A 57,510-nucleotide genomic window follows, 5' to 3' on the forward strand; every position below is an offset into this window, starting at 1 on the left:
CTCTTCAACTGCGCATCGCCGGCCTACAACAGGTTGCCGACAGAGACTCCGGCGTTGGCAGCCGCACTGCTGGCCGCGGCCGAACGCAGCGGCGCGCGCTACGTCAAYCTCAGCAACATCTACGGGTACGGCCCCGTCGTCGGGGCGATGACCGAGGACCTTCCCCTGTCGCCGACCACCATCAAGGGCCGGGTTCGGGCACAGATGTGGCAGGACGCCATCACCGCCCACGAGCAGGGGCGGATCCGTTTCGCCGAGGTACGACCCGGCGACTTCATCGGCCCCGGATCGGTGTCGATGTTCAACCTGATGGTCGCGCCGTCTGTTCTGGCCGGAGATCCCGTTCACATCCCAGCAGACCTGGACGCGGCGCACAGCTGGGCCTATCCCGGCGATGTGGCCCGCATGCTCGTCGCCGTCAGCAGAGACGACCAGRCCTGGGGGCRRGCCTGGCACGTRCCCCCCATCTCCGACGGCTCGGTACGCGAGATAGCGGTGCGGTTCGCCGATCTGACCGGYTCACCCGTCCCYCACCTGGTCAACATGTCACCRCTCGACCTGCACAACCTGGCCAGCTCCGATCCGATCATGGCGGAGGTTCCRGAGATGCAGTACCTCTACCAGCGGCCCTCCGTCCTGGACGCCACGCTGGCCACACGGACATTCGAYCTCAAGCCGACCCCCCTCGACGACGTCCTGATCGAAACCGCCAATGCCATGACAAGATCCGCGTAGCGAGTCGCGGCCGCGCCCGGTGACCGCCGCCACGGTCAGTCCAGCACGGAGAACACGAGTTCAGCTCGATCTCGGGCGGTGGCCATCCGCCACGCCCGGTCGGCGATCTCGTGCGGGTCGAGCGACACGGCGGCGAGTCGATGCTCATCCAGACCGGAGCCGGCCAGACCTTCCACTCGATGGCCAGCCATGGCCTCGAAGATGTCGCCGCCCCTGATGCCACCACCGATCACCAACGATCCGGCATAGACGCCGGTACCGGCCAGGGCCGCGTGCAGGGTGACGGCGTACGTCCGCAGCGCCGCAGCGGCCAGCGCCAGGTTGCCCAGTGGTGGCATCGGCCGCACGGCGCTGAGCCCGGTCGGAAGAAGGATCACCCCGCTGTCTCGCGCGATCATCCCGGGCAACACGGAGGCCACGGCATCGACGGCCCGCGGGACGACGGCGAGGGCACGCAGCGCGGACTCCCCGGTGATCTGGTCAATCGGGACCGGGAAGTCGCTGGGAGCCATGCCCGCGGGACCGAAGTACAGCACCTCGATCGGCCCGAGCCGTTCCACGACCCGGGCCAGCACCGCTGCCTGCTGCTCGGCGGCGAGGACGTCGGCCACCAGAGCGATCGCCGTCGTACCGTCGGCGGCCAGGTGCGCCAGGTACCTCTCATGACGAGTGTCCGACCGGGACACGATCGCGACCGGGTGGCCTGCCCGGCCGAATCTGCGCGCCATCGCGAGCCCGAGCCCCGGCCCGACGCCGAGCACCACCGCGGCTCCGCGTTCCGCTCGGGGATCCTTCACCCGTTCCGCCACCGACCGCTCCTTCCGCCGAGCATCCGCCGCCAACTTGAGGGTTCCCTCAAGTTGGCATGCAGAGTAGCAGAAGTTGAGGGAACCCTCAATTTAGGCGGGTATCGTGGCCGCATGGCTGAGGCTCGGGAGAGCAGGCGCCGGGACGCCACCCTGAATCGGGAGCGGCTGCTGGCAGCGGCCGGCGCCACCTTCGCCGAGTCCGGCGTCAACGCTCCACTGGACGCGATCGCGCGCCGGGCCGGGGTGAGCATCGGGACGCTCTACAACCACTTCCCGACCCGGGCAGCACTGCTGGACGCGATCTACCCCGAGCGGGTGGCCGCGCTGACGGAGGCGGCGCGGGCGTCCTCGGCCGAGGCGGACTCCTGGCGGGCGTTCCGTGGATTTCTGATCCAGATCTTCGAGCTGCAGTCCACCGATCGCGGGCTGAACGACGCGATGACGCAGCGGTATCCCAACACGCCGGCACTGAGTGCCGCCTGCGAACGCGGATTCGCCGACGTCGCCGGGCTGCTCGACCGCGCCCGGGCCGAGGGGACACTCCGCGACGATTTCGGCATGGCGGATCTCGCGCTCCTGATCTGGGCGACCTCTCGAATGATCATGGCGACCGTCGACGTCGCGCCCGACGCCTGGCGGCGCTACCTCGACCTCCAACTGGACGGGCTGCGCTCCGCGGCAGCGCACCCGCTGCCCGTTCCACCGATGACCGCCGAACAGGTCGCGGCCGCGATGCGGGGCGGTCAGTGAGAGGCACCACCGGCACGCACGCCGGCGGGCCTCGGACCGCGGCCGGTGTCGCGATCAGTCGAGCTCGTCATCCCTCCTCTCCACGTTTCGAGAAAACAAACTCCAGATCGTGGGGAGAAAGCGCGATGGTCGCCTTCACGCGCGGCGACGAGTGATCATACAGGTCGAAGTCCCATTGGCCGAGCATCATGGCGACGCAGTACGTCGCCTCGATGGTGGCCACATTCTCGCCAAGACATCTGTATCCACCGTACCCGAAGGGCATGAATGCCGCGGACGTCACCTCGGACCTGTTCGGCTCCAGCCACCGGTCGGGATCGAACTCATCGGCATGACTGAACAGACGCTCATCGCGCTGCTGGCCGTAGTGCGAGTACAGGACGGTCGCCCCGGCCGGGATGCCGTAGCCTCCCAGTGTCGTGTCGACGGAGGCCTGCCTGGAAAGAAGATATGACGACGGATACATCCGCAGCGCCTCGAACAGGACCCGCTTTATGCCACCCAGGTCCGAGCGCCCGATCTCGATCTTGTCCCAGCCACGGCGACCGCTCAGTGCATCGACCTCGGCCCGACACGCGGAAAATACGCGAGGATGCCGCGCCAGTTCATAGCACATCCAACTGATTGTGTTCGCGGTGGTCTCCGTCGAGGCGAGCAGGATCGCCATCGTCTGGTCACGGACCTCGGTCCGCGTGAAACTCCTCCCAGTCTCCGGATCGATGGTACCGATCAGCACGTCGAGCAGATCCTCGTCCTTCACCTCGGAGCGAAGCTTGCGGTCGATCACGGAGTACACATACCGGTCGAGGTCGGCCAGCAGGCGCCGGAAACTCCGATTGGAACTGGTCGGCAGATGCCGGTAGAGGCCAGTCACGTCGACAGCCTGTATCCCGGCGTTCTCGCCGAAGACCGGAACGGCCTCCCTGACAAGGTCCAGGATCTCCCGTGGGCATTCCTCGCCGAACAGCGTCGAAGCCACGATGTCGCAGCCGACACTCATCGACGGACCCATCAGGTCGAATGGCGTGTTCTCCGGAATGTCAGCGACGAACCTGGAGATGATCTTGCGCATCACCGGCAGGTGGAGGGCGAGCCGCCGCTGGGTGAACGACGGGAGCATCATGCGACGCTGCCGCCGGTGCAGATCACCGGAGGTGGTGATGACACCGTTCCCGAACATGTTCCGCATCTTCTTGAAGTGCACGCCCCGAACAAACGTGTCGGCGTCACTGAGGAGAATCTGGACGAGCAGCTCGTGGTCGTTCACGAAGTACGCGGTCTCCGGGCCGATCTTGACTCTGCAGACGGCACCAGCGGTTCGCGCCGCACTGATGAAATCGAGTCGCGACCGAAGGAGGAGGGGCAGGTGCCCGAGGACCGGCACGGCGCCGGGCGCCAGGCGCGGAATCTTCTCAGCGGTCGTAGTAGCCATCGGTTTCTCGATTCCTCTCGGGTGGAGGTCGGATCAGCCGACAGACCGCCGCTGACCGGTTCTGGTCTCCGCGGTGCGGAAGATGTCGGCGGAGAGAGTGACGGTGGAGTCCATGCCCAGGTCCTCGAGATAGCCAGTGCCGGCCAGGGGCGCGGTGTGCGCTTCGTGGTCGGCGTAGCGGAGGGATTCCTTGTGGACATAGAGAATTCCGTGGATCATCAGCTCCATGCAGTGCACGTGGCGGTCAAGCTGAGCGACGTCATGGGAGGTGAGGCCGAGTTCCCCGCACAGCGAAGGCAACTGCTCTTTGGCCTGCAGGAAACGTGCGACCTCCTCCTTGCTGATCGCCTCGATCCTGGCCAGTGCCTGCTGTTCGGTGAGACCCTCCTGCTCCAGGGCCAGGATGGTGTTGACCTCAAGCTGGCGGCGGTCCTTGGGCAGGGAGAAGAAATCGTTCTGGTAGATGGCGAGGTCTCCGACGATGCGCCGCATCTCCTGCAGTTGCGGCGTCGCGATCAGCGAGCCTGGAACCTCGGAGTTCTCGGCCACCTCGATCAGGTCGACAAGTGGTTCCATCGCGACCGCGCCCCGACGTAGCTCAAGGGCCTGACGGTAGCCGAGAGGAGAGCCGTCCATACGGAAGGCGGTCTCACGCAGAAGGCTGACAAGAAACTGCTGGTTATGGTTACGAAATCGCGCCATCCACATCCTGGAGCGGCGTAACGCCAGTTGCTGCAGGATATCGGTCAAGGCGCGCTCGGCAGAGTGACTGTGGGTGTCCTTCTCGCCGTACAGGGTCGCAATCATGCCTTCGGTGACCCTGGCCGCAAGGTCCAGGCGGGCGCCGAGCGGGCCGTTGAACTGGTCGTCGTAAAGGAATCCCCACGCGTTCCATTTGGTGATCACGTCGAGGTCCTCGCCGCGTGCCGTGGGCACACAGTTACCGAGCATGCGACCGATGTTCCACTGGCAGAGCCGCTCCATGGCGAACTCGGAGGTGACCAGTCCCATCTCACGGGCCCAGCGCGCACACTCGGCGGTGGCGGATGCGTGATCGGGGCTGAGTCCGTGCGGAAAGGGAAAATCGAAATTGATGATGGTCTTGACCGCGGCGGCCACGTCAATCAATCTCCTCTGGCTGACATTTCACGGCGGCGTTTCTGCCTGCGGGCCCTCAGGGACACCACACGGCGGGGAAATGTGACCGGTGAGCTGGCGAGGCCGGCGACCTGGCCGCTCCCACGCGGGGTTCGGACGTGTCGCACCTCCAGGTCACTCCTCTGTTCAGGTCACTCCTCTGTTCGGCCGGGAACTCGAGAGGTGACGCGCATACGAAGCCGGTGTGGCCGCGGGGCGACGGCCCGGGCGGGGCGGACAGCACGACCGGGTTCGGAACGCAGGCGCCATCGGGTGGCTATGGTGGCCAGAGCCAAGGTCGCTTCGGTAATGCCGAAGGTGTCGCCGATGCATTTACGGGCGCCTCCACCGAACGGCAGGTAGGAGTGCGGGGGCGGGGTGGGCGCGAGCGGACTCCACCGGTCGGGGTCGAAGGTTTCAGGGTCCGGATAGAGGTCGGCGCGGTGGTGGATCACGTGGGGGCTGTAGACGACCGGGGTCCCGGCGGGCAGGACGTGCCCGCCGAGCCGGGTGTCGGTCGTGACCCGGCGGGTGATCATCTGGATCGGTGAGAACAGGCGAAGCGTCTCGGTGATGATCTGCTGGGTGTATTCCAGTTTCGGCACGTCGGGGTAGCAGGCAGGACGGCCGCTGAGGATCGTGTCCACCTCGTCGTGTAAGCGTTCTTCGGTCTGCGGGTGCTGAGCGACCAGATGTAGGGCCCAGGACAGCGTGGTGGCGGTGGTCTCGATCCCGCCGATGCTGATGGTGACGAGCATGTTGGTGACTTCGGCGTCGGTCAGGCCACGGCTGCCGTCCTCGAGGTCACGGGCGGCGAGCAGCGCGGACAGCAGGTCCCCGTGATCTGTACCGTCGGCGCGGCGTTCGGCGATCAGGGTGTCGATGGTGCGCCGCAGCCGGGTCCGGGCGCGCCAGAAACTGATGTTGCCCGAGGTGGGCAGCCGGTCCAGCGGCGGCGGCATGATCATCCGCCACAGGATTTTGTCGATGATGGTCCTGATGTCGTCGAGCATCTCGCCGTGTACCTGGGCGGAGAGCGTGCTGGAGAACAGCGTGGACATCGTCACCGTGGCGGTGATGTCCATCATCGCGGCCGGTACGTCCACGATCTGACCGTCGCGCCAGCGATCGGTGGCTTCGATGATCTGAGCGGTCATGACATCCGCGTAACCGGGAAGACGAGAGCGGTGGAAGGCTGGCTGCGCCAGTCGCCGCTGTCGGCGATGTTCGTGGTGCAGGCAGGTGACCAGGCCGTTTCCCGCGACCTCGCGGGCCCGGTCGAACAACGGTCCGCCTTTGTCGAAGGTCCGGTCATCGATCAGGACCGTGCGGGTCAGTTCGGGGTCGCACACCACCGCGGCCGTGACCGGGCCGAGCCGGACCCGCAGCACGTCGCCGTGTTCGTGAAGCGAGGACAGGAACGCCAGCGGATCGCAGGCCACCGTGATCAGGTGACCAAGCACAGGCCGCGCGCCCGGCGCCAACGGGATGGAATCGAGATCTTTCACCAACGCACCTCCGCGTTCATCTCCGTGGTCCCGTCAGTGGTCCCGGCGGGTCATCAAGGCGGCCAGCGTTCGCAGGTCGTCTTCGGCATCCGAATCCGGTTCGGCCCGCGTCAGCGCGCTCAGGGCCGCCTCGGTCCGGCGCCGCGCCTCGGCGGCCGTCCAGTCCCGGCCGCCGGCCTGCTCGATCAGCCGGGTGGCGTGGGCGACGGCCTGCTGGTCCAGCGCCTCGTCCCGCCGGTACAACCAGGCCAGGTGCTCGCCCGCGACCGTGCCGGAGGCGAGGGCGGCCACGACCGGTAAGGACTTCTTGCGGGCGCGCAGGTCAGAGCCGACCGGTTTGCCGGTCACCTTCGGGTCGCCCCAGATCCCCAGGACGTCATCGATCAGCTGGAACGCCAGGCCCAGCTGCCGCCCGAACTCGCGGTAGCAGGCAGCGACACCGTCCTCAGCCCCGGCTGCCATGGCCCCGAGTTGACAGGCCGCCCCGAGCAGAGCGCCGGTCTTGCCCTCGGCCATCGCCAGGCACTCGGCCAGCGACACCTCGCCGCGTTTCTCGAACGCCAGATCGGCCGACTGGCCGGCGGCCAGGTCCTGCACGGCAGCGGTCAGCACCTCCACACTGCGGGAGCCTGCCGATCCTTCGGCCGCCATCACCTGCAGGGCGGCGGCGAGCAGCACGTCACCGACCAGGATCGCCCGCGGGGTGCCGAACACCGCCCAGGCGGCCGTCCGGTGCCGCCGGCTGAGGTCCTCGTCCATCACATCGTCGTGCAGCAACGAGAAGTCGTGCACAAGCTCCACCGCGACCGCCGCCGCCACCGCCGCACGGGCCGCCTCCGCCGGGTCCGCGAGCCGTCCGGCGGCGCGGGCGCTGGCAAGCGTCAGCGTAGGACGCACCGCCTTGCCCATGCAGTCGGCCGGTCGGCCGTGGGCGTCCCACCAGCCGATGTGGTAGCCCGCCACATGTCTGATCTCGGCCGGCAGCACCTCGATCACGGCCCGATGCGCCGGCTCCACGCGCGCCCGTGCCTCGGCGAGCAACTGTGCCGCGCTCCGGCGCGTTCGCGGGCCGCGAAGGAGCGCGGTGTGGATCGGTGCCTCGTTGGTCATAGCAGCTCCACTCCCGTGCAGCGGGCGGGGCAAGGTGGCCGTCCGCGCGTAAGGGCAGGGTCCGGCCGAACGATCTACCTACTTTTTCCAGGCACCGCTTCCTGCTCGTCGAGCAGGGTCAGATGGACGACCTGTCCGATGGTCGCGCAGGGCTCCGGCGTGAACGGGCAGGCCGCGCTTCGACGCGCGTCCACTCTCGCTCGGCGGCGAGTGTGTCCGGCGGCAACGCGCCGGTGCTCCGCCCAGGGACATCTCGCGGATGGATGACGGACGTGTTTCACCTGCAATGCGCTCCTCCCACTCCTCGAAACCGAGAAAGGAAAAGAGGCCGGCCTCGATCGACCGTCTTTCCCGGCAGGCCGCCGGGATACTTAGGGTGGTAGTCGGGATAGCCCTCGACGAACTGGAAGCGGAGATCCGTCTGCCGCCCGGCCCCTCGATGTCGCCGGTGGCGATCGACCCGCGTCTAGCCGCCGACAGCCACGCCCGGCCGGGTGCGACTGATTGAAGACCACGATCATCTCCGTGCGCTATATGAAACACGGCGTTCAATAACTGCTCAAGTTAGTTAGGCGCTCGCGGGGTGTCAAGCCCGGACGAACATGCAATCCAGCAGCACGCGCTGGACTTCTCGGGATCAGCTCCCGCGATATCCCGCCTGACCTGCGGTTTCGTTAGTTCGACGATCGCTTGCGTAACGCGCAAAATTTTTTGAGTGCGCGATCTGCGCTGATTCCACGGGTGACGTCGTCCCAGATCGGCTCACGGGTGGCCCGGCCAGCCGAGCTGATCGCCGGCTGCGCGACACCCGCCGCACCCGCCACGACGCGTGGGCCGACCGCGGCGTCGAGCTCAGGAAGATCGCGTAACACTCGCGCTCGGTGATCGACATCGCTCCGATCATGCTGCTCCTGATCATGGCGAGGGCCGCTCGCCGCTGCCCTCGGCCGCCGCACATCGTCTGGGAGGTGGGGCTGGGGGCTGAGGGGCTCGGATCAGTCGACGGCCGCCCCGATCAGGTGATCACGCTCTACAGCTAGCTGCCAGACGCCAGACGCCGACACGAGCTCCGGCGAACGGACGCCTTCCGCGACATGCGCCGGGTGACCCAATCCGGGCCGGAGCGTCGCTGGTTACTACTCGGAGTGTCTCGATCTCGCTCCTGTGTGCATACCGTGACCAGGATGCGCCGTCCGACCAAGAAAATTAGTACTTGCGATTACCCTTAGTAGTTCGTTACGGTGTCCTGGCTCGCAGCAAGCGACGGGCCGTACGCCGAGTTCTGCCCTAGGCCCGTCGTCCCCTCCTAGCGATCAGCAGGGCAGAAGCGGGGGAACCACGTTCCTCCGGACGGCCACCCGCGCACGGGCGGCCGTCCTCGGGGTGAAGTCGACCGCGCCGCAGATGCGGCAAAGGCCGACCGGGCTTCCCGGCCCGAACCCGACAGCTAACCTCGCAGGCGTACGGGAAGGATCGTCGTGTACGCACGCATGTCTGGATCACCCAGGCGGGCCTTTCACCCGTCCCTCGGGCAGCCGCCGCGGCCGCACAGTGCCCGCATCCCGGGGTTGACGCAGGAAATCTAGACCCACCAGGTCCGGAATACTTTTACGCCGACAGAACGCCGGCGCACTGAGCCATGCTTCCCTCGCCGGGCGAATCGTTGCCGTAACTTTTTGATCCGTGTACGGATCAATTCCCCATCCGGACATTCAGAAGCTCTGTTCTTCATAGCAGAAACGAGATTCTTAGATGTCGCATGGAAAGCACCGCAGGTCCAGCCGTCCGAACACCTCCGGACGGGGACCCGGGCGAGGCCGCGCCGCCGTGGTCACCGCGGCGAGCGTCATCGGCGCGTCGGCGGGACTGATGTTCACCGCGGGCCCGGCGAGCGCGGCCACCGTCTCCGACGTCACCATCGCGCAGGCGGCGCAGAACGCGGGCCTGCCGTCCTGCCGCGGGATTCCGCTGAGCACCTGGGTCGCGGTGGCGCTGGCCGAGTCGGGCGGCAACACAACGGCCCACGCGACGGTCGGTGAGGACTCCCGCGGCCTCTGGCAGATCAACATGCGCGCGCACTCGAGCTGGGTCGGTAGCCGCAACCTCTACGACCCGAACGTCAACGCCTGGGCCGCACGGCAGGTATGCGCCAGCCAGGGCATCGGTGCCTGGAGCGCCTACAAGAACGGCATGCACGTGAAGTACCTGGCCCGTGGCGCCGCGGCGGCGGCCGCGGTGGGCAGCGGCACCGGCGCCCGGACGATCTCGGCCGTCACGCCGGCCGCACCGGCCGCGACGGCACCGGCGCCCGCCAGCTCGGGCTACATGCGGCTCGGGGTCGAGGGCGTCCGCTGGGACGTGGCGCTGGTGCAGAAGCGGCTCGCCGCCATCGGCTACCCGATCACCATCGACGGCCGGTTCGGTCCGCAGACCAACCACATGGTCGTCGACTTCCAGAAGAAGAACGGCCTCGTCCCGGACGGCGTCGTGGGCCCGCTCACCCACGACAGGCTGTTCGCCTGATCCAGGGGCGGCGCGCGGCCGTCGAGCCGTCCACGTCGCGGCCCGGGCACGCCGGTGCCGGGCCGCGACGGGGCGGCGACCGGGCGGCGTGGCCAAGCCCGTGGCCGGGCGGGGGTGGCGCGCCCGACACGGCCGACCTGCCGCTTCAGTGGACCGCCGGGCCGGATCCGGGCAGGCTCGGAGTTCTGGCCCGCCAGGCAGGACGCGACCAGGGCCGCCCGTCCACGAGGCAGGAGCGATTTTTGTGCTGACCAGGATCGACCATGTCGGAATCGCCGTGGCCTCGCTGGAGGAGGCCATCCCTCGTTACGAGGCGGCGTTCGGCCTGAAGGTCGCGCATCAGGAGACGAACGAGGCGCAGGGCGTGCGCGAGGCGATGCTGCTGGTGCACCACGGCGACACGGGCGGCTCCTACGTCCAGCTACTCGAGCCGGTGCGCCCGGACACCCCGGTCGGGAAGTTCCTGGCGAAGAAGGGCCCCGGCATCCACCACATCGCCTACGGCGTGGCGGACATCGACGCGGCGCTGGCGGCGCTCACCGTCACCGGGTTCGACCTGGTCAACAAGACGCCGGTGCACGGGACATCCGGAAGCCGGATCGCGTTCATGCACCCGAAGGGCCTCGGCGGGGTGCTCACCGAGCTGGTCGAGGCGGCCGAGGGCCACTGACCTCCGGCGTGACCAGCGCGGCCGGGCCCGGGGGCTGACCCGGGCCCGGCCGCGGCGGCGGTCCCACCCGCCGGCGGTCCCACCGGCACTGCGTCGCTGGTCAGCGGCGGCTCTCAGCGGCGGTCCACTTGCTGGTCGGGATCGGGTCGAGCGGCACGACCGACGTGCCGTCCCAGCGGAACCGCACGCTCGCCGCGCCCGCGCTCGGGCAGCACATCGGGTCCGCCGGGCGGTACAGGTCGTACTGCAGCGCCACCACCTCGCTGGTCGACCACACCCACCGCACGCCCGCGCTCGCGACGGCGTCCGTCCCGACGAACCGGCCGCGGTGGAAGAAGAAGGCCTGCTGCGGATGGCCGTCCACCGAGGTGGACAGCCGCCCGACGATCACGCTGAGATCGTGGGTGGGCTCGTAGCCGTCCGTGGTGATCGGTGTGTAACCACGGCCGCGGACAAGGCCCGACGCCTCCGCCAGGCTCAACGAACCGGCCACGGCGGCCGAGCTGCCAGGGCCTGACGGGCTGGCCACGGCACCTGAGCTGGCCACAGCACCCGGGCTGCGCGCGGCGCCCGGTGTGGCGGCCGGGGGTGACTGCACCGCGGTCGGCGCGGCGGACACCGCAGACGCCGCCCCGCTCAAGATGACCGCGGCGGCCAGTACGGAGATGAACACGACTCGACGCATGGCGACCGCCCCCTTGGGCCTCGTATCTGCCGACCGGCCGACCGTAGGCGCACTTCGGGCTCGCCGCCCGCTCAGGGAGTGGAATGCGCGGTTTCGGAGCAGGTCACCCGGGGGGTACGGGAGCGGGCGATCAGGTACGGGCGAGGAGCATCAGGATCATTCCACCCGACATGATCAGTCGGGATCCGCGCGGGACGACCGGTTCCGGAAAGATCCGGATCAGCCGGGCGGCCAGCTCACGGACGCGCGGGCGCGGCGGCGGCGGCGCGGCGAACCGGCGCGCCGACGGGCCGGCCAGCGCCGCCAGGCACGCCCCGCCGAAGATGACGACACACCAGGCGCCGATCGCCCCGTCGGTGCGCAGCGGCCAGCCGGCGACGCAGGCCGCCCCGGACATGCACGCCATCGCCGCCGCCTCCACGACGAGCAGCGCACAGCAGGACCACATGCCCGGCGCACTGCACCGGGGATGGGTGACGAGCCCGACGAGCAGCGCCGCCGTCAACGCCAGGTACAGCGCGAGGAACGGCCAGGAGCCGACGAGCCGGGCGGGGCCGGTGAACATGACCGCCATCCCGGCCGCGACCAGCACGTGCCCGCCCTCGATCCAGCCGTCCGCGGCGGACGCGTGCGTACGCGGCCCGTCCGCCGCCACCGGGCGGCGGAACAGGGCGCGCATCCGCCACAAGTGGATCATTGCGACGATGATTGAGGCCACGCCGGCGGCTACGGCCAGCGGACCGGCCAGCGGAACCAGGTCCGCGGCCACCGGGTGGCGGTGGGTCACCCCCCAGCGGCGAGCTCGGCGGCCACCAGCGAGCTGATGCGACCCGCCCGGGCCTCGTCGACGATGACTTCCAGCTGTTCGATGCTCATCTGGATCCGCTGGCCGAAGTCGTCGGTGAGGACGACCCGGCGGTCGGCCGCGGCGTGGTGGTCGATGTAGAGCTCCGGGCAGCCACAGCTGCACTTCCCACAGAACGTGATGACGCGATTCAGGGCGTCCGACCCGCTCATGGCACCTCGCACGACGACGATAAGATCATCTGAGTGTAAGCGGTCGGGCCCGCAGAGCCGACCGAATCCGCCCACCGTGGCGCCGGCCTCAGCCGTGGCGGGTGGGTTCAGCCGTGGCGCGCGGCGTCCGCCCAGGCCAGGACGGCGAGCACCCGGCGGTTCTCGGTGGGCTCCGGCCGCAGCCCCAGCTTGGTGAAGATACTCGCGATGTGGGATTCGACCGTCTTCGGGCTCAGGTGCACCCGCTGGGCGATCCCGCTGTTCGACAGGCCCTGGGCCATCAGCTCGAGGATGCGGCGCTCGCGCTCCGACAGCCCGCTCAGGCGCTGCGACTGCGGGTAGCCGGCGAGCAGCCGCGCGGCGATGTGCGAGTCGATGACCGGCTGCCCCTCGCGGAGCCGCTCGAGGGCGTCCTTCAACGCCTGCCGGTTGGTGATGTTGTCCTTGCGCATATACCCGATGCCGGCGGCGCCACCGGCGAACAGGTCCGCGGCGAACGGGTCGTCGTCGTGCGCGGTGACCACCAGGACGCCCATCCCCGGGTGCGCCTGCCGCAGCGCGCGGGCCGTCAGCAGCCCCTCGTTGGTCCTGGTCGGGGGCATCCGCATGTCCACGATCGCGACGTCGGGCGGGGCGTCCCGCACGACGGCGAGCAGCTCCGTCCCGGTCGGCACGGAGGCGGTGACCTCCACCCCGATGGTCGCGAGCAGAACGCTGAGCGCCTCCCGGATGAGCCCACTGTCCTCGGCGATCGCAACACGCACACCGGATCTTCTCACGTCCCCCAGACGGCCCGGTCACGCACCGGGATAACCCGGGGCCGTTCCGGGGGACATCCGGTAGGAACCCCGCGTTCGCTCGGGTACACCTGACGGATGCCGGTCGGCTCCGGGCGTTCCGCGACGGCGCGGCTCGCCGCCTCGACGACGGCCACGACGCTGCTCGTGGCCGCGGCGACCGTTGCCGCCGGGTGGCCGTACTGGGAGCGCCACCGGCTGGCCGCCGTCCCGAACGTGGCGGTGGCGGTGGCGCTGGTCGTCGCCGGCATGCTGCTGCGCGGCGACCCGTCGTCACGCCGGTGTGGGGAGCTGCTGGCCCTCGGCGGCCTGTGCTGCCCGCTGACCTGGCTGATGAGCTGGGACGTCGGCCCGCTGCCGCTGATCGCCGTCCTCGGCCAGTCCGTCTACTGGGTGGCCTACGCCTGGGGGCTGCTGCTCTACCCGGGGAACACCCTGCGCGGCCGGGCCGACCGGTGGTGGGTCACATCCGCGGCGGTGATCCTGCTGGGCGGGCAGGTGCTGACGGTCGTCATCTCCCGGCCGTCCTGGAACGGCTTCACCGACGGTGTGCTGTGGCCCGCGCCGCTGCTCGTCGGCCGGGCCCGTTTCGAGGCGGCGCTGGACGTCCTGCTCGTCCTCTACGTCCTGGTGCCCGTGACGTTCGTGCTGCTGGCGGTCGCCAGGATCCGGGCGGCGCGGGGCCTGGAGCGGGTCGTCGCAGGTCCGGTGCTGCTCTCGGCGGGCTTCGTGGCGCTCGTCACCGCGGTGACCTACCCGGGCCTGATGGCCGAACCCGAGCTGGGCCGCATCGAGGACGCGGTCGCGCTGCAGGGGGCCGCGTCGATCGTCACCCCCGTCGCGCTGCTCGCCGTCGGCGCCCACCGCCGGCTGCTGCTGGCGACGACCGCCGACCGGCTCGGCCGGGAGATCGGGTCGCCGACACCGGCGTCGGTGCGGGCAGCGCTGCGGGCCCTGCTGCGCGACGCCACCCTCGAGGTCTACTACCACCAGCCGGACACCTGCCACCAGCCGGACACGGAGGTGCTGGTGGATCTGCACGGCCAGGTGGTGGACCTCCCCCCGGAGGACCACCGGGGGGAACGGTCGGACCGGCCGGGCCCGGAACAGCGCTGGTACGTCCCAGTGCGGTCCGCGGCCGGCGCGCCGGTCGCGGTGCTGAGCATCGATCCCGTCCTGCGCTGCCACCGGCGGCAGGTGGCGGCGGCGCTGGCCGCGGCGGCCGCGGCGCTGGAGCAGGCGCGGGCGCAGAGCGGCCTGCGCGCGCAGCTCGTCCGCCTGGGTGAGGAACGCCGGCGGGCCGCGCGCACGCAGGCCCACGAGTGGGCGCTGGTCGGGCGGGAGCTGGACGACGGCGTCCGCCGGCGCCTGGCCGAGCTCGCCGCGGCGGCGGGGGACGTCGCCCGGACGGTGTCGGAACCGGCCACCGCGCGGGCCCTGGCGGAAATCGGCGAGGGGCTGCGCGCGGCGCACGGCGAGCTCGCCGACATCGCCCGGGAGGCCCATCCCGCCGTCCTGGAGCGGGACGGCCTGCTCCCGGCGTTGGAGAGTCTCGCCGCGGGGCTGGGGCTGGGCGGCCCGAGCCTGCTGCAGGTGCCCACCGGCCGCTTCGACACGACGGCCGAGCGGGCGATGTACGCGGCGCTCGCCGCCGCGCTGCGCGCCATCGCGGCCGCCGACGCGGTTCCACCGCCGGACACGGCCGCGGGGATGCCGGAGCCGGCCGCGGCGGGACCGGTGGTGTCAGAGCTGGCGGTGGGGCCGGGCGTGTCAGGGCTGGCGGCGGGACCGGGCGTGTCAGGGCTGGCGGCGGGACCAGCCGCGGCGGGGCCGACGGCGGGCAGGAGAGAGTGGGGGGCCGCCCGGGTCGAGGTGCGCGCCGAGGGCGCGATGCTCGTCGGCGAGGTCACCTGCGCGGTGCCGGTGGCCGGCGGGGTGCGCGCCGCCGCCGACCACGCCCGGGCGCTGGGCGGTTGGGTCGCCGTACGCGGTGCCGCCGGCGGCGCCACCACGACCCGGGTGACGGTCCCGTGCGGGTAGCGATCGCCGACGACAGCCCGCACTTCCGCGAGGGCCTGCGGGCGCTGCTGACCAGCCTCGGCGTGGACGTCGTCGCCGTGGTGGAACGCGGCGCCGACCTGGTCTCGGTGGTGATGGCCACACCCGCCACCGCCCCGGTGGACGTCGCCCTGGTCGACATGCGGATGCCGCCCACCGGCACCGACGAGGGGCTGCGCACCGCGCGGCGGATCAAGGCGTTCCGCCCGGACGTGGCGGTGCTGGTGTTCTCCGCCGACGACGAGGCCCCCTACGCCGCCGAGCTGCTCGGCGGGGCGCTGCCGGGAACCGGCTACGCACTCAAGTCCAACATCACCCAGCGCGACGTCCTGCGCTCGACGCTGAGCCGGCTGGTGCGGGGCGAGATCGTCGTCGACGGCGACGTCGCCCGCCGGCTGGTGACCCGGCCGGAACGCGCGCCGGACCTGCTCCGGCTGGACGAGCGGGAGCGCGCGGCACTGGTACTCGCGCTGCGCGGGCAGCCGGTCGAGGTGGGTGTGCTGGCGGGTCTGCGGGCGAAGCTGGGGCTGCCGGCCGTCCCCGGCGTCAGCTGCCAGCTGCTCGCCTGGCTGCTCGCGCCGGCCGACGGCCCTGGCCCTGGCCCGACGGATCGCGCCGGCCCGCGTCTGGACGCCCCGCCCCGTGACCCCCCACAGCGTGACGGAGCCGGATGAGCCACCGCAGCACCGCGGACGTCCCCGGGGCAGGGTTGAACCTGGTCGCGTTGACCCAGGGCAGGCCCACCCGGCGGGTGGCCACCGAGCGCGGCCGGGCGAACTCCCGCAGGCCGGCGGCGCCGTGGACCCGGCCGAACCCGCTGTCGCCGCTCCCGCCGAACGGCAGCGCCGGGATCGCCGCGAACGACAGCACCGCGTTGACCGAGACCATCCCGGCGTCGAGACGCGCGGCGATCTCCTCGCCGTGGGCCCGGGAGAACACGGTCGCGCCGAGGCCGTAGGCGGTGCCGTTCGCCAGGGCGACGGCCTCGTCGACGTCGGCGACGGTGCGCACGGTCATCATCGGCCCGAAGGTCTCCTCGCGCACGGCCGCGCTGTCCTCGGGGACGTCCACGAGCACGATCGGGTCGATGTACGGCACGCGCACCGACTCCGGGCCGCCGAGCAGCGCCGTCCCGCCGCGGGCGAGCGCGTCGTCGAGGTGGCGGCGGACGACCTCGCTCTGGCGGGGCAGTGTCATCGGGCCGTAGTCGGCGCCGGCGTCCGACCCGGGCCGGATGTCGGCGAGGACGCGGCGCAGCTGGGCGAGGAATGCGTCCCGGACACCGGCGACGACGTAGACGCGCTCCACCCCGGCGCAGGTCTGGCCGGCGTTCGACGTCGCCCCCCAGGCCACCGCGCGTGCCGCGGCGGCCAGGTCGGCGTCCTCCGCGACGATCGCCGCGTCCTTGCCGCCGCACTCGACGACGACGGGGGTCAGCGTCTCGGCGCAGGTGGCCATGACCCGCCGCGCCGTCGACGCCGAGCCGGTGAAGGCGATCTTGTCGACGCCGGCCGCGCACAGCGCCGCCCCGGTCTCGGCGAGCCCGGTCACCGCGGTGAACACGCCGGGGGGCAGGTCCGGGTTCGCGGCGGCGAACGCCTCGGCCAGGTACACGCCGACGGTGGGCGTGAGCTCGCTGGGCTTGAACACGACGGTGTTGCCCGCGGCCAGCGCGTAGGCGATGGACCCCATCGGCGTCAGGACCGGGTAGTTCCACGGGCCGATCACGCCGACCACGCCGTAGGGCAGGTGGTCGATGCGGGCCTTGTGGTTGGCCAGCACGAGCCCGGTGCGGACCCGGCGGGCGCGCAGGACCCGGTGCGCGTTGCGCGCCGCCCAGCGCAGCTGCTCGCAGGCCAGGAGGAGCTCGAGCCGGCCGTCGATCTCCGGTTTCCCGTTCTCCAGGTGTATGAGCTCGATCAGGTCGCGGTCGTGGGCGGCGAGCCAGGCGTCCCAGCGCAGCAGGGCGGCGCGGCGGCCCGCGAAGCCCGCGGCCCGCCACTGTCCCGCGGCGGCCCGGGCCGACCGCACGCTCGCCGCCACGTCGTCGGCGGACATCGCCAGGTAGGTCCCGATGACCTCGTCCGTCGCCGGATTGCGTGTCTCGAACTTCGCCATCGCGACCACCGTCCCGTCCCGTCTCCTCGCCCGCCTGACGCCCGCCTGACGCGGCCGGCTGTCAGCTACTTGCCCTGGAAGACCGGTGCGCGCTTCTCGGTCCGGGCGCGGCGGCCCTCCTGCGCGTCCTCGCTGGTCCAGCATGCCTGGTAGGCGGCCATCACCTCACCGGGACGCACCGCCTCGGGGTCGGCGGCCGCGTTGAACGCGCGCTTGGAGTAGGCGAGGGTCAGCGGGGCGAGGCCGGCGATCTCCCGGGCCCAGGCGAGGGCGGTGTCGAGCCCGCCGACGCGCTGGACCAGTCCCAGCTCGAAGGCCCGGCGCGCCGGGACGCTCTCGCAGCCCAGCACGATGGCGCGGGCCGCGCCGCCGCCGGCCAGCTCGGCCAGCCGGCGCAGCGTCCACGGGTCCACCGACAGGCCGAGCCGCGCCGTCGGCACCGCGAACGAGGCCTCCTCGACGGCGACACGCAGGTCCGCGGCGAGCGCGAGCTGCAGCCCTGCGCCGATGGCCGGGCCGTTGATGGCGGCGATCACCGGGACGGGCGCGCCGGTGAGCGCGTGCAGCGCCCCGTAGAGCGCGTCGGTGAAGGCCTCGCCGTAGACCTGGTCGAGATCCGCGCCGGCGCAGAAGCTCGTCCCGGAGCCGGTGAGGACCACGGCACGGACACCGGCGTCCAGCGCCCGGCCGATGCCGGCGCGCAGGCCGAGGCAGTGCTCGGTGTCCAGCGCGTTGCGGCGCTCGGGCCGGTCGATCCGCACCACGGCGATCTGGGGGTCGCCGGGGCGCTCGCCAGTGCGCGCGGTGCTCTGATCGGCGTTCGGCTGGTCGGGCTGGGGGCTCTCACCGGCCGCGGGCCGGGGGTCGGACACGCCGCGAAGCTCAACGTCTATCACGGCGTCAACCCTCCCAGATCTCACCCCGCTGCTCCCGAAGTAGCGCGGAGCCACCCACCAGCACATGATCCACCAGGGTCCGCGGGGCCGGGTCGGGCAGGGCCAGGCACTCCCGGCGCAGCGTGGCCGCGGCTTCCTCCGCCTCCGCCCGCACACCCTCGAACCAGGCCGGGTCGTGCGTGTGGCCGAGCAGCAGCGCGACCCGGTCGATCGGGTCGCGCGCCCGCCACGCCGCGACCTCGGCGGCCTCCTGGTACCTGCTGGCGTCGTCGGACGTCGTGTGCGGCGCCATCCGGTAGGTGTTCGCCTCGATCAGGACGGGGCCCTGACCCGAGCGGGCGTGCTCCAGGGCCCAGGTGGTCACCGCATGCACCGCCAGCACGTCGTTGCCGTCCACCCGCACGCCCGGAAAGCCGAAGCCCGCCGCGCGGCGTGCCAGCGGCACGGGTGACTGGCGCGCGCTGGGTGTGGAGATCGCCCACTGGTTGTTCTGGCAGAAGAACACCACCGGCGCGCCGAAGCTCGCGGCCCAGACGAACGCCTCGTTCGCGTCGCCCTGGCTCATCGCGCCGTCACCGAGGTAGACCATCACCACCTGGCCGGCTGCGCCGTCGAGGCGGACGCCCAGGCCGTAGCCCACCGCGTGCAGGGTCTGCGACGCCAGCACGAGCACGTAGTTGGCCACGTTGTACGCCTCGGGATCCCAGCCGCCGTGCGTGACGCCCCGCAGCAGGCGCAGCACCTCGACCGGGGGGATGCCGCGGTGCCAGACCACGGCATGCTCGCGATAGCTGGGGAAGAGGAAGTCCCCCGGCTCGGCGGCGGCCGCCGAGCCCACCTGGGCGGCCTCCTGGCCCCGCAGCGGAATCCACAGGACCAGCTCGCCCTGGCGTTGCAGCGCTGTGGCCTCCTCGTCGAGGCGGCGCGCCCGCACCATCTCCCGGTAGAACGACTCCGTCTGCCGGGAGTCAGCACGCACAGTGAAACGCGGGTCGTCGACGAGAGTGCCGTCCGGCGCAAGCAGCCGAACACCCGTGTCGAACGGAGCGCCGTTCTCACTGCGTTCCGCCATCAACGTCATCCGTATTATTCCTGTCTGGTCGACGACACAGTTTGCGATGCCTGCGAGGAGGGGACACCCGAGGGGTAGTCATCACCCGACCCAGGGGGGCCGTCCGTCGTGTTTCAAATTGTTTGGATAGTGCTGGCAGGTCTCGTCATCGGTCTTCTCGCACGACTTATCATGCGCGGGCGGCAGGATATCCCAATCTGGCTCACCGTGGTCGTCGGTATAGTCGGCGCCCTGGTCGGAAACGTGATCGCCAGCGCAATCGGCGTGCGTAACACGTCGGGCATCGACTGGATTCGGCACATTCTTCAGGTCGGCGTCGCCGTTGCCCTCGTCGCGCTCGTCGCGCCGTTGTGGGCGAACCGCCACCAGCGCCATCCGGTCGGCCGCTAGCCCACCGGCGGGTCGGTGGGCCCGCTCCTCTTCCAGGGAGCGGGCCCGGCGGAGGTGGGGCCCGACCAAGCAGCCGTGCCCGCTAGGCAGCCGTGCCCGCTAGACGTAGGCCTCGTCGACGTAGCACCAGCGCCAGTCCTCGCCCGGTTCGTACGAGCGGACGATGGGGTGCTCGTGAGTGTGCGCATGGGCACGGGCGTGCCGCGACGGAGAGGAGTCGCAGCACCCCACATTGCCACATGTGAGACACAGCCTGAGGTGCACCCATTGCGAACCGACCCGCAGACACTCTCCGCAGCCGTCCGGCGGGGTGGGCTCGACAGGTCGTACCAACGACAGATGCGGATCTTCGCCAGCGGCCATGAACCCATTCTCCATTGACCGAACACGGGCTGCCAAGCAGGCCACCATCCCGCCCCGAAATCTCAGTACGTCCTAAATTCTGGCGTGCGAAGAACCCGTGACCGTGGACACTGCCAACCGCGGCCACCGCCACCGGGCCGGAAAATGAATGGCCGCGGTTCTCAGAAGGCGGCGTGCCGCTCCACCGCGCTGAGCCAGGCCTGCGGGTGACTGGCCTGCGGGTTGTGATCGGCACCGGCGATCACCGCGAGCCGGGCACCCTCGATGGCGCCGGCCAGATCCCGCGCGGCACCGCGCAGCAGGACGTCCCGCTCGCCGACGATGACCGTCGTGGGGCAGCGGATCTCGCCCAGCCGGTCGATCATCGAGGGGTAGGCGTTGAGCTCGTGGCCGAAGGCGGCGAGGGCGGCGGGGTCGGCGTGGTCCCCATGCCCCAGCAGCGCGGTCGCGGCGGCGATGCCCTCCATGAGCGCGCCCATGCCCAGCCGGGACAGCAGATGATCACCCGCCGCCGGCGCCGCGGCGGTGTCCATCAGGATCAGCGACCGGACGGCCTCGGGGTGGGCCAGCGCGTACCGGAGCGCGATCACCCCGCCCATCGAATGCCCCAGCAGGTGCAGCGGCGCCAGCTCCAGCGTCGCGACGACGGTCTCGAGATCGCGGACGAGGTGGTCGAAGGTGTACTCCGGGCGGGCCGCCCGCCCGCTGGTTCCGTGGCCGCGGTGGTCGTAGGCCACGACCCGGCTCGACACGGCGCCGGCGAGCTCGCGGGACACCCCGGCCCAGTCCCTGGTGCTCCCACCGATGCCGTGCAGGAGCAGCAGCGGGGTGGATGAATGCGCCTGGCCCGTCCAGGTCTCGACGTGCAGCGCGAGGCCGCCGACGTCGACCCGGTGGCCGAGGTCCTTCTCCAGGACGGCGAAGACCAGGTCGTCGCGCAGCGGCACGCCGAACCGGGTGTCCCCGTAGGGGAAGGGCTCGTGGCGGTCCGTACGCCGGTAGCCGCGCCGCTCGTACCAGGCGATCAGCTCGGCGCGCAGCGAGATGACGTACAGCTCCATCCGGGCCGCCGCCCACTCGTCGCGGGCGAGTGTCTCCGCGGCGGTGAGCAGACGGTCCCCGATCCCCCGCCCCTGGATGTCCGGCTGGACGGCAAACATGCCGAAGTAGGCGCCGTCCGGGCGCCGCTGGAGCTGGCAGCAGCCGACCGGCTCCCCGGCCGGGCCGAGCGCGAGGAGCATCCGGATGTCGGGCTCGGCGAGCGCGGCGGCAAGCATCTCCGGGTCGGTGCGCTGACCGCCCAGCAGGTCGGCCTCGGTGGTCCAGCCAACCCGGCTGTGCTCGCCCCGGTACGCGGACTCGATCAGCTCGACAAGCGCGGCGACGTCGCCCGGCCCGGCGGCGCGCAGGGTCAGCTCCGCGCGATCCCCGACGGGGTGATCCGCATCAGTGGCCATCAGGCGGCCGMGCCGAGCAGCTCGGCGGCGAGGCGGGGCAGGACGGCGCCCAGTGGCGAGTCGACGGTGAACTCCGCCCGCGCGTCGCCGCGGGTCGGGCCCTGGTTCACGATCCCGACCGGGATGCCGAGCTCTCCCGCCCGCAGTACGAACCGGTAGCCCGACATAACGACCAGCGACGAACCGAGCACGAGCAGCCCGCGGGCGTTCTCGACCAGCGCGACCGCGGACGCCAGCCGCGCCGGCGGCACCGTGGCGCCGAAGAAGACCACGTCGGGCTCCAGGTCGCCCCCGCAGCCGGCGCACCCCACTACGACGAAACCGTCGATCGCCTCGTCGGGGAGGGTGACGTCGCCGTCCGGGTTGACCTCGGCGCCGAGCGGCGACGCGGCGGCCACCCCGGCGGCGAAGCCCGGGTTCACCGCGCGCAGGCGGCGGTCGAGCTCGGCCCGCGCACTGAGCGCCCCGCAGACCCGGCAGCGGACCCGGGCGAGCTCGCCGTGCAGGTCGATGACCCGGAGCGACCCGGCGGCCTGGTGCAGCCCGTCGACATTCTGGGTGATGACGCCGTCGAGCAGGCCCGCGGCCTCCAGTTCCGCCAGAGCGCGGTGCCCGGTGTTGGGGCGCGCCCCGGCGACGTGGCGCCAGCCGAGGTGGCTGCGCGCCCAGTACCGGCGCCGGGCCGCCTGGTCCCGGTTGAACTGCTGGTAGGTCATCGGCGTGTGCCGGCGCAGCGAGCCGTTCGGCCCCCGATAGTCAGGGATTCCCGAGTCGGTCGACATCCCCGCTCCGGTGAGCACCGCGACGCCACCGCCGGCGACAAGATCACGCAACCGGGCGAAGACCATGCCTCGAGGGTATGGCCCGCCGCCCGGACGAGGCGGGCGGGTGCCGGTGAGGCGCCCCGCGGCGCCCGGTGGTGCCGCCCACACCGCAGACGTACCGTTATCTCATGAACACGCGCTGCAAGGACCCTGCTGAGGTATCTGGTCCGAGCGCCCCGCCCTGCCACCCTGCCGGCGAGCTGACCGATCTGGCCGCCGGCCACCCGGCCGCCGCGACGACGGGCTCCTGCGTGACCTGTTCCGACGGCGTGATCGAGATGGAGATCGTCCGCCTGGAGGAGGGCGGGCTGGCCCTGGCGCGGGCGTCGGCGGGCGTCGAGGAGATCAGCATCGCGCTTGTGCAGGCGCAGGCCGGCGACACCGTCCTGGTGCACGCCGGGGAGGCGATCGCCGTCGTGTGAATGACCGGTGAACGACCGGAAGGGGTGGGAGAACCGTGTCCACAGTCGAGGATCCGATCCATATTCTCTGGATCAACGCCGGACTCAGCTGCGACGGGGACTCGGTCGCGCTCACCGCAGCCACCCAGCCCAGCATCGAGGACATCGTTCTGGGCACCCTGCCGGGTCTGCCGAAGGTGAGCGTCCACTGGCCGCTCATCGATTTCGAGTCCGGGCCGGAGCAGGGCGCCGACACCTTCATCGACTGGTTCCGCAGGGCCGACCACGGCGAGCTCGATCCGTTCGTCCTGGTCGTCGAGGGGTCCATTCCGAACGAGGACCTGATCACGAACGGCGGCTACTGGAGCGGTTTCGGGAACGACCCGGTGACCCGCCAGCCGGTGACGACCAGCACCTGGCTCGACCGGCTCGCACCGAAGGCACTGGCGATCCTCGCCGCGGGAACGTGCGCCACCTACGGCGGCATCCACGCGATGGCCGGGAATCCGACCGGGGCGATGGGGGTGYCCGACTATCTCGGCTGGGACTGGAAGTCGAAGGCGCAGATCCCCATCGTGTGCGTTCCGGGCTGCCCCGTCCAGCCGGACAACCTGTCGGAGACGATCACCTACCTGCTCTACCAGGCGAGCGGGCAGGCGCCGATGATCCCCCTCGACGACCAACTCCGCCCGCGCTGGCTGTTCGGCGCCACCGTGCACCAGGGCTGCGACCGGGCCGGGTACTACGAGGAAGGTCAGTTCACCACGGAGTACGGCACCCCGCAGTGCCTGGTGAAGATCGGCTGCTGGGGCCCGGTGGTGAAGTGCAACGTCCCCAAGCGCGGCTGGATCAACGGGGTGGGCGGCTGCCCGAACGTCGGCGGGATCTGCATCGCATGCACGATGCCGGGCTTCCCGGACCGTTTCATGCCGTTCATGGACGAGCCGCCCGGCGCCCACGTCTCGACCACCGCGAGCGGCCTGTACGGCGCGGTCATCCGCAGACTGCGCGCCATCACGATGCGTAAGGCGGACGTCGAACCGCACTGGCGGCGCCGGGACGTCCACGCAGGCCAGGACGACGATCGCGCGCGGGAGAAGGTGCTGACATGACGACCACCTCGGCGCACACGGCAACCGATGCCCGGGACGCCCACCTGCTGGAGATGTCGTGGGACCCGATCACCCGCATCGTCGGGAGCCTCGGCATCTACACGAAGATCGACTGGCCGGCGCGCAGGGTGGTCGAGTGCCACAGCACGTCGTCCATCTTCCGCGGCTACAGCATCTTCATGAAGGACAAGGACCCCCGCGACGCCCATTTCATCACCAGCCGGATCTGCGGCATCTGCGGTGACAACCACGCCACCTGCTCGGTGTACGCGCAGAACATGGCGTACGGCGTGAAGCCGCCGCCGCTCGCCGAATGGATCATCAATCTGGGCGAGGCCGCCGAGTACATGTTCGATCACTGCATCTACCAGGAGAACCTGGTGGGGGTCGACTACTGCGAGAAGATGGTCGGCGAGACCAATCCTGAGGTACTCGAGCTGGCCCGGGCCACCGAGTCGCCGCACGCCGACGAGCACGGGTACCGGACCATCGGCGACATCATGCACGCCCTCAACCCGATCGAGGGCGAGTTCTACCGCGAGGCGCTGGGGATGAGCCGGCTCACCCGCGAGATGTTCTGCCTGATGGAGGGACGGCACGTCCATCCATCCACGCTCTACCCGGGTGGCGTGGGCACGGTGGCCTCCGTCCAGCTGTTCACGGACTACCTCACCCGGCTGATGCGCTACATCGAGTTCCTCAAGCGCGTCGTCCCGATGCACGACGATCTCTTCGACTTCTTCTACAAGGCGCTGCCCGGCTACGAGGAGGTCGGCCGGCGGCGGATCCTGCTCGGCTGCTGGGGGGCGTTCAACGAGCCGGAGCGGTGCGACTTCACCTACCGGAACATGGCCGACTGGGGCCGGAGCATGTTCGTCACCCCGGGGGTGATCGTCGACGGCAACCTGGTCACGAACAACCTCGTCGACATCAACCTCGGCATCCGCGTCCTGCTGGGCAGTTCGTACTACGACGACTGGGACGACCAGCCGCTGTTCGTCACCCACGACCCGCTGGGGAACCCGGTCGACCGGCGGCACCCGTGGAACCAGACCACCATCCCCCACCCGAGCCGGCGCGACTTCGACGACAAGTACTCGTGGGTGATGTCGCCGCGCTGGTTCGACGGCATCGACCACCTGCCTCTCGACACCGGCGGCGGCCCGATCGCCCGGCTGTGGAGCACGGCGCTGTCCGGGCTGGTCGACATCGGCCACGTCCGCGCGACCGGGCACAGCGTGCGGATCACGCTGCCGAGGTCGGCGACGGTCGGCGAGCGGACCTACGAGTGGACGATCCCCCGCTGGAGCAACACCCTGGAGCGCAACCGCGCCCGCACCTACTTCCAGGCGTACGCGGCGGCCTGCGCGCTGTACTTCGCCGAGCAGGCGCTGGCCGAGGTCCGGGCGGGCCACTCGAAGACATGGGAGTCCTTCGACGTCCCCGACGAGGCCGTGAGCTGCGGGTTCACCGAGGCCGTCCGCGGGGTGCTGTCGCACCACATGATCATCCGGGACGGCCGGATCGCGAACTACCACCCGTACCCGCCGACGCCGTGGAACGCCAGCGTGCGCGACGTGTTCGGCACGCCCGGCCCGTACGAGGACGCGGTGCAGAACACCCCGATCTTCGAGCAGAACCCGCCGGAGTCGTTCAAGGGGATAGACATCATGCGCACTGTCCGCAGCTTCGACCCGTGCCTGCCCTGCGGGGTGCACATGCACACCGGCGCCGGGCGCACGCTGGACGTCGTCCACACCCCGCACGCCTTCACCCCCGCCGGGTGATCATGATGGCAGTGGGGACGGCGGTCGCGAGCACGGACCCGCGGKGCGCGGCCGGCCCACGGGCCCCGGCCGAGCGCGACTCGGCCGGCCCGCGGAACTCGGTCGACCCGCGCGCGGCGGCGGCCCGGGTGGACGACCTGCTCACCCGGCTGGAGCAGCTGGGCGACAGCCGGACCAGGGTGCTGGCCGAGGAGATCGTCCGAGCACTGATGGAGTTCTACGGGGCGGGCCTGGCCCAGCTCACGGCGATCGCGGGCGCGGAGAACGTGCGGGCCTTCGCGGCGGAGCCCCACCTCGGGGCGCTGCTGGCCATGCACGGCCTGCACCCGGTGAGCACCCGGCGCCGGGTCGAGGAGGCCTTCGCGCGGCTCGGGGAGCTCCCCGGGGCACACACCCTCCGCTTCGAGATCACCGGCACGGAGGAAGATCCGGTCGTCACCGTCCGCTCGTCGGGCCGGCCGCCCGGCCCGACGGTGGTCGCCGCGGTCGAGGACGCCGTCGAGACGGCCGCCCCCGAGGTGACCGTGCTGGTCGAGGGGGCCGGGGCCGCCGCGCCGGGCGACCTCGCCGCGGGGCGGGCCCTGCTCCCCGTGGTCGGGGTGGGCACCTCGTGACCGCGACGCTGCGCCGCTACCTCGCGCCCGGCACCGGCCCCGGCGCCGCGCGCTGCGAGCTCTGCGGCGAGCGGATCGCCGAGGAGCACGGGCACATCACCGACCTGGACACCCGCTCCATCCTCTGTTCGTGTCCCGGCTGCCGGCTGCTGTTCACCCGGGCCGGCGCCGGCGGCGGCCGCTACCGGGCGGTGCCGACGAGGTACCTGTTCGCGGCGGCCTTCCCCGCCGGGGCCGAGCTGCTCGCGGCGGCGGGCATCCCCGTCGGGCTGGCCTTCTTCGTGATCCACGACGGGGCGGTGGGCGCGTTCTACCCGAGCCCGGGAGGCGCGACGCACTGCGAGCTGCCGGCCAGCACGACGGCCAGCGGCTTCGATGCCGACCTGGCCGCGGCGGTGGGCTGGCAGCTCACCCCCGAGGTCGAGGGCCTGCTCGTGCACACCACCCGGGACGGCCAGAGCGGCTACCTGCTGCCGATCGACGCCTGCTACCGGCTGGTCGGCGAGCTCCGGCTGCACTGGCGTGGCTTCGACGGCGGCTCGCAGGCCCGGCAGCGGCTCGCCGCCTTCCTCGCCGACGCCCGCCGCAGGGCGGGTTCGCCTGACAGCGGGGCGGGTTCGCCTGACGGCAGGGTGGGGGCCCGCGATGGCTGACCTGAGCTTCGACTGCCTCGACGTCTCGCCGCAGCGTTACGCGGCGGCCCCGACGCTGCTTTTCCGGCTGCGCATCGCCGAACGCGGCGGCGAGCGGCTGCACGCGCTGGCGCTGCGCTGCCAGATCCGCATCGACCCGGGCGCCCGGCGCTACGACCCCGCCGAGTCCCGCGCGCTCACCCACCTGTTCGGGACGGGCCCGGGCCCGCCGCACCCGATCCAGTTCGCCACGGTCTCCACGGTGGTGCCGGGCTTCGCCCGCTCCACCGAGACCGAGCTCGCCGTGCCCTGCGGCTACGACCTCGAGGTCGCGTCCGGGCGGTACTTCGGCTCGCTGCGCGACGGGGTGATCCCGCTGCGGCTGATGTTCAGCGGGACGGTGTTCGGGATCGGCCCGAACGGCCTGCGGGTCGAGCAGGTGCCCTGGCATCTGGAGGCCGGCTACCGGCTACCGGTCGCGACCTGGCGGGAGCTGATCGACATGTACTTCCCCGGCGAGGCGTGGCTGCGGCTGGACCGCCGCACCGTCGACGCGCTCGCGCGGTACCGCCTGGAGCGCGCCATCCCGACCACGGACGCCGCGATCACCTCCCTGCTGTCCGGAGCGACACCATGAGCACTCATAACGGCGTCGGCGCCCCCGCCCGGGCCGACCCGGTCGGCTTCCTCGACGACGCGGCGCGGGCGGTCTCCGACACCGTCCTTTACGAGGGATACCTCCTCTACCCGTACCGGGAGGACGCGCTGAAGAACCGCCACCACTGGCAGTTCGGCGTGCTGATGCCGCCGGCGTTCGCCGCGGCGGGCACCGGCGAGCACTCCGCCGCCCGCACCGAGTTCCTCCTGGACGGCGGCCCGGGCACGACGCTCCGGATCGGTGCCCGGTGGCTGTGGGAGGGCGGCGGCGCCCGCGGTGACGCGGCGGGGGCGCTCTCGGTGCGGGTCGGCGAGCTGGCGGGCGAGCCCGTCCGGCGGGGCCTGGTGCTCGGCGGGCCGGAACCGGGACGCGGCGAACTGCTGCTCGGCGCGCAGGCGCTGCCCGGCCCCTACGGCGGGTACCGGATCCACGCCACCGTCCGCAACGTCTCCGTCCCGCCCGGCCAGCCGCCCGCCGACCGGGACGCGGCGCTGGGCCGGGCGTTCGTCGCCGTCCAGGTGGTGGCCCGGGCGTACGGCGGTTGTTTCCTCTCACTGGCCGACCCGCCGGAGTGGGCGGCGGACGCCGCGCGGGCCTGCGTCAACGAGCGGCTGTGGCCGGCGCTCCTCGGCGGCCCGGGCCGCTCGGGCCGCTCGGGCCGCTCGGACACGGTGCTTGCCGCGCCGATCACCCTGCCCGACCATCCCGAGATCGCGGCGGAGAGCCCGGCCGCGTTCTGCGACGCCACCGAGATCGACGAGATGCTGGCCCTGCGGACGTCCACGCTCACCGACGCGGAGAAGCTGGCGGCGCGCACGGGCGATCCGCGGGCCGCCGAGCTGCTCGCGTCCGTCGCGGAGCTCGCCCCGGCGATGGCCGAGAAGCTGCACGGCCGCGGCCGGGTCATCCCACCGCCGACTCCGGGCCCGGCACCAGACGCGACACCGGGCGCGGAGCCGGCGGTGGGCAGCGCGGTGCGGCTGCGACCCCGGCCCGGACGGATGCTGACCGGCCCGCTGACCGGTCTGGCGAGCGGGGCCGCGACCGGCAGCGACGCGCAGGACATGTTCATCGACGGCCGCGCCGCCACCGTCGCCGCCGTCCTGCACGACGTGGACGGCCGGACCCATGTGGCGGTGACCCTGGACGACGACCCCGGCGCGGACCTGCGCCGGGAATTCGGTCGCTTCCTGTACTTCACCCCTGACGAGCTGGAGCGGCAATGAGTTGGATGGTGAACCAGTGAGCACGCTGGTGGCCGGCGTCGGCAACATACTGCTCGGCGACGACGGCTTCGGCGTGCAGGTCGCCCGCCACCTGCGGCGCACCGGCCCGCCGCCGCGGGTGACCATCGCCGACTACGGGACCAGCGGGCTGCACCTGGCCTTCGACCTGTGCTCCGGCGGTTATTCGACGGTGGTGCTCGTCGACGCGCTCGGACGCGGGTACGAACCAGGCACGGTGTCCCTCGTGGACCTGACCGACGTGCGGGCGCCGTCCGAGGTCGACGCGCACGGGATGCGCCCGGACGTCGTCCTCGACCTGGTCGACACGCTCGGCGGGCATCTCGACCGGGTGCTGCTGGTCGGCTGCGAGCCGGCCTCGGTGGATCACCAGGTCGGGCTCTCGCCGCCGGTGGCGGCCGCCGTCGAGCCGGCGGCGCGCCTCGTCCGGTCGGTCATCTCCGGCCAGTCCGAGATCGACGGCGCGCCCGGGATCACAGTCAGGCGGATCGAGACCCAACGGGAGGAATGATCATGTCGCACTGGATGGTGCTCGCCGCGGTCGCGGTCGGAGCCGGCGCAGCCACTGTCGTCATCGCCCCCGATCTGCGCCGATACCTCGAGTTCAGCAGGATGTGATCGGCGTGTGTCTCGGTATTCCGGGTGAGGTCGTGGAGATCCGGCCAGACCGCCCGGACATCGCGACGGTGGACGTCAGCGGGGTGCGGCGGGCGATCAACATCGGGTTGCTCGACGAGCACCCGCCGCGCCCAGGGGACTGGGTCCTCATCCACGTCGGGTTCGCGCTGTCCCTGATCGACGAGGCCGAGGCGCGGGCGGCGCTGGACTTCCTCACCGGCATCGGGCGTGCCTACGACGACGAGCTGGCCGCGCTGCGCGCCTCGTCCATCGACTAGCGCGGGCGACAGGCCACGCGGAGCGGCGATCGACCACGGAGAGGCGGAGGAGATGCGCTTCGTCGACGAGTACCGGGACGCGGGCACCGCGCGGGCGCTGTCCGCCCGGATAGCCGAGCTCTGTGAGCCGGGCCGGGCGTACGCGTTCATGGAGGTGTGCGGCGGGCACACGCACACGATCTACAAGCACGGCCTGGAGGACCACCTGCCACCGGCGGTCTCGTTGGTGCACGGCCCGGGCTGCCCGGTGTGCGTCATCCCGATGGGACGGGTCGACGACGCCATGCACATCGCCCGCCAGGACGACGTCATCATGACCTCGTTCGGCGACATGATGCGGGTGCCGGGCAGCCACGGCTCGTTCTTCGACGCCAACGCCGAGGGCACCGACATCCGGATGGTCTACTCGCCGCTGGACTCGCTGAAGATCGCGCGGGCGAACCCGGACCGGCAGGTCGTGTTCATGGCGATCGGCTTCGAGACGACGACGCCGTCCACAGCGCTGACGGTGCGGCGGGCGGCGGCCGAGGGACTGACGAACTTCTCGATCTTCTGTAACCACATCACGATCGTTCCGGCGCTGCGGGCGATCCTGGACTCCCCCGACGTGCGGATCGACGGGTTCGTCGGCCCCGGGCACGTCTCGACGGTGATCGGCTGCCGGCCGTACGACTTCATCCCCCGCGACTACGGCCGGCCGCTGGTGGTCTCCGGGTTCGAGCCGCTGGACATCCTGCAGTCCATCCACAAGCTGCTGCGGCAGCTGCGGGACAGGCGCTGCGAGGTGGAGAACCAGTACACCCGGGTGGTGGCGGCCGAGGGGAACCCGGTCGCGCTCGCCGTGATCGACGAGGTGCTGGAGCCGCGGCCGGACTTCGAGTGGCGCGGGCTGGGCCGCATCCCGTGGTCGGCGATGCGGGTACGGGAGCGGTACGCCGCCTTCGACGCCGAGCGGATCTTCGCGCCGCCGGGTGCCCGGGTCGAGGACCCGAAGGCCTGCCAGTGCGGCGAGGTGCTGACCGGGGTCATCAAGCCGTGGGAGTGCAAGGTCTTCGGCACCGGCTGCACCCCGGAGACGCCGATCGGTGCCTGCATGGTCTCCCCCGAGGGCGCCTGCGCGGCCTACTACAACTTCGGCCGCGCCCGGCACCGCGCCACCGAGCCCGCGAAGGAGATGAGCCGAGCATGACCGCGGCGAAGGTGGCCGCCGGCCGGAGCGAGAGCGGCGTCCTGGACCGGGTCGAGGCCGCGCGGCGACGCCGGCCGAAGCTGCGCGACACCCACATCACCTCGGCGCACGGCGCGGGCGGCAAGGCCACCGCGACCCTCATCGACGCCGTGTTCCTGGAGGGGCTGCGCAACCCGCTGCTGGAACCGCTCGAGGACGCGGCGGTGTTCACCGTGGACGGGACGCGCCTGGCGCTGACGACCGACTCGTTCGTCGTCACCCCGCTGTTCTTCCCCGGCGGTGACATCGGTGATCTCGCCGTGAACGGCACGGTCAACGACCTCGCGGTCGCCGGGGCACGCCCGCTGCACCTGGCCTGCGCGGTCATCCTCGAGGAGGGGATGGCCGTCGACGACCTGCGCCGGATCGTGGCCTCGATGGCCCGCGCGGCGACCGACGCGGGGGTGTCGATCGTCACCGGGGACACGAAGGTCGTCCAGCGCGGGCGGGCCGATGGCTGCTACGTCACGACCACCGGCATCGGGCTCGTCCCCGCGGACGTCCGCCTGGGCGCCGCGCGGGCCCGGCCGGGCGACGCCGTCCTGGTCACCGGACCGATCGGCGACCACGGGATCACGGTGCTGCTGGCCCGCGGCGAGCTCGACATCAGCGCGGACCTCTCCTCCGACACCGCCCCGCTGGCCGAGCTGACGTCCCGGCTGCTGGAAGCGGTCGGGGCGCCGGCGGACGGTCCGGGGGTGCGGGCCATGCGCGACGCGACCCGCGGCGGGGTGGCGACGATCCTCAACGAGGTGGCGACCGCCGCCGGGGTCGGAGTGATCGTCGACGAGGACGCGGTGCCGGTGCGGCCCACCGTGCGCGGGGCCTGCGAGCTGCTCGGCCTCGACCCGCTGTACGTCGCCTGCGAGGGCAGGATGGTGGTGATCGTCGCCCCCGAGGTGGCCGAGGCGGCGCTGGCCGCGCTGCGCTCGCACCCGCTGGGCGCGGACACGGCGGTGATCGGGCGAATCGCCGACGACCCGCCGGGCATGGTGCTGCTCAACACCGCGTTCGGCGGGACCCGCATCGTCGACCTGCTGGTCGGCGACCCGCTGCCGCGGATCTGCTGACCGGGCTGGCGCGGTGCACGAGCTCTCGGTCACCGTCGAGCTGGTCGACATGGTCGCCCGGCGGGTCCCGGCGGACGTCCAGGTGACCCGGGTGGCGCTCGAGATCGGGCGGTTGTCCGGGGTGATGACCTCGCCGCTGCGCTTCTGCTTCGACCTGGTCGCCGCCGGGACGTCGCTCGACGGCGCCCGGCTCGACATCGCCGAGCCGCCGGGGCGGGGCCGCTGCCGCCGGTGCGGGGCCGACGTCGACCTGCCGGACCTGCTCACGCCGTGTGGCTGCGGAAGCCATGAGATCGAGCTGACCGGCGGTGAGGAGGTCCGGATCACCGCCGTCGAGGTGCGCTGACGGTCGACGGGACCAGCGGACGAGCCAAGCCGAACGGGAGGGCTGAGCGGGACCAGCGGACGGGCCGAGCCGAACGGCCGGGTGGGAGGGACGGGCGGGAGGGGCTGAGGGAGCGGAGGTGGGCTGATGTGCGGGACCTGCGGTTGTGATGACAGTCGGGAGGCGGCTGAGGCGCGGACGCTGCGGCTCGAGGTGGACGTGCTGGCGCGCAACGAGGAGTCGGCGCGGGACAACCGGGCGTGGCTGGCGGCCCGGCGGGTGTCGGCCGTCAACCTGATGAGCTCGCCGGGCGCGGGCAAGACGACGCTGCTGGAACACACGATCCGCGCCGTGGCGGGGACCGTCACCTGTGCCGTCGTGGAAGGCGACCAGGAGACACCGCTGGACGCCGAGCGCATCCGTGCCACCGGCGCCCGCGCCGTCCAGGTGAACACCGGCACCGGCTGCCATCTGGAGGCGGCGATGGTCGGGCGGGCTCTGCGGGAGCTCGACCCGCCGCCCGGGGCGGTGGTGCTGATCGAGAACGTCGGCAACCTGGTCTGCCCGGGGCTTTTCGACCTCGGGGAGTCGGCCCGGGTCGTGCTGGCCTCGGTCACCGAGGGTGAGGATAAGCCCAGCAAGTACCCGCACATGTACCGGGTCGCCGACCTGGTCCTGCTCACCAAGGTCGACCTGCTACCCTACCTCGCCTTCGACGGCGACCTGTTCGCCGGGTCCGTGCGGCTGGTCAACCCGTCCGCCCCGGTGCTGCCGGTGTCGGCGACCGCCGACACCGGGCTCGCCGACTGGTACGGCTGGCTGCGCGCACGATCATGCCCGCCAACCACCGGCGGCCCGCCCTGATCTGCCCCACTCCGTGTTCTCGCTGCCAAGTTATGGAGCCCACCGATTCTGGTGCTCGACTCCTCGCCGTTTGACTTCTTTCTCGCCGTTTCAGACAGAATTCCCAGCGAAATTCGCCCAGAAATGGCGAGTGGGATGCCAAATGGCGAGCAGGCCGGCCCGGCGCGCGGGGCTTTTGTCCCGGCGTGCGGAGCTTTGTTCGGTCCCGTGCGCACCGTCTGCCAGTCAGGTGCGCTGCTGGCCGCGGGCGTTCGCGACCATCGCCTGGCCGAGGCTGATCCCGCCGTCGTTGCAGGGCACCCGGGAGTGGGTCAGGACGGTGAAGCCCCGGTCGACCAGCCCGTCCATGATCTCGCCGAGCAGCCGCAGGTTGCCGAAGACACCGCCGGAAAGYGCCACCGTTCCCGCCGGGCATGCCGGGAGCCCCGGGCGGCCCGGGGCTCCCGGGCCGCCCAGGAGGCTGTCGCGCAGGGCGGCACAGGTGTCGATGGTGAGCCCGGCCAGCGTGCTGTGGAACCGGGCGGCGATCACCGTGGGGTCGACGCGCTCGCGCAGGTCGTCCACGACGCCGCGGATCAGGTCGGCTCCCGGCAGCAGCAGCCCGGCACCCGACGGCGGGAGGCTGCCACCTGGGAGCGGGGGGCTCGCCGGGTAGCGGCCGTAGTCGCCGGGGGCGGCGATCCGCTCCAGCTCGATCGCGGCCTGCCCTTCGTAGGTGATCGTGTCCCGGACGCCGACGAGAGCCGCGACGGCGTCGAACAGCCGTCCGACGCTGCTGGTCAGCGGGGCACCCACCGGGGACGGGGCGGCACCGGACCTGGCCAGGGCGGCGACCGCGTCCCAGCGGTCGGCGTTGCGGCGGGCGACCGCGAGGCGGTCCGGGTCGGCGACGCCGGCGGCGAGCAGGTGGGCGGCGGCCATCCGCCATGGTGCCCGGATCGCGGCGACGCCCCCGGGCATCGGGACGGGCGTGAGGTGTGCGAGCCGGGTGAAGCCGGCCAGGTCGGCCCACAGGAACTCCCCGCCCCACAGAGTGCCGTCCGGACCGAAGCCGAGGCCGTCGAAGGCCACACCGAGCACCGGCCCGGGATGGCCGTTGTCCGCCAGGCAGGAGGCGATGTGCGCGTGGTGGTGCTGCACACCGACGACCGGCAGGTCCTGCTCCAGCGCCCACTTCGTGGACAGGTACTCCGGGTGCAGGTCGTGCGCTACCAGCTCGGGCGGGATGTCGAACAGCCGGCGCAGGTGGTCGATCCCGCTGACGAACGACCGCAGCGTCTCGTGGTTCTCCAGGTCCCCGATGTGGCCGGAGAGGTACGCCCGCCGCCCCGCCGCCAGGCACACGGTGTTCTTCAGCTCGGCCCCGCAGGCCAGCACCGGCCGCTGGACGTCCCAGGGCAGCGGCAGCGGCTCCGGGGCGTAGCCGCGGGAGCGGCGCACGAGCGTCTCCCGGCCGCGCACCGACCGGGCGACCGAGTCGTCGAGCCTGGTGTGGATGGCCCGGTCGTGGGCGAGGAAACCGTCCGCGACCGGGCTGAGCGCGGCGAGGGCCTCCTCGTCGCGGTACACGATCGGCTCGTCGGAGATGTTGCCGCTGGTCAGCACGATCGGGCCGGGCAGCAGGCCGAGCAGGAGGTGGTGCAGCGGCGTGTACGGCAGCATCACGCCGAGCGTCCCGGTGCCCGGCGCCACCGCCTCGGCGACCCGGCCGGCGCACCGGCAGCGCTCGACCAGGACGATCGGCCGGCGCCGCCCGGTGAGCAGGAGGCGCGCGGTGGGGTCGAGGCAGCACATCTCCTCGGCGGTCGCCAGGTCGCGCACCATGACGGCGAACGGCTTGGCGTCCCGGTGCTTGCGCCGGCGCAGGGTCGCCACCGCGGACCCGTCCGCGGCGAGTACGGCCAGGTGGTACCCGCCCAGCCCCTTCACCGCGAGAATCCCGCCGCCCCGCAGCAGCCCCGCTGCTCGCTCCAGCGGCTCGTCGGACGTCGGCGACGCGGCGGCGGTGGGCCGGAATCTGAGGGTGGGGCCGCAGTCCGGACAGCACACCGGCTGGGCGTGGAAGCGGCGGTCGGCCGGGTCGTCATACTCCGCCCGGCACCGCGCGCACATCCGGAATCCGGCCATCGTCGTGGCCGGCCGGTCGTAGGGGACGTCCCGGATGATCGTGAAGCGGGGGCCGCAGTTGGTGCAGTTGATGAACGGGTAGCGGTAGCGCCGGTCGGCCGGGTCGGCGAGCTCGGCCAGGCAGTCCGCGCAGGTGGCACTGTCCGCGCAGACCCGCGTCCGCGGCCCGGCCCCGCCGCGGGCCGGGTCGCTGGGGGCGATCCGGAACCCCGGCGCCGCCGGCCCGGCTCCGGGCGGCGCGGGACCGCCGGAGACGTCCACGCTGTCGATCTGGGCGAGCGGCGGCGCCTCCTCGCGCAGCGCGGTCAGGAACGCGGCGACCTCCGGGCCGGCGCCGTCCAGCGCTATGTGGACGCCCTCAGCGTCGTTGGAGACCTGGCCGCTCAGGCCGAGCCGGGTCGCCAGCCCGTAGACGAAAGGGCCGGAAACCGACGCCCTGCACGATTCCGGTCACCTCGACCTCGACCTGCTCTCGCGACGTCATTCATCCAGTCTCGCCCATTCATCCAGCCTCGCCCAGCGGGCGTCCGAAGGCCTCTCCGAAGACGAGCTCCTCGACGGGACGGCGCCGCAGGTTGCTGGGGAAACCGCGCTCGGGATAGCCGACCGCGAGGTGCGCGGCGGTCGCGTAGCCGTCCGGTATGTCGAGCAGCTCGGCGACCTTCGGTTCGTCGGCGACCAGCAGCGTCGTCAGCGCGGTGGCCACCCCGGCGCCGCGCAGCGCGAGGCAGAGGTTCTGCACGATCGGGTAGACCGACGCCCCGCCGACGATGCTCAGCCGGTCCAGCTCGGTGTCGGTGGGATGCAGCGCCGCGAGCTTCGCGCACACCACGACCAGCACGGGGACGTCCGCCAGGGTGCGCGCGAAGTGGTCGGCCTCGGTCGGCGTGCTGATCCCGCGCTCGTCGAGGTAGGGCTGCCAGCGGGCCAGGTAGAGGTTGGCGAGCACCCGCCGGCGCTCCGGGTCCCGGACGACCACGAACCGCACCGGCTGGCGGTTCCCGCCCTGCGGGCCGAACCGGGCGGCGTCGAACGCGGCGACGAGGACGTCGTCGGGCACCGGGTCGGGCCGGAACCGCCGGCAGGTGCCCGTCGTGCGCATCGCGTGTGTCAGCTCCATGGGTCGATCCTGGTCGACGGAGGCGTCACCGGACGAGGCGTCACCGACGGAGACGTCGTCGAAGGAGACGTCGACCTGCTGGAAGCTCTTGAACTGCTCCGCCTGGGCATACGAGGTGTAGACCCGCCGGTCGGAGTCGGTGAGGACGACGTCGTCCACGAACGGGGTGAGCAGCGCGCGCGGGTAGAGCCGTCCGGCGCGCACGGTGTTGATCTCCATCGCGAACACGATCACCGCGGCGAGCAGGTACAGCCAGGTCATCAGGCCGAGGACCAGGGCGAACAGGCCGTAGACCTGCGTGCGCCCCTGTAGCTGGTACTGGAGGAGGTAGGTCCCGGCCGACTGGAGCAGCTGCCAGCCCAGCGCGGCGATCGCGGCTCCGGGCAGGATCTGGCCGAACGTCACCGACTTGACCGTGAGCAGCCGGAACGCCATCAGGATCAGGCCCGTGTTCCCGGCGATGCCGAGCACCACCGCGAGGACCTGCGCGCCGGCACCGAGACCGGTGCCGAGGTCGCCGGCCCGGGTGGTGATCGCGGACAGCAGGGTCGTCAGCACGACACCGAGCCCGAACAGGCCGATGAGGCCGAAGCTGCGCACCCGGGCGAAGAAGGGGTTCGGCCGCGAGCGCCGCGGCACCGCCCAGACCGTGTCCAGCGCGTTCCCGAGCGCGCGGGCCACCCCGAGGCTGCCCCAGATGCTGCCGAGCACACCGATCGCCACCGCCACGGCACTCCCGCGCAGGGCCTGGACGTCGCTGCGGAGCTGGTCACCGATGATCGGGAACTGGCTGAGCGCGGAGCTCACCACCTGCTCCTGGATGTCGGGATGCCCCGCGAGGACGAAGCCGAGGCCGGTCGTGAGCAGCAGGAGCAGCGGAAACAGGGAGAGGAATCCGTAGAACGCGATCAGCGCGGCGAGGTAGCCGCCCTGGTCCTCCGCGAACTTGTAGATCACCGCGAGCGGGAACGCGATCCTCGGCCTGCTCTGCTGCGCCCGATCCAGCCGAGCGCCGAGCGCCATCCCGCGCCTCCTCGTCTCGATGCGTCGCAGGCGGCGGCACACCGGTAAGAACTGGACCTACCTCCGCGATCGTAGGGATGTATTCCACCGACGCGGCGCAACGCACGCGGGATCTCCAGCCGGCTGTCACCCCGGCGACCTGTCAGCGTGTGGGCTGGTAGATCCGGGTGTGCTCCGACGTGGCGATCTCCGCCCGCTCCGGGACGGACTCGTCGAAATGGGTGATCTCCTGGCCCAGCACACTGTTGAGCACCCAGTCGGTCGCCACCCTGACCCGGTTCGCGCCCGCGGGGAGCGCGGCCAGGTGGTAGGCCCGGGTCAGCAGCGCCGCCGGCGGCCCGCTCAGGGTGAGGCCGAACGGGTTCGCCACCGCGGCGCGGCCACCGAGATCCACCACGAAGCCCAGGTCACGGTGCCGGTACCGGCGCGGCGAGCCGTACCCGAGCGAGGCGGCCACGTTGCGGGCCGCCGTCCGGCCCTGGCGGATCGCGTGCTGCGCGGTCTGCCCGGCCGGCGCTCCCCCGCGCGTCACGTCGGGGACGGCGGCGGCGTCCCCGAGCGCGAACACCCCGTCCGCGGTGGGCACGCGGAAGAACTCGTCCACGATCAGCCGGCCGTGCGCGGTGGGCAGCCCGAGCGCGGCGACGAGCGGGCTGGGGCTCACGCCGGCGCACCAGACGACCGTGTGGGTCGGCACGCCCGTGCGGGTGCGGACCGTCGGCCCGCCAGCCGCGAGCGTGACCGCCTCGGCCCCGATCTCCACCACCGACGTGCCCAGATGGACCTCGACCCCACGCCCGGCGAGCACCCGCGCGGCGCGATGCCCCAGCGCCGGCGCGAGCTCGTGCAGCACCCGCGGCGCGTGATCCACCAGCAGCCAGCGGACGTCGGACGGCCGCAGCCGCTGGTAGGCCGCCGCGGCGTGCCGGGTGAACCCGACCATCTGCGCGGCGAGCTCCGTCCCGGTGTAACCGCCGCCGACCACGACGAACGTACACAGCGCCGCCCGGCGGCGCGGGTCGTCGGCGGCGTCGGCCAGCTCCAGCCGGCGCAGGACGTGGTCGCGCAGCGCCACGGCCTCGTCGAGGTTCTTCAGCCCGAGGGCGTGCTCGTCGAGGCCGGGCACGTCCAGGGTGCGGGTGACCGAGCCGGGCGCGAGGACCAACCTGTCCCAGCCGACGGTCCGGGTGGTGGCGTCCGCGGAGCGCACGGTGACCGTGTGCGCGGACAGGTCGGCGGCGACGACGTCACCGAGCCGCAGCAACGTGCGACGCAGGACGGCACGCAGCGCCACGGCCAGGTGGCGGGGCTCCACCGTGCTGGCGCAGACCTGCGGCACCAGCGAGGTGTAGAGCAGATGGTCCACGGGTGAGACCACGGCAAGCTCCGCGCGGCCGGCGGGAAGCGCGGATTCCAGCCGGCGCAGCAGGCTCACCCCGGCGAAGCCGCCACCGACGACGACCACCCGGGAAACCCCGGCCCGGCCGGAGTCAGTCGGGGCCGTCGAGCCCGTCCGGTCCGTCCGGCCCATCGGGCCTCGCTGCTCCGTCGGGTCTGGCCGCCGCCCCGGCGTCGGCCGCCCGGTCGGCTTCCACGGCACCTCCGGGACCGACCCGACCACGGCTGCTCCCCCGATGATATGAATATCGACATGATCGGCGAAAATTCCTCGACGGACGGTGTCCCATCGGGAGAAGTCCCGACGGAAAACCCTTCGATGGACAACGCCGCCGCCTATGTCGACGGCTACGGTGTGCGATCCCGTCCACTGCGCGAAATTCTCTCGCTGTTGACCCGTGGCAGCCAGCCGATCGAGGTTCTGATAGCCCGGACCGCGACACCGCGGCGCGCGGTCGAGGAGCTTCTGCGCAGCCTTGGCGAGGATCTCACCGAAAACAAGCACGGCCACCGGATACGGCCGGAATTGACCGCCGGGTATCGCGCCCGATTCGCTCTGGACGAGCTGGAACCGGCCGACGCTCGCGCCGGCGGCGACGCCCGCGCCAGTGGCGACGCCCGCGCCGGTGCCGACGGCCTCGCCGCAAGCCGTGTCGGCGGCGGCGCCGGCAGCGGCGTCGAGCTCGACGCCCTGGGCCGGCTGATCGCGGCTGCCCCGGCGCCCCGCCGGGATCTCGACCACGTGGCGGCGACCGCCGCGACGCTGGCCCGCCGCGCGGCCTGGCTCACCAGCACCTACGACCTGGCCGGCCGGCGGGTGCTGTGCGTCGGCGACCACGACCTGACCTCGGTGGCGCTGGCCCGGCGGCAGCCCGGCGTCGAGATCACCGTGGTCGACCTGGATGAGCGGACCCTCGCCTACATCGACGCCACGGCACGATCCGAAAGACTGTCGATCCGCACGCTGTTCGGCGATCTGCGATTCACCCTGCCGCCCGCCGCGCGGGAGTGGGCGGACCTCGTCCTCACCGATCCGCCGTACACCCCCGAAGGGGTCGGCCTTTTCCTCGGGCGAGCGCTCGCCGGCCTGGGTGACCGGAAAAACGGAGTCGTCGTCGTCGCCTACGGCCACAGCCGGCTCCATCCGATGCTGGGTTTTCAGGTACAGCAGTCCATGCAGCAGTTCGGCGTCGTCTTCGAAGCCATACTGCCGGCATTCAACCGTTATGACGGCGCGCAGGCCGTGGGAAGTGCCAGCGATCTTTACGTGTGCGCGCCGACCAGCCGCACGTGGAAAGTCCTCGAGYGGGCGGTGGAGAGCTTCGGAACACGCATCTACACCCACGGAACGCAGTCCGTGGAGAGCACCGCGGCGGTCGAGCTCGGGCCGGCCGCGACGGTGATCGGCGACGCCACCGCCGCCGGATCGCCGGGCGCCCGCCGCCTCGGCCTGCGCTCGCTGTTCACCGGCTCGGACTACCTCCGCGACCTCGGCGACAACGCGGACGTCGCCGTGGACCTCACCGCCGACCCCGGGCCGCTGCTGCTGCGCGCCCTGCTCGCCGTGACCGCCCGCAAGGTCCGGTTCGTCGTGCCAGTCGACCATCCCGACGTGTCGACCCCCGGCGCCCGGGCCGCTCTCGCGAGCCTGGTCGCCCCGAAGTACCGCCTGACGTTCCCCCCACCGGCCACGGCGGGACGTCCACGGGGGGCGACTGTGACCGAGAGCGGCGGCTACGAGGTCGTCCACGCCGATCTGGTCGACGCGGGCGACGGCGACGGCGAGGCGGACGCCCGGGTGGGCGCCGACGGTCCGATCCGGCCGCCCGCGTCAGACGTCGCCGCGCGCTGGCTGCTCGAACGGGCCCACGGCCGGATCGGGAACGTGCTGCGCGAGGGCGTGATCCGCGCGGCCGCCCGGGACGGACGGACGCTCTCCAAGAACGACGCCCGCGCGCTAGTCCGAGCCCAGGTGGGCACCGTCGATCTCGACACGCTGGACCTGGCCGCGATCGAGACCCCTCGTGCACGCCTGGAGCGGGTACTCCAGGCCGTCCGCGCGCCGAGGGCCGCACCAGCGCCCGCCCCTCAGAATCCCAACCATGGGCAGGATTGATCAGGCGATCAGGCCTGGATACGAACGCGAAATCAAAGTCGTTCACGGTTGGGCTCACCGCTTGCGTGGGCGAAGCGGCGTCCTTCTGGAGTGAGCCGGGCGTTGCGATGAGTCATACGGAACGGACAGCTTCGACTGGCGCGCCAACCGCGGGGTCGGGCATGTGCATCCGCTGGGGAAGGAAGAGGGGGGTGGCGAGYAGGAGGACGCCGGAGATGGTGATGGCGGTGAGTGGGCTGGTGAGTGTCGCGAGGACGCCCCAGATCACCATGAGGGTCGCCTGGGCGAGTTTGCCGCTGATGCTCCATGCGCTGAGGACTTGTGCGACGTGGTCGGTGGGAGTGCGTTGCAGGCGTTCTGTCGCGTTGATGGGGTTGAAGACGCCCATGCAGGTGATCAGCAGGGCCTCGACGACGATTACCGTGAGGAGTCCGGGAATGCCGGGACGGGTCAGGGCGAGTCCGAGCGGGAAGATCGAGCGCAGCCAGCCGGAGACGATCATGACGCGGTGCCGACCGTAGCGGGTGACGAGGCGCGCGGAGAGGCGGGCGCCGGCGAAGCCGCCGAGTGCCGGGATGCCGAAGGCGAGACCGTACTGCCAGGCGGGGAAGTGGTACTCGCCCAGCAGAAGGACGGCCAGGAGCGGGCTGGTGGCCATGATCAGACCGCCGACTGCCACGGAGTTGAGGAACAGACGTCGTAGAGCGCGGTCGTGCAGGATGAATCGCCAGCCGCTCAGAAGGTCAGTGGCGCGTACCTTGGTGGCCGCGTCGCGGGGCGCTGCGACGTCGCCGCCACGGATGCGGAGGACCCCGAGCGCGGAGAGCAGGTAGCTGAAGGCGTCGGCGGCGACGGTGACGACCGGGCCGAGCAGCCCGATGAGCGCTCCGCCGAGAGGCGGGCCGGCCGCGGTCGCCACCCAGCTCGTGCCCTCGAATCTCCCGTTCGCGACGAGCAGATGGTCCGAGTGGACGAGGTGCTTCAGGTACGCACCGGATGCGGCGGTGAAGGCGATGCTCGCCGTTCCGGAGATGACCGAGACGGCCAGCAGCTGGCCGTAGGACAGCAGGCCGAGAAGGTACGCGATCGGAACGCTCGCCATGGCGAGGAACCGAACCAGGTCCGTCGCGATCATCACGGGGCGCTTGGTCCGGTGCTCGATCCACGGCCCGAGCGGGACCGCGACGATCGCGGCGACGGCGAGGCCGGCTGCTCCCAGGAACGAGACGGCGAATGCCGACGAGTGCAGCACCCGGACCGCGATGAGCGGGAACGCCCCGAAAGCGATCCACGTGCCGTATGTGCTGACGGCGTAGGCCGACCACAGCCACCCGAAGCCGGGCCCCGATCTCACACGCACATGGCTCCTCGCGACAACCGACGGTTTGGATGCCCGAAGCACATCAGTCATGCTGGAGCGCGATCAAACAACCGATTCCTCGGCGAGCCACAACCAACAGTTGTGCGCACCTAAGATGAACCAGTGGACACCGAGGCATTGCGATCGTTCGTCCGGGCGGCCGAGCTCGGACAGTTGCAACATGCGGCCGACGAGCTGGGCGTGACGCAACAGGCAGTTTCCAAGCGGATCGCCGCCCTGGAGCGCGGGCTGGAAGTCCGGCTGTTCACCCGTACTGCCCGAGGGGTTGAACTGACGCTCGACGGTCAGGCTTTTCTCCCGCACGCGCGGAGCATCGTCACGGGTGTCGATCGCGCCATAACCGCGGTCAGGCCGGGCTCCCGGGCCCTTCGGATCGACGTTCTCGGCCTGCGAAGCGCGCAGGCCGTTGTTCTGCACGACTATTGGCGGTCGCATCCCGAAACCAACCTCGACGTGGTGACCCTCAGGGTCAACGACCCACGCGTGGCGGTCACCGCCGTCGAGGCAGGCGATATCGACGCCTCGTTCCGTACCGTCACCGACCCGGCCACGCTGCCACGCGGCGTGCAGATGATCAATGCGTTCGACTCCCCGCTGGAACTTCTCGTCGGCCCGAGACATCCGCTCGCCGCCGCGCGAAGACTGACGCCACCGCAGCTGCGCCAGCATCGGATATGGGTACCGGGTATCGCGCCCCGAAGCGAATGGGCGGAGTTCTACGACCAGCTCGCCATCGACTTCGACCTACGCATCGACGCGGCAGGCCCGCACTTCGGCGATGAGGTACTTTTGGACACCCTCGCGGAATCCGCAGACGTGGCCACCCTCGTCGGGGCACGCGACCGGTACATCTGGCCGACGAACCACGACCTACGCCGCATCCCTATCGTGAATCCGACGCTCGCATACCCCCTCTCGCTCATCCTCCCCAGAACGAATCCACACCCAGGACTCCGCGCGATCATCACCCACCTCGGAACCCTGCCAAGGCTCCCTGAGACGGTCTGGCTCCCGTCCTGGGCAACGACGCCACGGCGCGGCGGCGGCAACATCGCGAATGCTCGCGGGTGCCAACCTCGGCCAAGGTGACTCGCCCGGCTGCTGATCCGGCGCGCGCACGCCGTGCAGCCGGTGTCGGCGCTGCAGACGGAGTACTCGCTGTGGACCCGCGACGTGGAGGCGGAGATCCTTCCACTGCTGCGCGAGCTCGGGATCGGGTTCGTGCCGTACTCACCGCGGACCAGATCGAGCGGCTGAACACCCTCGATACGCCCTCGATACGCCCTCCGGGGAGCGTCACGACGAAGCCAACATGGCCTCGATCGACCGCTGACCGGCCGCGCGAGAAGTAAGGAGAGCGCGACGCCGGCAAGGTGGTGACGTCGGGGCGGAACGGGCAGGACCAGGCGCAGATGATGTCGCGCGAGCGCCCGCCTCGGTCTGGAGTGATCCCCGTGCCTGTCGCCAAGGTTCTGTCCGTCGTCCCGGTAGCCGACTTCGACGCGTCGATCGCCTGGTACGAACGGCTGTTCGGCCGGCCCGCCGACGCGCGTCCGATGCCGGGGCTGGCGGACTGGCACATCAGCGACGACGCCTGGGTGCAGATCTTCCGCGACGTCGACCACGCCGGACGATCGGCGTTGAACTTCGCCGTCGACGACCTCGAGGACGAAACGGCGGTCCTGGCCGGGCGCGGCATCACGCTCGGCGAGGTCACCGCGACGGCCAAGAACGCGAAGCTGGCCTCGGTGGCCGACCCGGCCGGCAACACCATCACCCTGATCGAGAACCCGTCGACCTGACCGGCACCGTCGATCTACCGGTCATGCCGGGCTCTTGAAACGCCGGCGCACCACGTCCAGCTTCTGATACCGCTCCGTGTCGTAACGCGGCATCAGGCGACCTCGCCGCCTCGGGCGGCCTGGAGCGTCAGCGGTTCGGACCCACCCGTCTAGGACTGGTCGGTTTGACCGGGTACGACGACCCCGGTCTCGTAGGCGGCGGACGCGGCTGCCGGCTGCGAGCGTCAGACGAACTCCTCGACAAGCCGACGGGTAACCGACAGCACCAGCAGCGCGTCGCCCTCGGCGACGACCCGGATCGCTGACAGCAGGTCCTCCGGCCGGGTGTCCTTGAGGACGAACCCGCTGGCGCTGGCGCTGGCGCTGGCGCGCAGCGCCTCGAACACGTACTCGTCGTCGTCGAAGGTCGTCACCACGAGGACGCGGCTGGCGAGGCCCTCGCTGGCGGCGGCGAGCCGGGGGCGGTCACCACGTCTTCGCCGTGGTCAGCCTCCGACGGCCACGGCCGTTGCGTTCGCGTGCTTGAGCACGTTCGTCAGCGCCTCCTGCACAACTCTTTACACCGACGTCTCGGTCGTGGCGCCGTGGACCTCCCGGGACGCCGACACCCTCGCCGCGTTCAAGGTGGTGATGGTGGAGGGTGCAACCGACGCCGAGTTCTCCGCGATGCTCGCGTTCCTGCAGCCCGACGAATCCCTCACGCTGGGCACGGACCGCTCGCAAGTCGAGGCCGGCTTCTGGGGGCGGATACCACGCACGTACATCCGCCATTCCCGGGACCGGATGATTCCGGTCGAGCTGCAGGACCGCATGATCGCCGAGGCCGACCGGCTCGCCCCTGACAACCCGTTCGACGTCCACACGATCGACGCCCCGCACGCATCCAACGAACAGCAGTTCGCGCAGGTCGTAGGCATTCTCGACAGCCTCGCCTAGCGGAGTACGCCCGGACGGCGCGACATCGGCTCCTTCTCGTGGGGCGTGCCCGGCAACCTTGCCGCGCTCGTCACGACAGGTTGAGCGCGTCCGCGACCGTGGCGAGATAGTCGACGTGACCGTCGGCGGAGTCCAGGCCGCGTCCCATCGTGGCCACGGAGACGTGGGTTCCGCCGGCTTCGCGCCAGGCATCGATCTCCGCCGTGAGGTCACCTACTCCGCCCCGAGGAAGAACCACGTACTCGGCGCCGAACTCCTCGACCGACCGGCCGAGGCCGTGCAACTTCTCGCGTAGCCGCTTCCAGGCGGCCAGGGCGTGATCGACGCCGAAGCCACCGAAGAAGACGAAACCGTCCGCGAGCCGAGCCGCCCGGTCGAACGCGGCCTCGCCGGACCCGCCGAGCCAGATCGGGACGGGCCGGGACGGCTTCGGCACAAGCGCGGCCCGGTCGACCCGGTCGAAGCGGCCGGAGAAGTCGACGACGGGTTCGGTGAACAACCGGCGAAGCAGCGTGATCTGTTCTTCCTGCCGAGCACCGCGGGTGCGGAATTCCTGGCCGAGGGCCTCGTACTCGACGGAGTTCCAGCCGACCCCCACACCGAGGCGCAGCCGACCGCCGGACAGGAGATCGACATCGGCTGCCTGCCGGGCCACGAGTGCGGTCTGACGCTGCGGGAGAATCAGGACCCCGGTCGCGAAACCGATACGTTCGGTGATACCGGCCAGATAAGCGAACATCACGAACGGGTCGTGGAACGGGTCCTGCTCGGTGTAGGGGCCTGACAGCGCGGGCGTCCTGTCGGCATGTACGGCGCCGAGCACGTGGTCGTAGGCGAGCAGGTGGTCGAAGCCGAGGTCCTCGACGGCGGTCCCGATCCGCCGGACGGCGTTCGGATCGCCTCGAAGCTCGATCTGCGGGTAGACGACACCGATCTGCATGGACGTCATTGTGCGCTGCCGATCTTGAGGATGTTGATCGCCACCCCACTGACACGCCGGTCGGGGCGGCTCGGCCGGGACCACACCGCGGCCGATCCTTCTACCAAACGTAGAAAGTAGACTGGACCCGGTGCAACGAAGATCGCTCGCCGCGACGTCGACCGCAGCGCTCACGACCCTGACGGCAGTCGCCGCGATGATGCTGGCCGTCATTCTCGTCACGCCCCGTCCCGCATGGGCGCACTCGACGCTACGCAGCAGTGATCCTGCTGACGGGTCGACCCTGAGCGCGCCACCCACCCGGATCTCGCTGGTGTTCGGCGCGGCCGTCTGGGCGGACTACGCGACGGTCGCGGTCACCCGCGCCGGAGGCGGCCAGATCCCGGCCGATCCGCCGCAGGTCACCGACACCACCCTCTCGGTCGCGGTGCGGGACGTCACGCCAGGCGACTACCACGTCGCCTGGCGTGTGGTCTCGGCCGACGGGCATCCGATCAACGGCGAGTTCTCCTTCGCCGTGGCCGCTCCCCCCGCCACTGTGGCCACGACGGCCGCGCCTGAACCGGCGGTACCGCCGGGCGGCACCACGGCCCCGGACACAGCGACGACCACCCCGCCGCGGCCCACCGACCCCGCACCGACGCCGCCGGCCACCTCGGAACCCGCCGAGGGCGGCGGCAACGGCTGGATCATCGGGGTGATCATCGCCGGGTTGGCCGTGGTCGGCGGCACGGTACTGCTGATCCGACGGAACCGGGAGTAGGAACGATGACCGTTCCCGTTGTCGCACTGGCCGCGCTGGTGGCGCTGGTCGCGCTGGTGGCCGTCGTCGCCACCGGCCCCGCGGCGGTGGACCTGCCGGGGCTGCCCGACGCCGGTTCGCTCACCCACTGGGGGCTGCCGGTGGCCCGGGTGGTCAGCGAGGTGGCCGCCGTCGGGACGGTCGGCTGGCTGCTCGCCGCGGCCGTACTCATCCCCGCCCAACAGGGCCGGCTCGGCGCGGTGGCACGCCGCCACGGGCGGGCGGCAGCGGTCTCGGCGGCGGTGTGGGCGGTGGCGGCGCTGGCCGAGCTGGTGTTCACCGCCTCCGACATCACCGCGCGCCCACCCGGCGAGGTGCTGGACCCGGCGGCGCTGCGCTCCTTCGTCTCCGCCGCCCCGCAGGGCAGGGCGCTGCTCGTCGTGGCCGTCGCGGCGCTGGTCATCGCGCTGGTGAGCGCGACGCTGATGTCGACCATTGCCGCCGGCTGGCTGCTCGTGCTCGCCTGCGCGGCGCTGCTCCCCCCGGTCGTCACCGGGCACGCGGCCGGATCGTCACAGCACGCGCTCGCCGTCATCGCGCTCGGCCTGCACATCACGGCGGCCGTGGTCTGGATGGGCGGCCTGCTGGCCCTGCTGACCATGCGGGCCCTGCCGGGCACCACCTTCTTCGCCGCGTTGCACCGCTACTCGCGGCTGGCCGCCTGGGCTGCGGGGGCCACCGCAGTGGGCGGCGTGGCCAGCGCCGCCGTCCGGCTCGGCGGGTTCGGACCACTGTTCGACGACCGGTACGGCCTGCTGGTGCTCGGCAAGGCCGCCGGCCTCCTCACCGCCGTCACGCTCGGCGGACTGGTACGTCGCCGGGTGATCGCCGCCGCCGCGACCGGGGACGACGCGGGCGCGCCGGCCCGGCTCGGCGCGTTCCGGCGGCTCGCCGTGGTCGAGATCTGCGTCCTGGCGGCCATGTTCGGCCTCGCCGCGGGCCTGTCGCAGACGGCGCCGCCGGTGAACGACTCGGCGCTGCCGACCGACCCGACCGAGGGCCTGCTCGGCTACCCGATGCCACCGCCGATCACACCTGGACGGCTCCTCACCTCCTGGCATCCCGACTGGGTGTTCCTCGGCCTGGTCGCCCTCGCCGCCGGCCTGTACCTGACCGGGGTAATCCGGCTCGCGCGCCGCGGCGACAGCTGGCCGATCGGCCGCACGATCGGGTTCCTGACCGGACTCGCGCTGGTCGCCGTCGTGACGTCCGGCGGCCTCGGCACCTACGGGCCGGTGCTGCTCAGCGTGCACATGACCCAGCACATGATCCTCACGATGCTGGCGCCGATCCCGCTGGTGCTCGGCGCACCGATCACCCTCGCGCTGCGCGCGCTGCGCCCGGCGTCCGCGCCGTACCGCGCCGGGCCGCGCGAGTGGCTGCTCGCCGGGCTGCACTCCTGGCCCGCGCGGGTGGTGACCCATCCGCTGTTCGTCACCGCGAACTTCGCCGGCAGCCTGTACGTGCTGTACCTGAGCGACCTGCTCGGCTACCTGATGAACAGCCACCTCGGCCACTTCGTGATGAACGCCCACTTCCTGATGACGGGCTTCTACTTCTTCGAGGTCCTCATCGGTATCGACCCGCTGCCGAAGCGGCCGCCGCACCCCGGGCGGGTGCTGATGCTGATGGCGGTGGTCCCGTTCCACGCCTTCCTCGGGCTCACGATCATGAGCACGTCCACGGTGCTGGGCAGCAGCTGGTACGAGCAGCTCGTCCGCCCCTGGGGGGTCAGCCCGCTGCACGACCAGGGCACGGCCGGGGGGATCACCTGGTCGTTCGGGGAGGTCCCGACCCTGGTGGTGCTGCTCGTCCTCGCCGTGCAGTGGGCCCGCACCGACGAGCGCCGTGCCCGCACCCGCGAACGCCGCGTCGACGCCGCCGGGGTGGACGCGCAGCTCGACGCCTACAACGCCTATCTCGCCCGCCTCAACGGGGATCGGCCCGCACCGGCGAAACAGACCGCACCGACCGTCCCGCCGGTACCGGCCCAGCGCGGCGACACCGGCTCCCCCACCACCGGACCAGGCTCCTGACCGTTCTTCCAGCACTCCACTCCGAAGACGATCATCGGGATGTGCGTGGCACGATCACGCGTGCCGGTTTAGCAGAAGCTATACTTTCCGCGTGGACGAGCAGCAGTGGGAGGTCTACCTCGTCGACGAGGTCCGGGACTGGCTCGATGACCTGGACGCGGCCACGCATGCGCGAGTCGTGCAGGCGATCGACCTGCTTGCCGAGGCTGGCCCCGGATTGGGCAGGCCGCTGGTCGACACGATCAGCGGCTCGGCGGTGCCGAATCTGAAGGAACTCAGGCCGGGAACAGTGCGAATCTTGTTCTGCTTCGACCCGTGGCGGTCGAGCATCCTGCTCGTCGCGGGAGACAAAGCCGGGCAGTGGAACGCGTGGTACGCCGAAGCGATCCCGCTGGCCGAGCAGCGCTACAAGACCTATCTCGTGGAACGCGGTCAGGAAGAGAGCGATCGGCGATGAGTGGTTACACACGGTGGGCCGACATCCGCGCCGAGCAGGTTGCCAGGGCGGGCGGAGAGGAGGCGGTCTCAGCCGGCAGACAGGAGCTCCTGGCGGTCGCGGTCGGGCATCGGCTTGCCGAGGTGCGTCGGGCGCGGGGTCTGACCCAGCAGCAGGTGGCGGAGCGCATGGGAGTGACCAAGGGCCGGATCTCGCAGATCGAGCAGGGCTCTGTCTCCGGTCAGGACATCGTCGCCAGATATGCCGCTGCTCTCGGTGGCCGGTTGCACCAGGCGATCTACTTCGACGACGGGGACATCGCCGCGATCGCATGATCGAGAACCTGCCTTTCGACGACCTGGCCGCGCTGGTCGGACGCGCAAGCGCCGATATCCAGCGCGGCGACACCGGCTCCCCCACCGGCCGGACCCGGGTCCTGACTTTTGGCCTCCTTGCTGCCAGCAGTGGCGTGCTGATCGGTGCGTCATCAGGGTCGTAGAGAACGCCGGCTACTCGGCCGCGGCGGCGCCGTGGGCCGGATGGCGGGCGGACTGGGCGTCGAGGTGGCGGCGGGTGAACACCCAGCTGATCTCCAGCGCGATGCCGCCGGCCAGGGCGACGGCCGCGCCCGTCCACGGGCCGGTGGTGCCCACAAGCGAGAGCTGGAAGAACTCCTGCCCGTACGGGACGGCGAGCACGACCGCGAACGCGAGCGCCATCGTCGCGACGAGCAGGATCCGCCACCAGGTGTAGGGCCGGGCGACGATCGCCAGCGCCCACAGGGCGACGAGGAACAGGGTGAGCGTCGCCATCGACGTCTCGGCGTCGAGGTCGCCGTCGTAGATGGAGCGGGCGAGGAAGTAGGAGGTCAGGGTCGCGGCGGCGGCGAGCACCCCGGCGGGCAGCGCGAAGCGCAGGACCCGGCCGACGAAGTCCGGGCGGGCCCGTTCGGCGTTCGGTGCCAGGGCCAGGAAGAAGGCGGGGATCCCGATCGTGAGTGATCCGATCAGGGTCAGGTGGCGGGGCAGGAACGGGTAGGGCACCTGGGTGATCACCACGACGATGGCGAGCAGCACCGAGTAGACCGTCTTGGTCAGGAACAGGTTCGCGACCCGCTCGATGTTGCCGATCACCCGCCGCCCCTCACCGACGACCGAGGGGAGGGTGGCGAAGCTGTTGTTCAGCAGGACGATCTGGGCGACCGCGCGGGTGGCCTGACTCCCGGAGCCCATCGAGACGCCGATGTCGGCGTCCTTGAGGGCGAGCACGTCGTTGACGCCGTCGCCGGTCATCGCGACGGCGTGCCCGCGGGACTGCAGGGCGGCGACCATCTCCCGCTTCTGCTGCGGGCTGACCCGCCCGAAGACCGAGTGCGTCTCCAGAACGTCTGCGAGGGCCTCGGGGTCGGTGGGGAGCGTGCGGGCGTCCACCGGGTTCTCGGCTCCGGGCAGGCCGAGGGTGCGGGCGACGGCACCGACGGACAGGGCGTTGTCCCCCGAGATGACCTTGGCGGCGACGCCCTGCTCGGCGAAGTAGCGCAGCGTGTCCGGGGCGTCGGCCCGCAGGCGCTGCGCGATGACGACCAGGGCGACCGGGGTGGTCAGTCCAGGGACCTCGGCGGGGTCGGCCACGGCCTCGGCGAGGGTCGCGCCGTAGGTGGCGAGCAGCAGGACGCGCAGGCCCTGCTCGCCGAACCGGTCGGCCTCGGCGAGCGCCGGATGGCTCTCCGGGAGGAGCACGTCCGGTGCACCGAGCAGCCAGGTGGCCGCCGGGCCGGTCGGGTCGGCTGGGTCGGTGATCTCGGCGCCGCTCCACTTGCGCGCCGAGGAGAACGGCATGTCGGCCTGGACGGTCCAGCCGGCGGGCGCCGGCCAGGCGTCGATGATCGCCTGCATGCTGGGGTTGGGACGTCTGTCCGCGGCGCCGAGGGTGCCGAGCACCGCTTCAGCTGTCGCCTTGCTCCCGTCGGTCTCCTTGCCTCCGCCGGTCTCGATGTCGTCGTCGAGCATGCGCAGCTCGACGACGTCCATCGCGGCTTCGGTGAGGGTGCCGGTCTTGTCCAGGCAGACGACGTCGACCCGGGCCAGCCCCTCGATCGCCGGCAGTTCCTGGACGAGGCACTGGCGGCGGCCGAGCCGGACCACGCCGACCGCGAACGCCACCGAGGTGAGCAGGACCAGGCCCTCGGGCACCATCGGGACGAGGCCGGCGACCATCCGGCGGATGCCCTCCGCCAGGTCGTCGTCGTTCACCAGGATCTGACTGATGATCAGCGCCACCCCGGTCGGGATGATCATCCAGGTGACGACCCGCAGGATGGTGTTGATGCCGTTGCGGAGCTGGGAGTTGACCAGGGTGAAGCGGCTCGCCTCCTCGGCGAGCTGGGCGGCGTAGGCGGCGCGGCCGACGCGGGTCGCGCGGAACGCGCCGGACCCGGCGACGACGAAGCTCCCCGACATGACCGTGTCGCCGGGACGTTTGTGCACCGGGTCGGCCTCGCCGGTGAGCAGCGACTCGTCGACCTCGAGGTTCTCCGCCTCGAGGACGAGCCCGTCCACGGCGATCTTGTCGCCCGAGCCGAGCTCGACGACGTCGTCGAGCACGATCTCGGACGCCGCGAGCTCGGCGGCGACGCCGTCGCGCCGGACGACCGGGCGGGCCTCGCCGACGACGGCGAGCCGGTCGAGGGTCCGCTTGGCGCGGATCTCCTGGATGACGCCGATCAGGGTGTTGGCGATGATCACGCCGCCGAACAGGGCGTCCTGGACGGGGCCGACGATCACGATGAGGACGAAGAGCACGCCGATGATCGCGTTGATCCGGGTGAGGACGTTCGCCCGGACGATCTCGCCGACCGACCGGCTGGAACGGACCGGGATGTCGTTCACCCGGCCGTCGGCGACCCGCTCCGCGACCTCGGCGGCACTCAGGCCCCGCGCGTCAGTGCCAAGGTCGGCGCCGGTCTCGGTGCCGGTGTCCATATCGGTACCGATGTCCGTGTCGGCGCTGGGATCCGTGTCGGTACCGATGTCCGTGTCGGCGCCGGGATCCGTGTCGAGGTCGGTCGCCGTGCGCGGCTCGTCCCGGGGGTCGTCCTGTTCGGTGGACGCGGACGTCGTGGCCGCTGGCCGGTCCATCGTCACTCACTTTCGTTCGGTCGGTCCTCGGATCCCGGGTGTCCCTGGGCGTGTGTCCCCAGAGCGCCAACGGTATTTGGACACCCCGCCGCCGACAGTTCGGGCCTCCCGGGCCGCTCAGGCCGGCGTCGCCGGGATCCTGCCGCCGAGCACGAGCGCGAGCAGCAGCAGCCCGAGGCCGATCCGGTACACGACGAACGGCGCGAAACCGTGCGCCGAGACGTACCGGAGGAACCAGGCGATCGCCGCGTACCCGACGACGAACGCCACGACGCTCGCGCCGACCAGCGGACCCCAGGCCGGCTCGGCCGCCCGCTCGCCGGCCTCGCCCGTCGCACCCGTCGCGGCCGTCGCGGCGTGCGGCCGGACCTCGCGGTAGAGACGGTGGAGCCCGAAGGTTCCCGACACCAGGACGGCGGGAACAGCCAGCAGGAACGAGTAGCGCGCGGCCGCCTCCCGGGAGTAGCGCAGCAGGAGGCCGCCACCGATGGTCGCCCCCGAGCGGGACACCCCCGGCACCAGCGCGGCGGCCTGCGCGAGCCCGATCAGGAGCCCGTCGCGCACGGACAGCTCCGCCAGCGGCCGGCCGCCGCGCGGCGCACCGCCGATGGTCATGGCACCGCCGCGCGCCGCGCGCCGGGCCGTCAGGCTGTCGGCGGCGCCGAGCAGCGCGCCGACGCCGGCCAGGGCGCCCGCGGTCAGCCGCAGATCACGGAACCGGCCTTTGATGACGTCCTCGAAGAGGTACCCGACGGCTCCGATCGGCACGGTACCGAAAATGATCAGCCAGGTGAGCCGGGCGTCCGCGGCCAGCGCCGGATCCGGCGCTGGATTCGAGTACGACCCCGACCCCGGCCTCATCTCCGGCCCCGGTCGCGCGCCACGCGCCGTGAGCTGCCCCGGGACCGGGCCGGCAAGCGACCGCAGCCAGGCGCGGCCGAGGCGGGCGATGTCGGCGCGGAGGTAGACCATCACGGCGGCGGCCGTGCCGAGCTGGGTGACGGCGGTGAACGCGGCGCCGGGGTCGTCCCAGCCGGCCAGCGCGGCCACGACCCGCAGGTGCGCGCTCGAGGAGACCGGCAGGAACTCGGTGAGCCCCTGGACCAGACCGAGGACCGCGCCTTCCGCCCAGTTCACTGCAGGATTCCGTTCACCGGGAGCACCGTATCGGCCCGCACGCGGCCGTCGGATGCCGGCTTCTCCGCCTGGCCATCCACTCGAGCCCCGCCCGTCACCTCACGTTAACCAGGCTGGCTCACCGTAACCGCAATGCCATCTGCTGCTGGAAAGGAGGCGGGGTCATGACGGAGCTTCTCGCTGGTCTGCTCGTCGAGGCGGTCGGAACGGTGCTCGTGCTGCTGGTCACCGGGCTGGTCCGCCGCTGGCTGGGCGCTTCGCCCGCGGTGGGCGCGGTCTGACCCCACTGCCACCACGGTCGCCACGGACGCGGAGACCACCGCGATCGTCCAACCGACCGGGCCGACGGGCCGGCAGCCGAACAGGGTGCTGACCACAGGGGTCTGCACGATCCCGGCGAGCACCGCGAAGCTCCCGGCCGCCGTGGCGATCACGAGCGGGTCCCGGCCGGCCAGGGCGAGCGTCTGCCCGAGCTGCGATCCGACGACGGCCAGCAGCGCCACGGTCGAGGCCCGTCCCGGGGTGCCGGTGCGTCGGGCGACGGCCCAGGCGGCGGTCGCCGCGCCCGCGGTGGTCGCGCCGCGGAGCAGGATCGCGCGGCGCAGCGGGCCGGCGAGGATCGTGTCCGCGGAGTGCGGCGGGTCGCCGCCGCGGCCGCGCACCGCCAGCGCCATCGCGGGCGCCATGTCCGTCAGCAGGTTGACCAGCAGGAGCTGACGCGGGCTCAGCGGCGCCCGGCCCGCCACGGCCGCGCCGAGCAGCGTGAAGGCGACCTCGCCCGCGTTCCCGCCGACCAGCACCGACACCGCGTCGGTGACGGACTGCCACATCCGCCGGCCCTCGATGACGGCGTCTGCCAGCCGGTCGACGTCGGCGGTGGTGAGCAGCAGGTCGGCGGCCCCGGTCGCCGCCGCCGACCCGCGTCCCTGGACGGCGACGCCGACGTCCGCCGCGCGGATCGCGGCCGCGTCGTTGGTGCCGTCACCGGTCATCGCCACCGTGCGGCCCTGCCGGCGCAGGGTCATCACGAGCCGTACCTTCTGCTCCGGGGAGATCCGGGCGAAGACCGCGGCGGTGCTGACCCGGCGGCCGAACTCCTCGTCCCCGAGCTGGTCGAGCTCGGGCCCGGTGACGACGGCGCCGGCGGTGACGCGGAGCCCGACCTCGGCGGCGATCGCGGCCGCGGTGCCCGGATGATCGCCGGTGACGACGAGGACGCGCAGACCGGCACCGGTCAGCCGGTGGATCGCGGGGGCGGCCGTCGGGCGCGGCGTGTCCGCCAGCCCGACGAATCCGACGAGTTCCAGATCCCGCACGAGCGCGTCCGGGATGTCGACCGGCCCGCACGCCACCGCGACCCGCTGCGCCCGCGACACCGATGGTGCCGGCAGTGCCGATGGTGCGGGCGGTGCCGGGGACTGCGGGTGGAAGGGCTTCGAACGAGCCACAGCGAGCACACGCAGGCCCCGCGCGGCGAGCGCGTCGACCGTGCGGTGGGCCGCCGCGACGTCCCGGGCGGGCATCCGGCAGCGGTCGAGCAGCGTCTCCGGCGACCCCTTGACCGCCAGCACCGTGGCGTCACCGGCCTGCACCATCGTGACGGCGTAGCCACGCGCGGTCTCGAACGGCAGCTCGGCGAGTCGGCGGCCCAGCGGTTCCAGCGGCTCCGCCGCGGCCAGCACGGCACGGTCGGTGGCGTGCGGGATGGGCCCGTCCGGCCGGGGGCTCGCCGCGCCGGCGACGCGAAGAACGTCATCCCGGGACGCACCGCCCACCACCGCGACCTCGCGCAGCACCAGGCGGCCCTCGGTGAGCGTGCCGGTCTTGTCGAAGCAGACGGTGTCGATCCGGCCCAGCGCCTCGACGGTGCGCGAGGAGCGCACGAGCACGCCGAGGCGGGCGAGTCGGCGGGCGGCCGCGACCTGGGCGACCGTGGCGACGAGGGGCAGACCCTCCGGCACCGCGGCGACGGCCACCGCCACCCCCGCGCCGAGCGCCTCCCGCGCCCCGGCCCCGCGCAGCACCGACAGGGCGGTCACAGCGAGCCCGCTGGCCGCGGTCAGCGGCAGCGCGAGCCGGGTGAGATCACCCAGCCGGTTCTGCACGCCCACCGGCGCCGCCGCGCCGACCACGGCGGCGCTCGCGCGGCCGGCCTCGGTGGCCTCGCCGACGGCGACGACGATTCCCCGGCCCGTGCCGGCGAGCACGGTCGTCCCCTCGAAGAGCATGCAGCTGCGGTCGGCGAGATCGGCGGACGGCGTCGGCTCGACGGACTTGCCGACGGGGACGGACTCGCCGGTCAGCGACGCCTCGTCGACCTCAAGGGTGTCCGCGGCGAGCAGCCGCGCGTCGGCGGGGACGACGTCCCCGGCCCGCACCAGGATCCGGTCACCTGGCCGCAGCTCGTCGGCCGGCAGCACGCGGAGGCCACTGGTCGTCTCGACCCGGGCGAGCGCGAGGTGGCGCGCCATCAGTCCGCGCATCGCGGCCTCGGCGCGGGCCCGCTGCGCACCGCTGAGAACGGCGTTCGTCACCGAGACCCCGGCCACCAGCGCCGCGTCGACCGTCGAGCCGAGGACGGCGCTGGCCGCCGCGCCCACCATCAGCACCGGTACGAGCGGGTCCCGCAGGTCCGCGACGACCGCGGCGCCGAGCTCCCGGGCGCCCTTCCCGAACGACCTGACCGTCGGGTGGGCGCCGGCGCCGTCCGATCGGACCCCGCCCGGCTCCGCCGGGTCGCGCGGTGCGGCGGGCAGCCGGCGGCGCACCGCCTCCGCGTCCAGCGCATGCCAGTCCGTACGCCGCACCGGCGCCGGCGGTGGACGTCGGTCCGCGCGGGACGCGGCCACGAGACCCTCCGCCATCGAGCTGACCGCGGCGGCGCTCACCGGGCCGCCCCGGGCCAGCGCTCCGGCCAGTGAGCGGCCTGGACGTCCGGAGGCTCCCCCACCGACGACGGTGGTCAGGGCGGACAGCGCCGAACCGGACACCGCCAGGGAGGCCGCCCGGCGGCTGGTCGCCCGGGCCGGCACCGGGTACTGCAGCACCCGCCACACATCGGCGAGCCCGCGCACGCAGAGCAGGTCCGCGCACCAGGGCGGCCGCTCCCCGGGACGGACAAGCCCGACACCGACGTCGGCGACGTGCAGCGCGTCCGTGTCGGAGCCGCAGCCGACCACGAGGACGACCGCGCCTCTGGCCTGCGCCCGCCACACCTCGGTCGCCAGATCCGTCCCGCCGCGTACCCGTGCGTCGACGAGCGGGGTGAACTCGGCGGTGCTGACGTGCTCGCCGAGCAGGACGCTGCCGCAGGCGCGCGCCGCCCGCAGCACCGCCTCCGCGTGCCCGTCCGTCTCGACACCGACGAGCCCGCTCACCACGGGCCGGGTGCCGCGCAGCTCCACGGGCAGGCCGTCGGGGTCGGCCGCCCGGCGGGCCCCGCGGGCGTGCGCGGCGACGAGCCGGACGGCGCCGTCCCGGGCCACGACCGCGCCGGGGCGGAACGGGCGCCACACGTCCAGCCCGTCCACGAGGGCGTCGACGACCGTCCAGCTGGGGCCGTCCGGTGCCGAGAGCACCCGCGCCGCGCCGGACAGCAGGGCGGCCGGCGACACCACCACGGTGTCGACACGGTCGAGGCGGCGCAGGCACGACCGCTCCAGCGCCAGTACGTCGTGACCGGCCAGCCGGCGGCCCGCCGTCGCGGCGAACACCTCCCGGCCCAGCCACGCGGCGCGGGGAACGGTGGTGAGGAGCAGGTCGCCGGCGAGTACCGGCGACCCGGACACCGCCAGGGTCGCCGCGCCGAGTGCCAGCCCGGCCGCGGCCATCCGGTCGGCGCACCGCTCCACCGGGCCGGCCGGCAGCGGGCGCGGCCGTCGCTCTCGCGCGACCTCACCGAGACGGCCGAGGGCCGCGTTGTGCGCGCCGCGGGTCG

The 57,510-nt window shown here is 72.1% G+C and carries 53 protein-coding genes, 3 pseudogenes and 1 riboswitch (1 of these 57 only partly in view); of the genes and pseudogenes, 31 read left to right on the plus strand and 25 right to left on the minus strand.

Annotated elements, in window-relative coordinates; genetic code table 11:
* Positions 1–735, plus strand: a 735-nt coding sequence (locus BBK14_RS18980; protein ID WP_071064406.1) for an NAD-dependent epimerase/dehydratase family protein, incomplete at its 5' end; no start/stop codon positions are given.
* A 35-nt stretch (positions 736–770) separates the two neighbouring features.
* On the opposite strand, the gene BBK14_RS18985 is transcribed toward BBK14_RS18980, so the two are convergent.
* Entirely contained in the window at positions 771–1,544 is a 774-nt protein-coding gene (locus tag BBK14_RS18985; RefSeq protein WP_241831658.1) for an SDR family NAD(P)-dependent oxidoreductase, read from the minus strand.
* A gap of 111 nt (positions 1,545–1,655) precedes the next feature.
* On the opposite strand from BBK14_RS18985, the gene BBK14_RS18990 reads away from it, so the two are divergent.
* The gene (locus BBK14_RS18990) at positions 1,656–2,294 is read left to right on the plus strand and encodes a TetR/AcrR family transcriptional regulator (RefSeq protein ID WP_071064408.1); all 639 of its coding nucleotides are present in this window, start codon (positions 1,656–1,658) and stop codon (positions 2,292–2,294) included.
* Positions 2,295–2,361: 67 nt separating this feature from the next.
* On the opposite strand, the gene BBK14_RS18995 is transcribed toward BBK14_RS18990, so the two are convergent.
* The 4 genes from BBK14_RS18995 to BBK14_RS19010 form a co-directional block, all read right to left on the minus strand.
* Positions 2,362–3,726 carry a cytochrome P450 gene (locus BBK14_RS18995; RefSeq protein ID WP_071064410.1) on the minus strand — a complete coding sequence of 455 codons (1,365 nt, stop codon included), beginning with the start codon at positions 3,724–3,726 and terminating at the stop codon, positions 2,362–2,364.
* A 33-nt stretch (positions 3,727–3,759) separates the two neighbouring features.
* Complete coding sequence (locus BBK14_RS19000) at positions 3,760–4,845, minus strand: terpene synthase family protein (protein WP_071064412.1); 1,086 nt, start codon at positions 4,843–4,845, stop codon at positions 3,760–3,762.
* A 170-nt stretch (positions 4,846–5,015) separates the two neighbouring features.
* Positions 5,016–6,371, minus strand: a complete 1,356-nt coding sequence (locus BBK14_RS19005; protein WP_071064414.1) for a cytochrome P450 — start codon at positions 6,369–6,371, stop codon at positions 5,016–5,018.
* Between the two features lie 33 nt (positions 6,372–6,404).
* A complete protein-coding gene (locus BBK14_RS19010; RefSeq protein WP_071064416.1) occupies positions 6,405–7,481 on the minus strand; it encodes a polyprenyl synthetase family protein in 1,077 nt (358 codons plus the stop codon).
* A gap of 1,310 nt (positions 7,482–8,791) precedes the next feature.
* Positions 8,792–8,958, plus strand: a riboswitch (cyclic di-AMP (ydaO/yuaA leader).
* Between the two features lie 275 nt (positions 8,959–9,233).
* Between BBK14_RS19010 and BBK14_RS19015 the strand changes: the two genes are divergently transcribed.
* The gene (locus tag BBK14_RS19015) at positions 9,234–10,004 is read left to right on the plus strand and encodes a peptidoglycan-binding protein (RefSeq protein ID WP_071064418.1); all 771 of its coding nucleotides are present in this window, start codon (positions 9,234–9,236) and stop codon (positions 10,002–10,004) included.
* A gap of 244 nt (positions 10,005–10,248) precedes the next feature.
* On the plus strand, positions 10,249–10,674 hold the full coding sequence (gene mce, locus BBK14_RS19020) for a methylmalonyl-CoA epimerase (protein ID WP_020460102.1): 426 nt from the start codon (positions 10,249–10,251) through the stop codon (positions 10,672–10,674).
* 100 nt (positions 10,675–10,774) lie between these two features.
* Here the strand turns inward: mce and BBK14_RS19025 are convergent, their stop codons facing one another.
* The 4 genes from BBK14_RS19025 to BBK14_RS19040 form a co-directional block, all read right to left on the minus strand.
* On the minus strand, positions 10,775–11,359 hold the full coding sequence (locus tag BBK14_RS19025; RefSeq protein WP_071064420.1) for an LppP/LprE family lipoprotein: 585 nt from the start codon (positions 11,357–11,359) through the stop codon (positions 10,775–10,777).
* A 130-nt stretch (positions 11,360–11,489) separates the two neighbouring features.
* Positions 11,490–12,146, minus strand: a complete 657-nt coding sequence (locus BBK14_RS19030) for a DUF5134 domain-containing protein (RefSeq protein ID WP_071064422.1) — start codon at positions 12,144–12,146, stop codon at positions 11,490–11,492.
* Positions 12,143–12,376: a hypothetical protein gene (locus BBK14_RS38985; protein ID WP_041254064.1), complete on the minus strand. Its 234-nt coding sequence runs from the start codon at positions 12,374–12,376 to the stop codon at positions 12,143–12,145. Before BBK14_RS38985 ends, BBK14_RS19030 begins: the two co-directional genes overlap by 4 nt.
* A gap of 107 nt (positions 12,377–12,483) precedes the next feature.
* Complete coding sequence (locus BBK14_RS19040) at positions 12,484–13,140, minus strand: response regulator transcription factor (protein ID WP_020460099.1); 657 nt, start codon at positions 13,138–13,140, stop codon at positions 12,484–12,486.
* 111 nt (positions 13,141–13,251) lie between these two features.
* Here BBK14_RS19040 and BBK14_RS19045 point away from each other — a divergent pair, with 111 nt between their 5' ends.
* Positions 13,252–15,213, plus strand: coding sequence for a hypothetical protein (locus tag BBK14_RS19045; RefSeq protein WP_071064424.1), 1,962 nt, complete (start codon positions 13,252–13,254; stop codon positions 15,211–15,213).
* Positions 15,204–15,440 (plus strand): annotated as a pseudogene (locus BBK14_RS40315) (response regulator transcription factor); the annotation flags it as partial. The gene BBK14_RS19045 and the pseudogene BBK14_RS40315, both read left to right, overlap by 10 nt.
* A gap of 337 nt (positions 15,441–15,777) precedes the next feature.
* Here the strand turns inward: BBK14_RS40315 and BBK14_RS19050 are convergent.
* The 3 genes from BBK14_RS19050 to BBK14_RS19060 all read right to left on the minus strand — a co-directional run bounded on the left by BBK14_RS19050 (position 15,778) and on the right by BBK14_RS19060 (position 19,317).
* Positions 15,778–17,349 (minus strand): aldehyde dehydrogenase family protein, encoded by a 1,572-nt coding sequence (locus BBK14_RS19050; protein ID WP_071064514.1) that lies wholly within the window; start codon positions 17,347–17,349, stop codon positions 15,778–15,780.
* A gap of 65 nt (positions 17,350–17,414) precedes the next feature.
* The gene (locus BBK14_RS19055; protein ID WP_241831659.1) at positions 17,415–18,245 is read right to left on the minus strand and encodes an enoyl-CoA hydratase; all 831 of its coding nucleotides are present in this window, start codon (positions 18,243–18,245) and stop codon (positions 17,415–17,417) included.
* 4 nt (positions 18,246–18,249) lie between these two features.
* Positions 18,250–19,317, minus strand: a complete 1,068-nt coding sequence (locus tag BBK14_RS19060; protein ID WP_235014584.1) for a thiamine pyrophosphate-dependent enzyme — start codon at positions 19,315–19,317, stop codon at positions 18,250–18,252.
* A 108-nt stretch (positions 19,318–19,425) separates the two neighbouring features.
* Between BBK14_RS19060 and BBK14_RS19065 the strand changes: the two genes are divergently transcribed.
* Positions 19,426–19,707 (plus strand): GlsB/YeaQ/YmgE family stress response membrane protein, encoded by a 282-nt coding sequence (locus BBK14_RS19065; RefSeq protein WP_083391076.1) that lies wholly within the window; start codon positions 19,426–19,428, stop codon positions 19,705–19,707.
* Positions 19,708–19,806: 99 nt separating this feature from the next.
* Here BBK14_RS19065 and BBK14_RS35555 read toward each other — a convergent pair whose 3' ends face one another.
* From BBK14_RS35555 to BBK14_RS19075, 3 genes are all read right to left on the minus strand, one after another.
* Positions 19,807–20,070 (minus strand): UBP-type zinc finger domain-containing protein, encoded by a 264-nt coding sequence (locus tag BBK14_RS35555; RefSeq protein ID WP_083391079.1) that lies wholly within the window; start codon positions 20,068–20,070, stop codon positions 19,807–19,809.
* A 161-nt stretch (positions 20,071–20,231) separates the two neighbouring features.
* On the minus strand, positions 20,232–21,527 hold the full coding sequence (locus BBK14_RS19070; RefSeq protein ID WP_071064431.1) for an alpha/beta fold hydrolase: 1,296 nt from the start codon (positions 21,525–21,527) through the stop codon (positions 20,232–20,234).
* Positions 21,527–22,375, minus strand: a complete 849-nt coding sequence (locus BBK14_RS19075) for an NAD-dependent protein deacetylase (RefSeq protein ID WP_071064434.1) — start codon at positions 22,373–22,375, stop codon at positions 21,527–21,529. Before BBK14_RS19075 ends, BBK14_RS19070 begins: the two co-directional genes overlap by 1 nt.
* Before the next feature lie 104 nt (positions 22,376–22,479).
* Here BBK14_RS19075 and BBK14_RS19080 point away from each other — a divergent pair, with 104 nt between their 5' ends.
* The 14 genes from BBK14_RS19080 (at position 22,480) to hypB (ending at position 33,182) form a co-directional block, all read left to right on the plus strand.
* Positions 22,480–22,773, plus strand: coding sequence for a HypC/HybG/HupF family hydrogenase formation chaperone (locus tag BBK14_RS19080; RefSeq protein WP_071064436.1), 294 nt, complete (start codon positions 22,480–22,482; stop codon positions 22,771–22,773).
* Positions 22,774–22,808: 35 nt separating this feature from the next.
* Positions 22,809–23,864, plus strand: coding sequence for an NADH-quinone oxidoreductase subunit B family protein (locus BBK14_RS19085; protein ID WP_071064438.1), 1,056 nt, complete (start codon positions 22,809–22,811; stop codon positions 23,862–23,864).
* Positions 23,861–25,651, plus strand: coding sequence for a nickel-dependent hydrogenase large subunit (locus BBK14_RS19090; RefSeq protein WP_071064440.1), 1,791 nt, complete (start codon positions 23,861–23,863; stop codon positions 25,649–25,651). The genes BBK14_RS19085 and BBK14_RS19090 overlap by 4 nt, the downstream gene beginning before the upstream one ends.
* 2 nt (positions 25,652–25,653) lie before the next feature.
* Positions 25,654–26,265 (plus strand): hypothetical protein, encoded by a 612-nt coding sequence (locus BBK14_RS19095; RefSeq protein WP_241831660.1) that lies wholly within the window; start codon positions 25,654–25,656, stop codon positions 26,263–26,265.
* Positions 26,262–26,918 carry a DUF5947 family protein gene (locus BBK14_RS19100; protein WP_071064442.1) on the plus strand — a complete coding sequence of 219 codons (657 nt, stop codon included), beginning with the start codon at positions 26,262–26,264 and terminating at the stop codon, positions 26,916–26,918. Before BBK14_RS19095 ends, BBK14_RS19100 begins: the two co-directional genes overlap by 4 nt.
* Positions 26,911–27,534: a DUF6084 family protein gene (locus tag BBK14_RS19105; protein WP_071064445.1), complete on the plus strand. Its 624-nt coding sequence runs from the start codon at positions 26,911–26,913 to the stop codon at positions 27,532–27,534. The genes BBK14_RS19100 and BBK14_RS19105 overlap by 8 nt, the downstream gene beginning before the upstream one ends.
* Positions 27,531–28,781: a hypothetical protein gene (locus tag BBK14_RS19110; protein WP_071064447.1), complete on the plus strand. Its 1,251-nt coding sequence runs from the start codon at positions 27,531–27,533 to the stop codon at positions 28,779–28,781. Before BBK14_RS19105 ends, BBK14_RS19110 begins: the two co-directional genes overlap by 4 nt.
* A gap of 16 nt (positions 28,782–28,797) precedes the next feature.
* Positions 28,798–29,310, plus strand: a complete 513-nt coding sequence (locus tag BBK14_RS19115; RefSeq protein ID WP_071064449.1) for a hydrogenase maturation protease — start codon at positions 28,798–28,800, stop codon at positions 29,308–29,310.
* 2 nt (positions 29,311–29,312) lie between these two features.
* Positions 29,313–29,417: a DUF6893 family small protein gene (locus tag BBK14_RS42280; RefSeq protein ID WP_373693973.1), complete on the plus strand. Its 105-nt coding sequence runs from the start codon at positions 29,313–29,315 to the stop codon at positions 29,415–29,417.
* A gap of 5 nt (positions 29,418–29,422) precedes the next feature.
* Entirely contained in the window at positions 29,423–29,695 is a 273-nt protein-coding gene (locus BBK14_RS19120; protein WP_020460081.1) for a HypC/HybG/HupF family hydrogenase formation chaperone, read from the plus strand.
* Positions 29,696–29,747: 52 nt separating this feature from the next.
* Positions 29,748–30,884, plus strand: coding sequence for a hydrogenase formation protein HypD (hypD, locus tag BBK14_RS19125; RefSeq protein WP_071064451.1), 1,137 nt, complete (start codon positions 29,748–29,750; stop codon positions 30,882–30,884).
* On the plus strand, positions 30,881–31,993 hold the full coding sequence (hypE, locus tag BBK14_RS19130; protein WP_071064453.1) for a hydrogenase expression/formation protein HypE: 1,113 nt from the start codon (positions 30,881–30,883) through the stop codon (positions 31,991–31,993). Before hypD ends, hypE begins: the two co-directional genes overlap by 4 nt.
* Before the next feature lie 13 nt (positions 31,994–32,006).
* Entirely contained in the window at positions 32,007–32,339 is a 333-nt protein-coding gene (locus BBK14_RS19135) for a hydrogenase maturation nickel metallochaperone HypA/HybF (RefSeq protein ID WP_071064455.1), read from the plus strand.
* Between the two features lie 126 nt (positions 32,340–32,465).
* Complete coding sequence (gene hypB / locus BBK14_RS19140) at positions 32,466–33,182, plus strand: hydrogenase nickel incorporation protein HypB (protein WP_071064457.1); 717 nt, start codon at positions 32,466–32,468, stop codon at positions 33,180–33,182.
* 225 nt (positions 33,183–33,407) lie between these two features.
* On the opposite strand, the gene hypF is transcribed toward hypB, so the two are convergent.
* From hypF to BBK14_RS19155, 4 genes are all read right to left on the minus strand, one after another.
* A complete protein-coding gene (gene hypF / locus BBK14_RS19145; RefSeq protein WP_083391077.1) occupies positions 33,408–35,714 on the minus strand; it encodes a carbamoyltransferase HypF in 2,307 nt (768 codons plus the stop codon).
* Entirely contained in the window at positions 35,668–35,793 is a 126-nt protein-coding gene (locus BBK14_RS42285) for an acylphosphatase (RefSeq protein WP_112109420.1), read from the minus strand. The genes hypF and BBK14_RS42285 overlap by 47 nt, the downstream gene beginning before the upstream one ends.
* Before the next feature lie 18 nt (positions 35,794–35,811).
* The gene (locus BBK14_RS19150) at positions 35,812–37,452 is read right to left on the minus strand and encodes a YhjD/YihY/BrkB family envelope integrity protein (RefSeq protein WP_071064461.1); all 1,641 of its coding nucleotides are present in this window, start codon (positions 37,450–37,452) and stop codon (positions 35,812–35,814) included.
* 142 nt (positions 37,453–37,594) lie between these two features.
* Positions 37,595–39,073: an NAD(P)/FAD-dependent oxidoreductase gene (locus BBK14_RS19155; RefSeq protein ID WP_373693972.1), complete on the minus strand. Its 1,479-nt coding sequence runs from the start codon at positions 39,071–39,073 to the stop codon at positions 37,595–37,597.
* A 96-nt stretch (positions 39,074–39,169) separates the two neighbouring features.
* Here BBK14_RS19155 and BBK14_RS19160 point away from each other — a divergent pair, with 96 nt between their 5' ends.
* Complete coding sequence (locus BBK14_RS19160; protein ID WP_241831661.1) at positions 39,170–40,966, plus strand: bis-aminopropyl spermidine synthase family protein; 1,797 nt, start codon at positions 39,170–39,172, stop codon at positions 40,964–40,966.
* A gap of 112 nt (positions 40,967–41,078) precedes the next feature.
* On the opposite strand, the gene BBK14_RS19165 is transcribed toward BBK14_RS19160, so the two are convergent.
* A complete protein-coding gene (locus tag BBK14_RS19165) occupies positions 41,079–42,326 on the minus strand; it encodes an MFS transporter (protein ID WP_071064465.1) in 1,248 nt (415 codons plus the stop codon).
* Positions 42,327–42,449: 123 nt separating this feature from the next.
* Between BBK14_RS19165 and BBK14_RS19170 the strand changes: the two genes are divergently transcribed.
* The 3 genes and pseudogenes from BBK14_RS19170 to BBK14_RS19175 all read left to right on the plus strand — a co-directional run bounded on the left by BBK14_RS19170 (position 42,450) and on the right by BBK14_RS19175 (position 44,149).
* Complete coding sequence (locus BBK14_RS19170; RefSeq protein ID WP_071064467.1) at positions 42,450–43,436, plus strand: LysR family transcriptional regulator; 987 nt, start codon at positions 42,450–42,452, stop codon at positions 43,434–43,436.
* 15 nt (positions 43,437–43,451) lie between these two features.
* Positions 43,452–43,592, plus strand: a pseudogene (locus BBK14_RS37180) (aldo/keto reductase); the annotation flags it as partial.
* Positions 43,593–43,801: 209 nt separating this feature from the next.
* The gene (locus BBK14_RS19175) at positions 43,802–44,149 is read left to right on the plus strand and encodes a VOC family protein (protein ID WP_198541337.1); all 348 of its coding nucleotides are present in this window, start codon (positions 43,802–43,804) and stop codon (positions 44,147–44,149) included.
* Between the two features lie 230 nt (positions 44,150–44,379).
* Here BBK14_RS19175 and BBK14_RS19180 read toward each other — a convergent pair.
* Positions 44,380–44,580: pseudogene (locus tag BBK14_RS19180) on the minus strand (response regulator); the annotation flags it as partial.
* A 91-nt stretch (positions 44,581–44,671) separates the two neighbouring features.
* Here BBK14_RS19180 and BBK14_RS19185 point away from each other — a divergent pair.
* Complete coding sequence (locus BBK14_RS19185; RefSeq protein ID WP_131802346.1) at positions 44,672–45,085, plus strand: hypothetical protein; 414 nt, start codon at positions 44,672–44,674, stop codon at positions 45,083–45,085.
* 70 nt (positions 45,086–45,155) lie between these two features.
* Here BBK14_RS19185 and BBK14_RS19190 read toward each other — a convergent pair whose 3' ends face one another.
* Positions 45,156–46,025, minus strand: coding sequence for an LLM class F420-dependent oxidoreductase (locus BBK14_RS19190; protein ID WP_071064472.1), 870 nt, complete (start codon positions 46,023–46,025; stop codon positions 45,156–45,158).
* Positions 46,026–46,155: 130 nt separating this feature from the next.
* On the opposite strand from BBK14_RS19190, the gene BBK14_RS19195 reads away from it, so the two are divergent.
* The 5 genes from BBK14_RS19195 (at position 46,156) to BBK14_RS38425 (ending at position 49,798) form a co-directional block, all read left to right on the plus strand.
* On the plus strand, positions 46,156–46,788 hold the full coding sequence (locus tag BBK14_RS19195; protein WP_071064474.1) for a copper resistance CopC family protein: 633 nt from the start codon (positions 46,156–46,158) through the stop codon (positions 46,786–46,788).
* Between the two features lie 5 nt (positions 46,789–46,793).
* Entirely contained in the window at positions 46,794–48,863 is a 2,070-nt protein-coding gene (locus tag BBK14_RS19200) for a bifunctional copper resistance protein CopD/cytochrome c oxidase assembly protein (RefSeq protein WP_071064476.1), read from the plus strand.
* A 91-nt stretch (positions 48,864–48,954) separates the two neighbouring features.
* The gene (locus tag BBK14_RS19205; RefSeq protein ID WP_071064478.1) at positions 48,955–49,320 is read left to right on the plus strand and encodes a type II toxin-antitoxin system RelE/ParE family toxin; all 366 of its coding nucleotides are present in this window, start codon (positions 48,955–48,957) and stop codon (positions 49,318–49,320) included.
* Positions 49,317–49,634, plus strand: coding sequence for a helix-turn-helix domain-containing protein (locus BBK14_RS19210; protein ID WP_071064480.1), 318 nt, complete (start codon positions 49,317–49,319; stop codon positions 49,632–49,634). Before BBK14_RS19205 ends, BBK14_RS19210 begins: the two co-directional genes overlap by 4 nt.
* A complete protein-coding gene (locus tag BBK14_RS38425) occupies positions 49,631–49,798 on the plus strand; it encodes a hypothetical protein (RefSeq protein ID WP_157904299.1) in 168 nt (55 codons plus the stop codon). The genes BBK14_RS19210 and BBK14_RS38425 overlap by 4 nt, the downstream gene beginning before the upstream one ends.
* A gap of 10 nt (positions 49,799–49,808) precedes the next feature.
* Here the strand turns inward: BBK14_RS38425 and BBK14_RS19215 are convergent, their stop codons facing one another.
* From BBK14_RS19215 to BBK14_RS19225, 3 genes are all read right to left on the minus strand, one after another.
* A complete protein-coding gene (locus BBK14_RS19215) occupies positions 49,809–52,436 on the minus strand; it encodes a cation-translocating P-type ATPase (RefSeq protein ID WP_083391080.1) in 2,628 nt (875 codons plus the stop codon).
* Positions 52,437–52,553: 117 nt separating this feature from the next.
* On the minus strand, positions 52,554–53,573 hold the full coding sequence (locus BBK14_RS19220) for an undecaprenyl-diphosphate phosphatase (RefSeq protein ID WP_071064482.1): 1,020 nt from the start codon (positions 53,571–53,573) through the stop codon (positions 52,554–52,556).
* Positions 53,574–53,677: 104 nt separating this feature from the next.
* Positions 53,678–57,510, minus strand: partial view of a cation-translocating P-type ATPase gene (locus BBK14_RS19225; RefSeq protein ID WP_071064485.1) — the 3' portion only. Its footprint extends 757 nt past the window's final position; the window shows 3,833 of its 4,590 coding nt (coding positions 758–4,590); its start codon lies beyond the right edge, outside the window; it ends in the stop codon at positions 53,678–53,680.

Origin of the sequence: Parafrankia soli, assembly GCF_001854695.1 — a bacterium.
Lineage (GTDB): Bacteria > Actinomycetota > Actinomycetes > Frankiales > Frankiaceae > Parafrankia > Parafrankia soli.

Bases quoted from the DNA above. Each gene is read 5' to 3' on its own strand.
- BBK14_RS19080 (WP_071064436.1), top strand. From the start codon at position 22,480: ATGAACACGCGCTGCAAGGACCCTGCTGAGGTATCTGGTCCGAGCGCC.
- BBK14_RS19010 (WP_071064416.1), bottom strand. From the start codon at position 7,481: ATGACCAACGAGGCACCGATCCACACCGCGCTCCTTCGCGGCCCGCGA.
- hypD (WP_071064451.1), top strand. From the start codon at position 29,748: ATGCGCTTCGTCGACGAGTACCGGGACGCGGGCACCGCGCGGGCGCTG.
- BBK14_RS19050 (WP_071064514.1), bottom strand. From the start codon at position 17,349: ATGGCGAAGTTCGAGACACGCAATCCGGCGACGGACGAGGTCATCGGG.
- BBK14_RS18995 (WP_071064410.1), bottom strand. From the start codon at position 3,726: ATGGCTACTACGACCGCTGAGAAGATTCCGCGCCTGGCGCCCGGCGCC.
- BBK14_RS42285 (WP_112109420.1), bottom strand. From the start codon at position 35,793: ATGACGTCGCGAGAGCAGGTCGAGGTCGAGGTGACCGGAATCGTGCAG.
- BBK14_RS19150 (WP_071064461.1), bottom strand. From the start codon at position 37,452: ATGGCGCTCGGCGCTCGGCTGGATCGGGCGCAGCAGAGCAGGCCGAGG.
- BBK14_RS42280 (WP_373693973.1), top strand. From the start codon at position 29,313: ATGTCGCACTGGATGGTGCTCGCCGCGGTCGCGGTCGGAGCCGGCGCA.
- BBK14_RS38425 (WP_157904299.1), top strand. From the start codon at position 49,631: ATGATCGAGAACCTGCCTTTCGACGACCTGGCCGCGCTGGTCGGACGC.
- BBK14_RS19060 (WP_235014584.1), bottom strand. From the start codon at position 19,317: ATGGCGGAACGCAGTGAGAACGGCGCTCCGTTCGACACGGGTGTTCGG.
- BBK14_RS19025 (WP_071064420.1), bottom strand. From the start codon at position 11,359: ATGCGTCGAGTCGTGTTCATCTCCGTACTGGCCGCCGCGGTCATCTTG.
- BBK14_RS19070 (WP_071064431.1), bottom strand. From the start codon at position 21,527: ATGGCCACTGATGCGGATCACCCCGTCGGGGATCGCGCGGAGCTGACC.
- BBK14_RS19015 (WP_071064418.1), top strand. From the start codon at position 9,234: ATGTCGCATGGAAAGCACCGCAGGTCCAGCCGTCCGAACACCTCCGGA.
- BBK14_RS19210 (WP_071064480.1), top strand. From the start codon at position 49,317: ATGAGTGGTTACACACGGTGGGCCGACATCCGCGCCGAGCAGGTTGCC.
- hypE (WP_071064453.1), top strand. From the start codon at position 30,881: ATGACCGCGGCGAAGGTGGCCGCCGGCCGGAGCGAGAGCGGCGTCCTG.
- BBK14_RS38985 (WP_041254064.1), bottom strand. From the start codon at position 12,376: ATGAGCGGGTCGGACGCCCTGAATCGCGTCATCACGTTCTGTGGGAAG.
- BBK14_RS19215 (WP_083391080.1), bottom strand. From the start codon at position 52,436: ATGGACCGGCCAGCGGCCACGACGTCCGCGTCCACCGAACAGGACGAC.
- BBK14_RS18990 (WP_071064408.1), top strand. From the start codon at position 1,656: ATGGCTGAGGCTCGGGAGAGCAGGCGCCGGGACGCCACCCTGAATCGG.
- BBK14_RS35555 (WP_083391079.1), bottom strand. From the start codon at position 20,070: ATGGCCGCTGGCGAAGATCCGCATCTGTCGTTGGTACGACCTGTCGAG.
- BBK14_RS19110 (WP_071064447.1), top strand. From the start codon at position 27,531: ATGAGCACTCATAACGGCGTCGGCGCCCCCGCCCGGGCCGACCCGGTC.
- BBK14_RS19090 (WP_071064440.1), top strand. From the start codon at position 23,861: ATGACGACCACCTCGGCGCACACGGCAACCGATGCCCGGGACGCCCAC.
- BBK14_RS19105 (WP_071064445.1), top strand. From the start codon at position 26,911: ATGGCTGACCTGAGCTTCGACTGCCTCGACGTCTCGCCGCAGCGTTAC.
- hypB (WP_071064457.1), top strand. From the start codon at position 32,466: ATGTGCGGGACCTGCGGTTGTGATGACAGTCGGGAGGCGGCTGAGGCG.
- BBK14_RS19045 (WP_071064424.1), top strand. From the start codon at position 13,252: ATGCCGGTCGGCTCCGGGCGTTCCGCGACGGCGCGGCTCGCCGCCTCG.
- BBK14_RS19200 (WP_071064476.1), top strand. From the start codon at position 46,794: ATGACCGTTCCCGTTGTCGCACTGGCCGCGCTGGTGGCGCTGGTCGCG.
- BBK14_RS19190 (WP_071064472.1), bottom strand. From the start codon at position 46,025: ATGCAGATCGGTGTCGTCTACCCGCAGATCGAGCTTCGAGGCGATCCG.